Here is a 57,671-nt window from a genome sequence, read left to right as displayed (position 1 = left end):
CCGAGAGGACGCTCGCGTCGTCATCCACAATCACCCCTACTACGTCTGCGTGCTGGCCGCGCTCGGCCGGCTTCCCGAGCTGGTCCATCAAACCGGATCACTGTTCCTGGACGACATGAGCCTGGTCGAGGAGTACGACGGTGAGATCGACACACCCTCTCGTGCAGCCGAATTGGCGGCCGGCATCGGTGGCGCGAACCTCACGTTGCTGGCCAACCACGGTGTCATCGCCACCGGCCGAAATCTCGCCGAAGCCGTCTACCGGGCGGCATCCATCGAGCGGGTGTGCCGGCTGGCCTACGACGTGATGCTCACCGGCATCGCGCCGTCCGAGATGAAGTGGTCGGACATGGTGGGCATGCGCGCCTCGCTGATCGAGCGCGCCGCGGACGTGTACTGGGCGGGTGCGGCACGGACGACGATCAAGGCCGACCCCGATGTGCTCACCTGACCCGCGAGCAGACGCAAAAGCCCCCGGGAGCGTGCGCTCCACGGGGCTTCTGCGTCTGCTCGGCAACCAAAGGAGACCGGCGTGAAATCGATCGACGAGCTGGCCGCAGACCTGAACTTCACCACCGCCAAGACCGGTGATCAGCGCACGGTCACGTTGCTGCCGGATCCTCCCCGGGCGGCCCGCCGCTACACCGTGATCTCGGTCGACGACCACATCGTCGAACCTCCGGATACCTTTACCGGCCGTCTCCCGCGGAAGTTCGCCGACCGGGCACCCACCGTGGTGGACACCGCCGAAGGCGGCCAGACCTGGGTGTACGACGGCCAGGTGCTGCCTAATGTCGGCTTCAACGCGGTGGTGGGCCGGCCGGTGTCTGAGTACGGGTTCGAGCCGGTCCGCTTCGACGAAATGCGCAGGGGCGCATGGGACATCCATGCGCGGATCCAGGACATGGACCTCAACGGGGTCTACGCCTCACTCAATTTTCCGTCGTTCCTGCCCGGATTCGCCGGTCAGCGGCTGCAGCAGGTGACCACCGACCGCGAACTGGCCCTGGCGTCGGTCCGCGCCTGGAACGACTGGCATCTAGAAGCATGGGCCGGGCCTTATCCCGGCCGGATCATCCCCTGTCAGCTGCCCTGGCTACTGGATCCCGAGCTGGGCGCGAGGATGATCTATGAGAATGCCGAACGCGGATTCCACGCGATGACGTTCAGCGAAAATCCGGCGATGCTCGGATTTCCGAGTATTCACTCGGGACACTGGGAGCCGATGATGGCCGCGTGCGCCGAGACCGGCACCGTGGTGAATCTGCACATCGGTTCCTCGGGCTCGTCACCGTCGACGACCGCGGACGCACCGCCCGATGTGCAGGGTGTGCTGTTTTTCGCATACGCGATCTCGGCCGCGGTGGACTGGCTGTACTCGGGGCTGCCCAGCAGATACCCCGACCTCAAGATATGCCTGTCGGAAGGCGGGATCGGCTGGGTGGCCGGCTTATTGGACCGATTGGATCACATGCTGAGCTATCACGAGATGTACGGCACGTGGCGCGCTCTGGGTGAAACACTCACGCCCGCGGAGGTATTCACGCGCAATTTCTGGTTCTGCGCCGTGGAGGACAAGTCGTCGTTTGTGCAGTATGAGCGCATCGGTGTGGACAACATCATGCTGGAAGCCGACTATCCGCACTGTGATTCGACGTGGCCGCACACCCAGCGGACCATTCACGAGGAAATCGGTGCGCTGCCGGACGACGTGGTCCGAAAGATCACCTGGGAGAACGCGTCCCGGCTTTATCAGCACCCGGTGCCCGCTGAGGTACAGCGGGATCCGGACGCGTTCTAGCTGAAGTCCAGCTCGGCTTCCGAACAGTAGACACCGAGCACGTCGCGCGCCGAAACTATGCCGGCCAGCACGCCGTCCCGTTCGACGAGGACGTGGCGGATGTAACGGTCCATCATCTGGGTCGCCACCTCGTCGATGGTGGCGTCGGCATCGCACCACACCAACTTGGTGCTGGCCACATCGACGGCGCGGACGGTGTTCAGATCCATACCGGAGGCCACCGCGCGCACGATGTCACGTTCGCTGATCAGAGCGCCCGGGGTGTCGTCGTCTCCGACGATCATCGCGCCGACATTGTCGGCCACCATCGCACGCGCGGTATCCGCGAGACTCGCGTGGCCGGCAACCCGGGCCACCGGGTCGCCGGTCACAGTGGAGATCGGTAAGTTCCCAACAGCAGAGAAGGCAGTCACGCCCACCATGCTGGCGTTGAGTGAGCGCTGGTTCTAGTGACTTCAGTCCTCTAATCCGATGGCCAAAGTTGTCCAGGTTGGCCGTTCTACAGGGAGCCGTTCGCGCCAGCGCTACCGAATATCAATCCGCCGGCGCCGCCCGTCCCGGCCGTAGCTCCCGCCGCGGTGCTCTGTCCGGCGTTACCGCCGTTGCCGCCATTGCCGATCAGCTCGGCTTTGCCGCCGTTTCCGCCGCTACCGGCCACGGAAGCGGCGCTGTTCCCGCCGGCACCACCGGCCCCGCCGCCGCCGATCAGGCCCGCGTTGCCTCCCGCGCCACCGTTTCCGGCAGGAGCCGATATCGATGCTCCGCCGATGCCGCCATCGCCCCCGTTGCCGACCAGCGATGCTCCGCCCCCGCCGGCCCCGCCCGCGCCGCCCGCGTTATTTCCCGTCCCGCCGCGTCCGCCGTCACCGCCACTACCGAACAGCCCCGCCGCCTCGCCGCCGACACCACCGGAGCCTCCGGCGCCTTGACCGGCACCGCCCGCGCCGCCGGCGCCGCCGCTGCCGAACAGCATCCCGGACTTGCCCCCGGCCGCGCCTGCTCCGCCTTGGCTGGCGACCGCGGATGCGCTTCCCCCGTACCCTCCGCTGCCGCCGTCGCCGATGAGCAGACCTGCCGCGCCGCCGGCGCCTCCGGTCCCCCCGGTGGCCACGCTGGCTCCGCCGGATCCGCCGCCACCGCCGTTGCCGAAGAAACCGGCGCCGCCGGTCCCACCGGCACCGCCGACGCCGCCGAGTGCGTCACCTCTGCCGCCATCGCCGCCGCTACCGCCGGCACCCAACAGCAACCCGCCCGTCCCGCCGGTCCCGCCGGCCCCGCCGATGCCAGCGCCTCCGCCTCCGTCGCCGCCGGTGCCCCCGACCCCACCGGCGCCGAACATCGCACCTCCCGATCCGCCCGCACCGCCGTTGCCACCGGTGCCGCCAAACCCGAAGCCTCCCGGTCCGCCGGCGCCGCCGGCGCCCATCAGGAAACCGCCGGCCCCGCCGGCCCCGCCGTTCGACAGGAACCCGCCGGCGCCGCCGGCGCCGCCATTACCCAGCAGGAACCCGCCGGCCCCGCCGTTGCCTCCGATCCCGCCGCTGCCCACAGTGCCGAGGGTTCCGGCGCCGCCGGCGCCGCCATTGCCGATCAGCCCGGCTGCGCCGCCGTTGCCGCCCTTCTGACCGGCCAGGGAGCCTGACCCACCGGCACCACCGTTGCCGTACAAGAGCCCGCCGGCTCCTCCGTCAGCACCCGACCCGGCGGCGCCGTTCGCGCCGTTGCCGATCAGAGGGCGCCCCAAAAATGCCTGGGTGGGTGCGTTGATCACATCGAGCACACTTTGCGCCGCAGCCTGCAGCGGTGCTGCGGCGGCCGCCTCCGCACTCGCGTAGGAGAAGCTGCCGGTCACCAGACCCTGCACGAATTGCTGGTGCAGGCTTGCCATTTGGGCGCTCACCGTTTGATATGTCTGGCCGTAGCTGCCGAACAGGGCCGCGACCGCAGCCGACACGTCGTCGGCGCCGGCGGCGAGCAAGGCAGTAGTGGGACCGGCCGCGGTGTTGCCGGCCGCGCTGATCGACGATCCGATACTGGCCAGATCCGTTGCGGCGTAGCTCAGTTGCTCGGGAATAGTGCGCAGGAACGACATTGATACTCCTGGTCTGCTCTAGACGGTGCGACCGACCCGAATCTCGGCATCACCTCGGCCAAATGCGGCTGTGTTGCCACGTGGTGCTGTCCCCGGGTGTTCGATGGCAAACGACGCGCCCTCCAACATATGTGAAGGTCGCCACATGTTTGCGGTTTTGCCGCATTCCGGGGGCAGCGCGCCGCTCGTTCAAAGCCGTTCCCGGACGTAATTTTCCGGATGTATGGTCACTGACGATGAGTAACCAGTATCCGGCTGACGCTTTCACCTCCCGGCATGCGGTCGACCCGGGCCTTCGCTCGATCGCCCGCTTCCTGCCGCGGGGATACGGCCTGCATCGTGGACTGAAGTTTCCCCGCGCGCTGATGGGACTGGCCGGTGTCACCGGACGCGAGCGCGGCGTGCCGATGGCAGCGGTCGACGGCAACGTCACCGTGCGGGTGCACCGGCCGACCGGACTGCCCGAACGGGCGCCCGCGTTGCTGTGGATCCACGGCGGCGGAACCGTCATGGGAAGTGCGGCCCAGGAGGACCGGTACTGCCGCAAGCTTTCCCACGCGGCCGGGGTTGCGGTGGTCGCGGTGGAGCACCGGCTGGCGCCGGAGCATCCCTACCCGGCTCCGCTGGACGACTGTTATGCGGCGCTGATGTGGCTGCAGCGCCAAACGTGGGTGGACCCGGCCCGGATCGCCGTGGGCGGCGCAAGCGCCGGTGGTTACTTCGCCGCCGCACTGGCGCAGCGCGCACTTGACCGCGAAGATATCCGGCCGGTGTTCCAGCTGCTGGCCTATCCGATGCTCGACGACCGCACCGGGGCGAAACCCGATGGCCGCAAACGCATTATGTGGAGCGAGCGGGACAACCAACTGGCCTGGCAGTGGTATCTGGCCGGAGCGGATCCCGACGAGGCGGTACCGGCGCGGCGCGCCGACTTATCGGGTCTTCCGCCCGCCTGGATCGGGGTAGGAACCCTCGACCTGTTCTACCAAGAGTGCGTCACGTATGCCCAGCGCTTGCGCGCGGTGGGGGTTGCCGTTCATGAACACCTCGCCGCGGGAGCGTTCCACGCCTTCGACCTACTCGCGCCGAACGCGCCAATTTCGTTGTCCTTCTTCGCCAGCCAGTGCCAGCACCTCAGGGCCGCGCTCAGCTGACCCATTCCGGTTGCGCGGCGGTGTCGACCGCGGCGAAGTCCTTGTGGCCGAGGCCGGCCACGCAGCCGCCGTCGACCACGAACTCCGAACCGGTTGAGTAGCTGGATTCGTCGCTGGCGAGGTAGATCACCAGGTTCGAGACTTCCTGAGGTTCGGCGATGCGGCCCAGCGCGGTTTGGAAGATATCCTCGGGCACCCACTCGGTCATGGGTGTCCTGACCAGGCCCGGGTGGACGGAATTGACGCGGATCCCGCTGGGGCCCAGCTCCAGCGCGGCCGATTTGGTCAGCCCCCGAACCGCGAATTTCGTTGCCGTGTAACCGTGACAGGCGATCGTGCCGGCCAGTCCCTCGATCGAGGAGATGTTGATGATCGAGCCGCGTCCGGCTGCCTTCATGGGTTTGACAACCGATCGGATGCCGAGGAAGACGCCCGTGAGGTTGATGTCCAGGATCCGCTGCCATTCGGAAAGCTGGTATTCCTCAAGGATTCCGACATTGATGATGCCGGCGTTGTTGACCAGGATGTCGAGGCGGCCGAACTCGGTCAGGGCGGTCTGCACCGCGGCGTCCCACTGGCCGGGATCGGTCACGTCGAGGTGCTGGTAGCGCGCCGCGTCACCGACTTCGGCCGCAACGGCGTTGCCCTCGTCGTCGAGGATGTCGCCGAACACCACCTTGGCCCCTTCGGCGACCAGTGCCCTGACGTGCGACGCGCCCATGCCCCGGGCCCCGCCGCTGATGAGAGCGACTTTGTCGGTCAATCGGTTCGGCATTGAATCTCCTGACTGTTGCGCGGCTTCCGTCGCACCACCATACATACGGAATCGAACCGTATGGCCCTGAACACAATGCGCAAAAGCCGCAGATCACTTGTTGCGTGGCTATTGCGCACAAGAGCGCGGCACCGGCCGCCGGCCCGTAGCTTCAACGGCAACAAGCAGCGGGCAAGCATCTGCCCGACCGCGACACCCCTCAGGAGTACCCGATGTCCTACCCGAATATCACTGTGCCACAACCAAACTACGCCGAAAGAACGGTGCTGACCGGAGACGGGGTGCGCCTGGCGGTCCGTGATTACGGCCGGCGTCAGCCGCTGCACACCGTGGTTCTGTTGCACGGACTGTGCCTGACCCAGGACAGCTGGGCCATTCAGATCCGCCAGCTGACGCACCGCTGGGGCAGTGCGTTGCGCATCGTCACCTACGACCACCGCGGCCACGGCCGCTCGACCGGGGCCCCCACCGACACCTACCGGGTCGAGCAGCTGGCCGCCGATCTCGCCGATGTCCTCACCACGCTGCGGGTCACCGGGCCGGTCACCCTGGCGGGACATTCGCTGGGCGGGATGACCGCGCTGGCCTATCTCGGTCTTCCGGACGTCGAACGGCCGGTAGAGCCGGAGAGCCTCGTGCTGATCGCCGCGGCCGCCGGGCGGATATCGGAGCGGGGGCTGGGCCGCTTATTGGCCAGCCCGACCGCGCGGATGTTGTTCGATCTCGTCAACCGCATGCCGCGACGACCAACGGAACGCACCATCGGCTGCCTGATGCGTCCTCTGCGTGCGGCCCTGCTGCGGTACTGCGGGCGCGACATCGCAAACACGGGATTCGCCTCCCTGGCAACGGAATCCACCCGCGCGGTGTCACCCGCGACCGCGGCCGGTTTTCTGCGCAATCTCGGCGGGTACGACGTCTACGAATCGCTACCGTCCATCGGCGCCAGGACCGTCGTCGTCAGTGGCGGGGCAGACATCACCACCCCGGACGCCCACGCCCGGGACCTGGTCGCGGCGATTCCCGGTGCGACCTACGTCCAGCAGCCCGCGGCCGGGCACATGCTCCTGCTGGACGCTCCCCATTGCGTCACCACCGCGATCAACCGCGCCATGGGTCTGCACCGCAGTCCGGTCTGGACCGCGCAGAGTTGGGCCGCGAACTACGGGCGGCCGGACACCGCCGTCGCGTCGTGACGCCAACGGTCGACTACCGTCATTCCAATGGACCTAACGGGTAAGACAGTTCTGCTCACCGGAGCCACCGGCGGTCTGGGCAGAGCGATCGCCAAGGCGCTCGCCGGCCGCGGAGCGCGACTGATCGTCAGTTCCCGCAAAGCCGAAGAGCTCGACGAGTTGGTGGCATCCCTGCCCGGCAGCGGGCACCGCAGAATCGTGAGCGATCTCGCGGCGACCGGTGCCGGCCCGGCGCTGCTGGCCGAGGCGGGCCCGATCGACGTGCTGGTCGCCAACGCGGCGCTGCCGGCCTCAGGCAAGCTGGACAGCTTCACCGCCGAGCAGGTCGACCGGGCATTGCGGGTCAATCTCGAGGTTCCGGTGCAGATGACCCGGGAGCTCATCCCGGCTTTCACCACGCGTGGATCGGGACACTTCGTGTACATCTCGTCGATCTCCGGTAAGACCGCGACGGCGCGCGCCTCGCTGTATGCGGCGACGAAGTTCGGTCTGCGCGGTTTCGCCTTGTGCCTGCGCGACGACCTGCGTCCCGTCGGGGTCGGTGTCTCGGTCGTCTGCCCCGGGGCGATCAGCGGCGCCGGAATGTTCGCCGACTCGGGAGCTTCCGCACCGCCGCTGATCGGCACTGGCACACCCGAACAAGTCGGGGCCGCGGTGGTGACCGCGATCGAGCGAAATCGCAGCGAGGTCACCGTGGCGCCACTGCGGCAGCGCGCCCTGGCGCGGTTCGCGGCGAACGCGCCCGAGGTGGCCTCCCGCCTGGCCGGGGGAGTCGCGGCAAAGACGGCCGATCAGATCGCGGCCGGGCAGGTCGACAAGCGCTGAGAAAAATAGTGGCATCCTGGCGTCGTGGGTGTCCTGTTCCGGTTGGTCGAACTGCTGCTGCTGGCCTTGCCGCTGATTGGCTTGATCGCGGCCGGTATCAGGGCGATCTCGGCGATGAACCGGCGAACAGCGGGCACGGCTGAGTCACCGGGCGACGATCCGGCCGCAGCGGCGCGGCCGTCGGCACCGGCCAATCCGGCGGCACACTGGCAGGCCATCAAGCGCGCGCTCGAGGCGCACGAAAAGACCGATGCCCGCTGGCTCGAGTACGAGCTCGACGCCACCCGGCTGTTGGACTTCCCGGTCATGACCGACATGCGCGACCCGCTGACCACCCGCTTCCACCGCGCCAAACTGCGCGCGGACCTGCACCGCCCGCTGCGCGCGGAGGATCTGCTCGACGATCGCGACGCCGCACGCGAGTACCTCGACGCGGTCGAAGACTACGTGACCGCATTCAACGCCGCCGAAGCCGAGGCGATGCGCAGGCGCAGCAGCGACTTCTCCAAAGAGGAAAGGCAGCGACTCGCGCGGGCGCAGAATCTGCTCCGTATCGCCGCGGACACCGCCGCGACGACCCAGGAGCGCCAGCACGCATATCAACGGGCGCGTGCTGAACTCGACGGCCTGATCGTGCTGCCCGACAACACCCGAAACAGCATCGAGCGCGGCATCCTCGGAGAGATCGGACGCTAGTTTTTCAAGCGCACCATACGCGTCGTGGTGGTCTCGTCGAGCTCGACGAGGTCGCTGCGCGAGCGCAGGAAATCACTGAAAGACTTGAAGCCCAACGACTTTTCGCTGAACGACGGATTCATCCGCTTCATCTGCGCTTTCACGACGGAGTTGTGCAGCCAGTCGACGTCGTCCTTTTCCTGACCGATGCGCAGCGCGCGTTCGAGCAGGCCGGTCGCGGCGATTTGGGGGTCCGGGGCCGGCGGCTCGTCGTCAGGCTCACCGGCACCGGCGCGGCGCGCACGTTTCCTGGGCGGTGGGCTGGCCGCCGTGGTCGAGATCCCGGGCAGCGCGTCGTAGGTGACGAACTCGTCGCAGGCGGCGGCCAGCGACTGGCTGCTCGCGCCTGCCACGCCGATGCCGACGACATAGCGGCCCAGACGCTTGCACCGCTGCGCCAGCGCGATGTAGTCCGAGTCGCCGCCCACGATCACCACGTGCGTCAGATCGGGAAGCCGGAACATGTCCTCGACCGCATCGACCGCCAGCCGAATGTCGGCGCCGTTCTTGCCGTAGGCGGCCGCCGGAAACAGTTGCACGAGATCGACGGCCCGGCCGACCAGTTGTCCGTGATAGGCGGCGTTGACCTCGGCCGACCAGTCGGCATAGGCGCGAGTCAGCACCAGCGTGCCGAACGAGGATGCGAAGTCCATGATCGCGCCCAGGTCGACGGTGGCCGCCCGCAGTCGTTCCCGGTCCAGGCCCTTGGCCTTGTCGCGCTGGAAGGAATTGCGTCCGTGCACTTGGTCGTAGCGCGAGATCACGATGTTGTCGAAGTCGAAGTAGACGGCCACCCGGGTCGCGCTCGAAGCGCTGGAGTCGGTCATGCGCACATCGTCCGGCATTGCGTCGTCAACGGCCAAGCTGGGACTCGATGTGGTATGCCGTGCCGCGTTGCTCGCGTACCCAGAGCACCTCCTCCGGATCGACGGCGGTTCCCTGGGAGATCAGCTGGCGCTTGAGCACTTTGTGCGTGGCGGTGCTGGGCAGATCTGCCGCGATGCGAATGTATCGGGGCCACGCCTTGGGGGAAAGGTCGGCTTGCGCACCGAGGAACGATTCCAACGAGCCTGGGTCGAACGGCACTCCCTCGTTCAGCACCACGGCCGCCATCATCTGGTCGCCCACCCGTTCGTCCGGAACGGCGTACACGGCTACGCGATTGATTGCCTTGTGGCGCAGCAAGATTCGCTCGATCGGCGCTGCCGCGAGGTTTTCGCCGTCAACCCGCATCCAGTCGGCTGTGCGTCCGGCAAGATAGATCCAGCCTTCGGCGTCTTTATAGGCGAGATCGCCGGACCAGTACATGCCATGGCGCATCCGTTCGGCGTTGGCTTGCGGATCGTTGTAGTACCCCGTGAACAGGCCCGAACCCGTAGTGTTGACCAACTCACCGACGGCGGCATCGGCGTTGATGAGCGCCCCGTGGTCATCGAACCGGGCGACGTCACATTCGGTGACGGTCTCACTGTGGTAGACGGCGACCCCGGCGGCCCCTTTGCCGATCGAGCCGCGCGGGGTGCCGGGCTCGCGAATTACCATGACGGCGTTCTCGGTGGAGCCGAAGCCGTCCTCGACCTGCACGCCGAAGCGCCGTGCGAATTCCTCGATGTCTTTCTCATTGGCCTCGTTGCCGAACGCCACCCGCAGCGGGTTGTCCGCGTCGTCATCGCGCTCGGGAGTGGCCAGGATGTAGGCGAGAGGTTTGCCGACGTAGTTCATATACGTGACGTCGTACCGGCGGACGTCGGCGAGGAAATTGCTGGCCGAGAATTTCGCCGGCACTATCGCCGCCCCGGAGACCACTGCCGGCGCCCAGCCGGCAACCACAGCGTTGGAATGAAACAGCGGCATCGACACGTAGCAGGTGTCCCGCTCGGTCAGGGCGAACCGTTCGGCGAGGTTGATGCCGGCGAATGTCGGCATCAGATGTGCCACCCGCACCGCCTTGGGGTTTCCGCTCGTGCCGGAGGTGAAGATCATCATGAACGGGTCCATCATCTCGACCTGTCGATGGGGGACGAGCTCGCCGGCGCCCGCGACCAGCTCCGCCCACTGTGACGTCGAGGTGTCGAAGATCTGGGTGGCGGGCAGGTCCAGCCCGTCCAGCAGTGCCCGGTGCCCGGCGTCGGTCACCACGATCTGGCAGTCCGCGCGCCGGATGTCGGCGGCCAGCGCTTCGCCCCGCCGGGTGGTGTTCAGTCCGCACAGGACGTATCCGCCCAAGCCGGCCGCGGCCATCTGGGTGAGCATGTCGGGGGTGTTTCCCAGCAGCGAACCGATGTGCATTGGGCGGGTCGGGTCTGCGCTGCCCAGCAGCGCCGCCGCCTGGGCCGCGGCCCGCGCGAGGTACTCACTCCAGGTCCATCGCAGCTCGCCGTATTTCACCGCGATGCCGGAATCTGGCACCCGTCGGCGCAGGAGCGCCTGAATCGTCTCGGTCACGAACCCGATGCCCCCGCTGTGTCGAGGTAATTGCTGACGATGTCGACGAGCAACTGACGCTCCCTGGTGGTGTCGACCGGCCGGTGGGTGACCAGCTGGTTGGCGATCAGCCCGCGCAAGGTGGTGAGCATCAGCTCCCCGATCGCCGCATTCTGCGTCGGACCCAGATCGCGGCTGATGCTGGCGATCAGGGTGTTGAACGTCTTGCCGAGTCGTCTGATGTGCTCGGTCGTGGACGCCCCGCGGGTGGCCCGGGTACCGATCAGGATTTCGGTCGCCGCGCGTGCGGTGGGACTCGACATCGCCTGCCAGGCCGCGGTCACGGCCGACTCGACCCGCTCCCGCGTCGTGGTCGCGTCCGTCGCCGGAGGCATCGACTTCAGCGCATCCAGGAGTTCGTCGAACCCCTGGTCCACCACTGCCATCAACAGGCCGTCGCGCTCACCGAAGTGGTATTGAATCACGCCCCAGGTGACGCCCGCGGTGTCGGCGATGTGGCGTCCGCTGGCCGCGGCAATGCCTTCGCTGAGCACGATCTGAACGGTCACATCGATCACGTGGGCGCGCGTCCGATCGGCCCGGACTTGATTGCCGTGGGCGGGCCGCGTCGGCGCAACTCGTCCGGACGTCATCACAAAACCACCTGCCGCTCGTGCACGGCGGGCTTCCGCGTGCCAAAACATTGCAGCCGTCAGGTTATGTCACCGCCGCCGCCCGGATGCACCGAGTGCCGGTGGTGCAGTCCGGCCGCGTGACACGCGCAGCGGATTCCGACGGGGCGCCAGACTTTGTCCACCTTCTTGACATTGTCCCGATGGCCCCGATCAGCACCGCCATTTTGTCCAATATATGTGCGTGAAACGGCCAATTGTTAAAAGTAACGAGCCATTTTCTAGGAATGGACTGCTCGGTGTGCCGCAACCGGATAGATTGTTGTATTCAACACGCTACGAACGGTTTCCGTCACTGTGGACACCCGGCCAAGCGGCTTCGGGAAATTCACTCGGCTAAAAATATGAAGGCGAAAAAAGGTTCCACAATGACGATGCGGGAGTTAGCATTGCCGCACTTCTCAAACTCTCTATGGAAAAGAGACCCCATGTCTGAGATGAACCGCACGAAGGTACGTGTTTTGGTGGCAATAGGTGCTCTGATCGCCAGCGTCGGACTCACGGCCGCGGCATGCGTCGGGAGGAGCGTCGGCGGCTTCGATGCGCCCAACGCGCAAAGCACCGTGTCGCAGTTGAATCACTAGAAGCCGCGCCCGGCTGGTGTCAGCGGCGCCGGCGCGCCCTGGCCGGCGAATCGGCGCGGATGACTCCGGCGGTTCGGTTGAGCGCTTGGGACGGGTTCACGGCGTGTAGGGACGTCACTCGGTTGCTAGGAGGACACTTGAGCACGCTGCCGAACTTTTCGGTGCTGCCGCCGGAGATCAATTCTTCGCGGCTCTACACCGGTGCGGGCCCGGCGCCGATGCTTGCGGCAGCAACGGCATGGGATGGTCTCGCGGCCGAATTACAGTCCGCGGCAGCGTCATTCGAATCTCTGACGTTCGGGTTGGCAAGCGGCTCCTGGCGGGGAGCGGCATCCTGCGCAATGGCGGACGCCGCAGGGCCACATGTGTGCTGGCTGAACACCGCGGCCAGGCACGCCGAGGGGGCGGCAGCGATGGCTCGCACCGCTGCGGCGGAATTCGAGACCGCGTTGGCCGCGACGGTTCACCCCACACTCGTGGCAGACAACCGATCGCAAGTTCTGTCGTTGGTCATGTCCAACCTGTTCGGACAGAACGCGCCCGCGATCGCCGCCGCCGAATCACTTTATGACCAGATGTGGGCCCAGGATGTGACCGCAATGGCGGCCTATCACGCCGGTGCCAGCGCGATTGCTGCTGAACTGGCACCTTGGCAGCAGCGACTTCAGAGCCTGGCGAACATAGCGACACTGCAGGGTGCCAGCACACCCGCCAATCCCGCTGAGGCGCAGACGATCGCTCATGTGATGGGCGGTAGCGGCATTCCGATTCCCTCGGCCAAGTATGTGCAGCGTGCCCTCGACCTCTACATTGACCGCATCGCTGAAGGCGCCATCGGGCAGGCGCTCTTCACTCCACAGGGCCTCTATCCGGTTGTCGGCATTAAGAACCTGACCTTCGATGAGTCGGTGGCGCAGGGCGTCAAGATTCTGGACGGCGCGATCCGGTCGAACCTCGCCGCGGGTGACAAGGTCTCCGTATTCGGCTATTCCCAGGGTGCCACCATCGCCTCATTGGAGATGGCAAAACTCGCCGCTTCGATCAATCCGCCTACACCAGAACAGGTCTCGTTCTCACTGGTCGGCAATCCGGGCAATCCGAACGGAGGGGTGGCCGCCCGCTTCCCGGGGATCTCCTTTCCCAGCCTCGGTGTGACCTCCACGGGGGCGACGCCAGACAATCTGTACCCGACCGACATCTACACCATCGAGTACGACGGCATCGCCGACTTTCCGCGGTATCCGCTGAACATCGTGTCAACGTTGAACGCCCTTGCCGGCACGTATTACCTTCACTCCAATTACTTTTCGTTGACCCCGGAGCAGATTGATGGGGCCATACCGCTGACCAACACGGTCGGTCCGACCATGACCCGCTACTACATCATTCCGACCGAAGATCTGCCGTTGTTAGAGCCGTTGCGTGCGGTGCCCGTCGTCGGCGATCCCTTCGCTGACCTGATCCAGCCGAACCTGCGAGTGATTGTCAATCTCGGCTACGGCGACCCGAACTACGGGTATTCGACGTCACCGCCCAATGTGCCGACGCGGTTCGGGGCGTTTCCTGAAGTCGACCCCATCACGGTATGGAACGCACTGGAGGCCGGAACCCAACAGGGGCTCAACGACTTCGGCTACGGCATCACCCACCTCAACATTCCCTCACTCGACGTGCCGAGCCTGCTGGGTGCCGGCTCGGCCGCCTCCGGTGGTGGCGTCGGGAATCCGGCGCTCTCGATAGACAGCATCATCAACGGCATCCAGGCCACCAACACCGACATTTTCACCACGATCTCTTCGGCGGCCAGCAGGGGCTATGCGGTGCTGCTGCCGACGGCCGACCTGGTCAACGCATTGGTGACCATTGCTCCGGCGTGGAACATCAATCTGTTCCTCGAAGGAATCCGGGAGTTCGCCCACGGCGATGCGATGGGTTTGATGAACTCGATCGGCTACCCAGTGACGGCGAACGTGACGCTCGTCGTTGTGGCGGCAGCACTGGAGATCCTGATCGTCGTGAGCGCGGCACAACTGATCGGCGCCGACGTCTCTGCGTTGGTCGCCTGATCGGTCGTTGCGCGTTCGGGCAATGCCCTTGCCGGACTCTATGCTTGAGCGCAAATGAGCGACAAGACGACGTGCGCAATCATCGGAGGTGGCCCGGCCGGCATGGTCCTGGGGCTGATACTGGCCCGTGCCGGTGTACAGGTCACACTGCTGGAAAAGCACGGTGACTTCCTGCGCGATTTTCGGGGCGACACCGTGCACTGCTCAACCATGCGGCTACTCGACGAGCTGGGACTGTGGGATCAGTTCTCCCGGTTGCCTTTCAACGAGGTACGCAAGGCGGCCTTCGAATCGAACGGGCGCTCGGTCACCTACATCGACTTCGAGCGACTGAACCAACCCCACCCGTTCATCGCCATGGTCCCGCAGTGGGACCTGCTCAACCTGCTGGCCGAGGCCGCCACTGCCGAGCCGACATTCACCCTGCGGATGAATACCGAGGTCACCGGGCTGCTCACCGAAGGCGGCCGAGTCACCGGCGTTCGCTACCAGGACCCCAACGGCCCGGGCGAACTGCACGCCGAGCTCACCGTCGCCTGCGACGGCCGGTGGTCGATCGCACGGCAGGCCGCCGGACTGCGCACCCACGACTATCCGGTGAAGTTCGACGTGTGGTGGTTCAAGTTGCCGCGTCACGACGAAACGGAGTTCTCCTTCCTGCCCCGCACCGGTCCGGGCAAGGCACTTGCCGTCATCCCGCGCAAGGGTTATTTCCAGATCGCCTACATCGGGATGAAAGGCACCGACGCGCAGTTGCGCGCACAGGGCATCGAGGCATTCCGCCGTGAGGTCGCGGCGCTGGTGCCAGAGGCCGCGGAATCGGTCGGGGCGTTGAGCTCCATGGACGACGTCAAGCATCTCGACGTGAAGGTCAACCGGTTACACCGTTGGCACTGTGAGGGGCTGCTCTGCATCGGCGACGCCGCGCATGCCATGTCACCGATGGGGGGCGTCGGCATCAACCTTGCGGTGCAAGATGCCGTCGCGGCGGCGAGCATCCTGGCCGAACCACTGCGGCGCCACCACGTCACCGAGCATGACCTGGCGGCCGTCCGTCGCCGCCGTGTATTTCCTACCGCGGTAACGCAATTCGTACAACGGATGCTGCACCGGGGGCTGCTCGGGCCACTGCTTCGGGGCCAGGACCCCGCTCCGCCGGCGGCCCTGCTGCGCGTGCTGGAGCGGTTGCCGTGGCTATCCCTGGTGCCGGCGTACTTCATCGGGGTCGGCGTGTTGCCCGAGCACGCCCCTGAGTTCGCCCGGCGCTGCTAGCGTCGAGCGATGTCTGGCTCGCGGCCGGTGCTGCAGATCGGCATTCTGCCCAACAGCCTGCACGGCCGGTGGACGCGGGCCGCACTGGCCGCGGGAAAGCATGTGCTGTGCGAGAAACCGTTCACCGCCAGTGCCGCCGAAGCGCGCGGAATCGCTCAGCCGGCGGCATCGGCCAAGATGCGCCGCGCCGCAGCCACACACGGTCGCAGCCGGTCGATCGGACTGACCCCGGCCAGCGCCAGCGATCGCTGCGGCACTTCGAGTTCGATCACCAGCCCGTCCGGTAACGCGCGGATGATGTCGCGCAGCGGCAACTCACCTTCGCCAGGGACCAGACGCTCGTACATGGCCTCTTCCATGTAGTCAGCGCTGCGCGGCCGGCGAGTGGCGTCGTTGAGTTGGGCGTAGCCAACCTGCCCGGGATCGATCGCCGCCACGTCTGGTGGGGTGGATCCGGATCGCGACACGTGCATGGTGTCGATCAACAGCCGAAAGTCGGACCGGCCGACGTGTCGCACCGCGGCCAGCGCGGTGGGGAGATCGGCAACGGCCAGGCCAGGCACGGGTTCCACCACCGTGCTGATGCCGCGTTGGGCGGCAAGCTCGGCCAGCACCGCAAACTCATCGAAGGTGCGTCCGAGGTCGCTGTCGAGGCTGACCACATTGATCCGGGGAATCGAGAGCTCGGCCACGATGTCGAGATCGGCGGCACACGCGCGCATGTCGCCCCCCGCGACCACCAGGAAGCCGTCGCCGAGGGTGATGCTGACGCCGTGATGCCGCAACGCCGACCGCAGGTCGCTGCGCAATGCGGGGTCCTTTTTCAGCGAGAACGGGGGATAGCCCAGCCCGGCCAGCGGCAGCCCCCGCAGGAACATCGAGATGAAACGGCACTGCAGGGTGGCGGCGACGTCGACGAATTGCACGGGCGGCAGCCCGAAAACGCTCAGGTAGCCGATGCCGAGTTGGTCCATGTCGTGTCGGAGGTTACATCGGGGCGCTGATTGAGCACCGCTAAAATCGGGTATTAAAGCTATTGCTGATATCCCTCAGCCTGCTGGTCAGGCGCCGAACTGGCGCCATCCGCGCTGAGAAGAGGAGGCGACGTAATGAAAATGCAGAAGCTCATCGGAACGGCCCTGATGGCGGGCGCCCTGGGAGCGGGTGCGCTCGGCGTCGGTGCAGGCACCGCGGCCGCGAAGCCCGGGCCCAACATTCCGGGACCGCCGGGACCGCCGGTGCCGGTGATCGACAACAACGACTGGCGACCCGCGCCGGGTCAGATCAAGCAGTTCTGCCCGTGGCAATCGCCGCCCGGACAGTGGATCGGCGGCCCGCACGGCATTCCCTGCACCTGATCGGGGTGACCGGGTCGTCCTGAACGCTGGCCGTAGTGTTTGCGCTACGGCCGCAACGGGTGGCCCGGAACCCAGGGAAGTGATCAATGCCGATATCCGCCGCGTTTCCCCGGCATATCCGGATGGGTGGCGGCGCGCTCAATGAACTGGGCGCTGTGATCGCTGCGCTGAATGTACGCCGGCCTTTGGTGGTCACCGATCCGTACCTGACCTCAACCGGCGGCGCGCACCGGGTGATGACCCTGTTGAGCGCGGCGGGCCAGGCACCGGCGTTGTTTGACCGCACCGTCGCCGATCCCACCACCGCATCGCTCCAGCGGGGCGTCGACATGCTGATCGGGCACCGGGCGGATTGCGTCGTGGGATTCGGCGGCGGCAGCCCGATGGATACCGCCAAGGCGCTGGCCGTGCTTGCTCTTCAGCCCGGGCCGATGCGCCGGTTCAAGGCGCCAAGCAGTTATGCGGGGCCTGCCCTGCCGATCATCGCGATCCCCACTACCGCCGGAAGCGGTTCAGAGGCAACACAGTTCACGGTGATCAGCGACAGCGAAACCAATGAAAAGATGCTGTGTCCGGGGCCTTCGTTCCTGCCGATAGCCGCGATCGTTGACTACGAGCTGACGATGACGATGCCCCCGCGGCTGACCGCCGATACCGGGGTCGATGCCTTGACACACGCGGTGGAGGCTTACGTCAGCCGCAGGGCGAATCCCCTCAGCGACGGGCTGGCACTGGCTGCGATCCGACTGGTCGCCGCACACCTCAAGCCGGCATACCGCGACGGCTCCGACGTAGCTGCTCGGGCCGGGATGATGGCGGCCGCCACTCAGGCCGGAATGGCCTTCTCCAACTCCAGTGTCGCCTTGGTGCACGGGATGAGCCGACCGATCGGGGCCCACTTCCACGTCGCACACGGACTGTCCAATGCCATGCTCTTCCCGGCGGTCACCGCATTCTCCGTGGCCGGCGCACCGGGGCGCTACGCCGACTGCGCCCGGGCCTACGGGGTGGCCGACGCCGCGACTTGCGACGAGGTTGCGGCCGGGGCCTTGGTCGAGGCGCTCACCGAACTGTGTGCCGAGCTCGAGGTGCCCACTCCGAAGTCCTACGGCATCGACAGTGCCGCTTGGCAATCGCTGATTCCGTTGATGGCCGAACAAGCGGTGGCGTCCGGTTCGCCGGGCAACAACCCGCTGATCCCCGAGCTAGCGGACATCGAGGCCCTCTACGCACAGGTGTACGGCTGATCGTCGATTGCGATGGGTAGCCCGACACTACACATATAGAGTAATGTCTGCGTCGATACCCGAGAGGGGTTGACGATGGACAAACGACGCAAGCCCAATCCGGCCGAACGCCGTCGTGAGCTGTGCGACGCGGCAATTCAGTTGCTGGCCGACGACGGGGCCAAGGGCTTGAGTCATCTCAAGGTCGACCGCAAGTCCGGTGTTCCCGACGGGACCACCTCGTTCTATTTCCGCACCCGATCGGCGCTGCTGCTCGCCGTGGCCGAACGGCTGGCCGAGCTGGATCTGGCCAACCTCCAGTCGGTCGCCGACAATGCCCGTCCCACCGGTGCGGGCAGGGGCCGCCGCTCGCCGTCGCTGTTGTCGCAAGTGGTGATCCAATCCGGTTGTGAGCCAGAGCTATCCCGAACCAGGGCGCGGTATGAGCTGACGATGCAGGCCGCCCGGGACCCGGCCTTGGCCGCCACTCTGGCGCACGGCACCGAAGCATTCACCAAGCTGCACCGCGAAATTCTGGTGCAGCTGATGCCCCGTGGAACGGAGCTGGAGTCCGCCGTCGTCGATGACCTCAGCAACATCACCCTGACCTTTATCAACGGCCTGCTGTTGCGGTTTGCCCACGGCGACCGAATCATCGACAGCGCAGAACAACTCGACAAAATCTTGGCGGCGATCGCCAGCGGCATACTGAAAAGCCCGAGCAAGGGACAGTTGACCGGGAACTCGGACCAGTGAAGGGCTTCCCGTGGTCGCGGGCAGCTTGCTCAACCAGAGAGAGAGTCACATGCCTGAATACGACTACGAAGAGCTGAAAAAGGAAGCCGAGCAGTACATCAAGTTCGAGAAGGACGTCAAGAACCGGATCGCCTACATCACATTCGACCGTCCCGACGCGCAGAATTCCACCACGCTGGGCATGCGGCAGAACTACGCCGACCTGATCCACAAGTGCAATGTGGACGACGAGGTCAAGGTCGTGGTGATCCGCGGCGAGGGCGAGGATTTCGGTAGCGGGGGAGACCTGCCCGAACAACGCGGAATGCTGGAGAACCCGGGAATGCCGCTCCTGCACGAGCTTGCGATCAACGACGACGACGTCAAGTATCCGCCGGGAGGTTCCTACCGGTACCTGTCCACCGTCACCGACTTCTATGCCAAGGCCCGCGCGGGAAACCGCCCGCTGCAAGAACTTCGGAAGATCAGCATCATCGAGGCAAAGGGCTACTGCTACGGCTGGCACTTCTACCAAGCCGGCGACGCCGACCTGGTGATCTCCTCAGACGACGCGCTGTTCGGGCACCCGGCATTCCGCTACGTGGGCTGGGGACCACGCCTGTGGTGGTGGGCCGAGACCATGGGCCTACGAAAATTTTCCGAAATGCTGTTCACCGGGCGGCCTTTCAGCGCCAAGGAGATGTATGAATGCGGCTTTATCAACAGTGTGGTGCCGCGCGACAAACTCGAAGAGGAAACGGCGAAGTACGCACTGGCCTGCGCGCGGTGCCGGCCGACCGACACCGTCGCCGTGCAGAAGACCTTCCTCGAGCTCTACAAGCAACACAAGGGCGAATACTTCGGCAGTCTGCTCACCGGGATGGTCGAGGGGATGCTGCCGATCATCGCCAACGACCAGGACAACGACGTCGACCTCACCGAAGGCACTTTCGGCAAGGGCCTCAACAACGTCGTCAAGGACAACGATCTCAACTTCCCGCCGGAGTGGCGCTTGAGCCGTTCGGGGCGTCAGAAACCCTGATGACAGGTGTACTGGCGCGCAACCAAATTCGGGCGAACGGTTCGGTCTAGCCGAAGGTCGTCAGCATGCCCGCCGCTGATCGCTGCCAGGTGAACACCTCGGCCCGGTGCCGAGCGCAGACGCGACGATGACGCTCCGGGCGGCCGACCAGGTCACGAACCGCACTGGCGAAGGCCAGCGGATCGTTGTCGGCCAGTGCCCCGCTGTCCGCGGTGATGATTTCGGTCAGGGCTGAGGTGCGTGACACCACGGCCGGGGTGCCGCACGCGAGGGATTCCAGGGCGGCCAGCCCGAAGGTTTCATGCGGGCCCGGCGCCAGGGCCACATCGGCGGTGGCCAGCAGTGCGGCAACCATACGACGGTCGCCGACGAACCCGGTGAATTCGATTGGCAGACGGGCCGCTTGACGCTGCAGCCGGGCCCGTATCGGGCCTTCACCCACGACCACCAACCGGGCGTCGACACCGTCGTCGCGCAAGGCCGCGAGCGCGTCGATGCTGCGATCGGCGCGCTTCTCCACCGACAGCCGACCGCAGTGCACCAGCAGGATCTGACCCGGCGCGGCGAAGCGACGCCGAAGTTCGGCGCTGTGCCGACGCGGGTGGAAGGTCCGCAAATCGACCCCCAGTGGCACGGTCACGGTGTTCGTCGCGCCGATGCGGTCGAACTCTTCGCGGGCGAACTCGGTGGTGCACACCACTGTGTCGTAATCCGCGGCGGTGCGCCGATTGGCGAAGTCAGCGAATCGCTGTGCGGTCCGCCGCGGAAGGATCTGCCCCGCAAGGCGATCCAGGCGCTCATGCGAGATCATCACGGTGGTGGCGCCGTGCTCGCGCCCCCACCGGCCCAGGCAGCGCAAAGTGAGCCGGTCGGAAACCTCCAGCGCGTCGGGGTTCAGCGCGGCCAACAACGACCGCACCGGCGCCGGCATGATCGCGCGGTAGCCGCCGGTGCACGGAAGTTGCCTGGCGGGCACCGTGATTCGCACGACACCGCTGTCCAGCCGGGTGCGCTGGGCGCGCGGTCCCGGGACCACCAGGAAGACCTCGTGGCCGGTGGCGCAGTACTCGGCGCCCAACCGGTCGACCGCCGTTCGCAGACCCCCGGACCGGGGCCCGTAGAAGTTGGCGACCTGAACCACCCGCATACCGTGAGACAAGCGGTCTGGGATGTGCGGCCACCGAGCGCGGGCCCACGACGGCCTGAACAGTGCATGAATGTCGCGTTCAGCGGGGTTTCTTCAGATGCGGCCCCAACATCTGCTGCCACGCCCGGGACATGTTCTGGAATTCCTCTTCACAATTGCCGGCGCGGTCCTCGGGCAAGTCGCCGGAGGTGACGATGCCGGCGTTGGCCGTCGTGTCCGACCCGTAGATCCAGCACTCCCAGTTGTACATCCGGGTGATGTCCATCGAGTGGCCGTCCCAGAACGGAAGTTCGTTGGCGTCGCCGGCTTCCTTGGCGCTCAACTTCCAGTCCTGAGCGGTGTCGGTGGCGATGCGGACGCCGTTGGGGTAGGCCTTCCCGTCGGCCCCGGGGGCCAGCAGCATGAACGCCGACAGCTGGTCGGCGACGTCCTCCTCACGTCCGGTGAAGGCGAGCTCGTAGATGCTCAGCGTTGCGTGACCGAGTTCGTGGTAGAACCCCGAAATGGTGGCATCGACCGCGGCTTCGGCCGGATTGGGGTTGCCTGCATTGGCGAACCGCTGCTGGCTCTGCGCGATGTCCTCGTAGCACAGCTGAATTTCGTTGGCGTTGGGATCCCAGTAGTCGTTGGCTTCACCGCATTGCTTGCCGACAGCGCCCACCTCATGCGGCAGATTCAGTGTGTCGTTGACGTGAGCGGCCACATTCTCCAAAACCTTTGCATCAGCCATCAATTGGCGACCGCTCTGTGCCTCGGGGGTGGTGGCCTCCTCGTATCGGAAGACCATTTTTTCGGCCGGTGCGGGTTCGCTGGAAGGGTCGGTGCGCGAGGTGGCCGGCGGTCGCTCGGCCGCCCGCGTTCCGGCGCCGGCGTGTTGACCTTTCGATCCGCTGCAGCCGGCCGAGAACATCAGCGCGCCACACGCCGCGAGAACAACGAGTCGCTTGATCATCCCTGCAGCCCCCTTCGATGGTGTTACCCGATGGTCTGCCCAGGACCTGTCGAAACGGTACGACACTCGGCGGCCTTCCGGTGGCGAGAGCACCGAAATTCGAGCGTCGCGTCAGGGACTGGAGAGCAGCAGCATGACCCGCCCGCCCGGCGGTGGCTCCGGAAACGCGTTGACGTCGAACCCGTAGTACGTGCGCTGGGTGGCGGTGATGTCGTCGATCACTTTCCCGGTGGCCTTGAGAGTGCCGTGCGAGACGCCCGCCATCATCCCTTTGAAGTCGGGAACCGACAGAGACTCGGCCAGCAGCAGTGCCTCACCTCCGGAGGGCAGCGTCACCAGAACTCCTGCGCCCGCGTAGTTGTTTCCGCCGCGACCGGTGCCGCGGGGTGCCCAGTAGACCGGCTCGGATGCCACTTTCCCTTCCACGCGCCGGTAATCGCCGGCGGTGTCGGAGACGGTGACGAGCGGCAGGGCCGCGATGGTGCGCCGCTCTTTCGCCCACATCACACCCAGGGGAATACAGACGATCGCATACATCAGCACCACCAGCACCAGCACCGGTTTCCATGCGATTTCCCAGCCCAGGCGCCGTGGCGAGATCGGCAGTCCGCGCAACTGCTCATCGAGTTGGCGGCGGCCCAGTCGCAACACGTACCAGGACAGAATGCGTGCCATCGCCATCGCCGCAAGGACGACCATCCCGACGATGCCGCTGACGCGAAAGTAGAAGGTGCTGTCGCCCTGATTACGGGTGGCGGCGTACATCACCGCCGGAATCGGCGCGGTCAACAACAGCAACAGTGCGTACGACGGATGGCTGGTGAGGTAGGGATAGGTCACCGTCCAGGCCCGGTTGGCGCCGTATACGGTCACCGGTCCCACGTCCGCGTGCACTACGGGCGTCCACGATCCCTGCACCACCCGCGGTCGGACCAAGGACCGCACGAACAAGAACCCGAAGATCAGCGAGACCAGCAGTGCTCCCCAGAACACGCCGCCCAGCCGCTCACCGGTGCCGGGCACGCCGAACGCACCGTGGATGTCGATGACTTTTCCGATGAAGAACGTCAATGGCATGACGAAGAAGAGCTCGAGCAGCCAGACTTGGATGAGCTGCGGGATGCGGGAGCCGATACGGTCGAATGCCAGTACGCGTCGCCAGAGGAACCGCAGAACGCCCATGACGGGCGACCCTATCGAGTCAGGAACGCAGGTGGGCACGGTTTGGCCATCCGGTCGCGACGTTTACGGCGCGCCGGGAAATCGCTGTCGGTCCACCGGCCGGGGTGGTTGAATGAGCCGACTCGGTCGGGGGTTGCATCACGATGTCAATCGAGAAGGTGATACGCCACGTGAATGGGAGCTGCTGCGTGATACCTGCCGCTTGGCGGGACTGAGGCCTACGCGTTGATTCCTCGCCTGATCTATCGCTTTGCGTTGCTGGTCGTCGGTGTCTGGGCCTTCGCCGCGGTCGCCGGCAACAGCCTTGCCCCGCCCCTCGAGCGGGTCGTGGCCGACCTCGACCAGCCGTTCCTGCCGGTCGGCACCGCGACTTCTCTTGCGGTGCAACGGTCGGCGGCGGCTTTCTCGCAGGCGCCGACCGACAACGTCGCGTACCTGGTGCTCGAGCGTGACGGCCGGCTCGGCGATCAGGACCGGGCGTTCTACGACCAGCTGATCACCGCATTGCGCGCTGACACAAAACATGTGTACGACGTGACGGACTGGTGGCGGATGCCGGCCGCGGCCGACACCGCGGTCAGCCGTGACGGTCACGTGGTGACGGCGACCCTGCGCCTGGACGGGGTGACGGGTTCGACCGAAGCCATCGACTCGATCACCGCGGCGCGAACCATTGTGGCGGGTCTGGACGCTCCCGACGGCCTGCACGTCTACATCACCGGTGCCGGTGCCACGGTCATGGACGAGTTCGCCGAGATCGACCGCCAGACTCAGGTCATCACGGCTGTGACGCTGGGGGTTCTGCTGATCTTCCTGGTCATCCTGTACCGATCCGTGATCACTGCGATGGTGCCCCTGGTGTCGGTGATGTCGGGGTTGACCGTCGCCAAGCCCGTCATCTCTGACCTGGCATCGCGCCAGGTGATCAGCGTCTCGCTGTTCTCGCTTTCCATCGCCGTTGCGGTGGCGGTCGGAGCCGGCACCGGCTTCGCGATATTCCTGATCGGCCGCTACCACGAACAGCGCAGGAAGGGATTCGATCCCGCCGACGCGCTGGCGGATGCGTACCGCAGCGTGGCGCCGGCGATCGTGGGGTCGACGCTCATCGTGGTGGCGCCCCTCGGCGCCGTCGGATGGCTGAGTCTGGCCCGAATCAGCATGTTCGCCACGACCGGCATCCTGTGCGCGATCGGTGTCCTCACAGTCGGCCTGGCCAGCCTCACTTTGACGCCGGCCCTGATAGCGCTCGCCAGTCGGGCCGGCCTGGTCAAGCCACCGCAGCGGGAACGGCTACGGAGGCGCTGGCGGCGCGTCGGCACCCACGTCGCGCGCTGGCCGGCACCCATTCTGGTGGCCACCAGCGTGTTCGTGCTCATCATGCTGCTCGGTCTGCCGGGCGTGCCGATCGGCTGGGATGAAACCGCGTCAACCTCACCCGACACCGAGGCCAACCGCGGCTACCGCGTTGTCAACCAGCACTTCGACGCCAACCAGGTGCAGCCGGACGTCGTGACGATCGAGACCGATGAGGACCTGCGCAACCCGGCCGCGCTGGCCGCCATCGGGCGGATCACCGGGGCGATCATGGGGATCTCGGGTGTGCGCATGGTGCAGTCGGCGAGCCATCCCAGCGGGATGGTGTCCAAGCAGGCGTCCCTGTCGGCCACGGGGGGCAATGTCGGCGACCGGCTCGATCAGTTCTCCGACCTGCTCGCCGCCAAGGACACGACGTTCGCCGACCTCGACGCCGCGGTGCGTGAGCTGGGTTCCGGACTCGACCTGATCCAGTCCGGCACCCAGGCGGGCGCATACGCCATCGGTGGCGTGAGCTTGGCGGTACGGCTGACGCAGCAGGCCACCGACAAGATCCGGGCCCGCGCCGGAGATGTCGCCGAGATCTTCGATCCGCTGCGCAGTTTCGTCGGCGCGATCAGCGACTGCCGCACCACCCCGGTGTGTTCGTCGGCCCAGGAGGCGGTGCAGTGGGCCACCGCGGTCGTCGGCGGCTGTAACAAACTGGTCGAGGCGGCCGATGCGCTGGCGAAGGCCGCAGTGGATGCGGCTGCGAAACCGGGCGTCCCGCTGCCTGCGGTGCTGGCCGACGTGAGCACCGAGATGGCCCAGGTCCGGGGGATGGCGGCGCAGGTCAGAGAGTTACTGAGCAACCCCCGACCGGTGCCCACCCAGGAGCTTCCGGACTATCTGCACCGGCTGGCCTCCGTCTCCCAGGGCAGCCCCGGCGCAAACCTCTACGCGTCCCGCCGCATCCTGACCGATCCGGCTATGCGTCCCACGCTGGACGAGTTCTTCTCGCCGAACGGGCATGCCACCCGGCTGTTCGTCTACGGCCAGGGGCTGGAATGGGGCGCTGACGGCGCGGCACGGGCCCGCTCGATCGAGGCAGCGGTGACCGACACCATCAAGAGCAGCGGGTTGCAAGCGACCGCCGTCGAACTCACCGGTGTCGGACCGGCCACCCGTGACCTGCAAGACATCGTCGGCGGTGACCTGGCCCTCATGGTGGTGATCACCCTGACCGTCATCCTGTTCATCGCCGCGCTGCTGCTCCGAAGTCCCATCGCCGGATTCATCGTCCTGGCGACGATCCTGGCCTCCTACGTGAGTGCACTCGGGGCCAGCGTGTTGCTTTTCACCCGCCTGCTGCACCACGACCTGCACTGGTCGGTGCCGCCCATCGCGTTCGTGTCCATGGTCGGCATAGCTTCCGGCGGTAATCTCCTGTTCGCGCTTCGCATCCGGGAGGAACTCTCCGCCGGCCTGCGCACCAGCATCATCCGCGCCTCTGCCGCGACCGGGATGGTGGTCACCGCCGGTGGTGTCGTGGTCGGTCTGACGATGCTCGCGCTGGGCATCAGCAGCGTGCTCAGTGTGGCGCAGATCGGTGTCACCGTCGGACTCGGATTGTTGGTGAACGCGCTGGTGGTCCGTGCCTTCGTGCTTCCGGCGATGATGGTGGTGCTGGACCGCTGGTTGTGGTGGCCGCGGCGCTCGGCCGCCGACGACGAGGAACTCGAACCCGCGACCGCCACCAGATGAGCACCGATGACCTGCTTGCCGGACGTGGTGTGGTGGTGGTCGGCGGCAGCCGCGGGATCGGGCGCGCCGTCAGCGAACTGCTTTGCACGCTGGGCGCGGCCGTCGTCGTCAACGGCCGTGATCCCGACCCGGTAAACGAGCTTGTCGGCTCCCTCACCGCCGCGGGCGGCGATGCGGTCGGCGTCGCCGGTGCAGCCGGTGACGAAGAGGTCGCCGCCGGTCTGATCGAGGCCTGTATCCAGTCCTTCGGACGGCTGGACGTGCTGATCAACTGCGCCGGTATCGCCGAGCCACCCGGCTCCTCGATTCTGCGGATCACACCGGCGGAGTTCGACACCTTGATCAGTGCGCATCTCGGGACCGTCTTCCATACCTGTCGCGTCGCCGCGCCGGTCATGGCCGCCCAGGGTCACGGCGCAATCATCAACACCGGTTCGGTCGCGTTCCTCGGAGATTACGGCGGCACCGGCTATCCCGCGGGTAAAGCGGCAGTCAACGGCTTGACGATGGCCGTGGCGGCGGAGCTCAAGGCCGCCGGGGTGCGGGCCAATGTGGTGTGTCCCGGGGCCAGGACCCGATTGTCCACCGGCCCTGAGTACGAGCAGCACATCCTCGGCCTGCATCGACGCGGACTGCTCGACGAGATGACGATGCGCGCCTCACTGGACGCCGCTCCGCCCGCCTTCGTGGCTCCGCTCTATGCCTACCTGGCCAGCGGTCTGGCGCGCGAGGTCACCGGTCAGATATTCGTTGCCGCAGGCGGTTTCGTGGGCCGCTTCGGCCGGCCCGCGCCACAGGTGCTCGGCTATCGCGATCACAGCGACAGCGTGCCCTGGTCGATCGATCAGTTGCACACCATGATCGGCACTGGCTAGCCCAGCAGGCCGAAAGCCAACAAGAGTAGCGCGTAACCGACGATGACTACAGCAGCACCCGCCAGGCTGATCCGCCTGCCCGCGCCGTCGATCGGGTCGAGCCAGCGCTTGAACGGTCGAGACGCCGCGGGGACCAGAACCCATTGCAGCACAGCGACGCTGACCACGTTGCCGACGAAAATGACTGCTGCCTGGGCGATTCCGATGCGCGTCAGCGCCGGGGACAGTGATTTGTTGAGCAGGATCACGGTGGGGTAGAGGCAAAGCACCACCAGCATCGCCGATTTCCATCCGGGGGTGATCTTGGCCCGGCCCTCGGCGACACGGACCGTCGAACCGAACGGCGCGCTGCGCGGCAGTTCGGCGAAATCGTGGGTCAACTCCTGGCGCAGACTTGGCAGCGCCAGCCGGCGCTCCCCGGACCGGATCCAGGCAGCGAGTTGCCCGGCGGTGCGAAAACGCAGCACCGACATCCACTGACCGCTCCGGTCGGCAGGAAACAGTGCCGTCCCTTCGTATCCGGGGAAGGTGGCCGTAATCTGCGCCAGATCCCGTTGCGCGCCAACAAAATCTGCGTCCTTGCCCGAGGCGACGGGGTGCAGGAACACCCCGGCGTTACCGGGTGGCAGTTCGCCTGGCGCCAGGATGAGATCGGCGGCAGATCGCCCGAAGCCCTGTGCCGCGCCGTCGGCAAGCAGGGCGCGCCGCCGCGCGCTGTCAAGCCACTCATCGAGTGACTCGGAGCTGTCAAAGGACACCTCGACGGCCCAATCCAACTGGCCGCCACCGGGAACCGATTGGCGCGCAGCGAGATACCCAGGTGACTGCCGGGCAGTGCCCAGGTAATTCTCGACCCAGCCACGGAACCGATGCGGATCCCGAGGTTGATGAAAGATCGTGATCGCGGCCGCGCCAACAGTCATGCCAGTTGTCTACCATTCCTGGCTCAGCGACATACGGATCAATTCGGCTCGTGACGACAGCCCCAGCTTCGTGAAGATCTTCCGAAGGTGGTAGTCGACCGTGCGCGGGCTGAGGAACAGCAATGTCGCGATGGACCGATTGGTCTCGCCCGCGCTGACGTAGCGCGCGATCTGCAATTCCTGCGGGGTCAGCTGATCGACGGCGGTGACATCGCGTTTGCGTGCGGTTTCGCCGGTGGCCAGCAATTCGGTACCGGCCTGCTCAGCCCAGGGCACAGCGCCCAGCCGCTGGAAGGTCTCGTGGGCTGAGCGCAGATATTTGCGTGCCTGTGTGCGACGCCGGCGGCGCCTCAGATGCTCGCCGTATCGCAGCTGAGTGCGGGCGGTGTCGAAGGGCCGGGCGCCCTGCCCGTGCAGGCTCAATGCCTCGGAGAAGTGGCGATCATGGTCGGTGTCCGCCGTCAGACCGTGACAGCGGGCCACCAACGCGCTGGCCCACGGCGCACCGGTGTCGCGCGCCCACGCCTGCAGAGCGGCCAGCCGAGCGGCCGCGGCTTCACTGCGCTGGATGCGCGCGGCGGCCTCCACGAAATCGGGTGTGGCCATCAGGGTCACCATCTGGTTGCCCTCGCCGGGAGCCGCACCGGCCAGCGCCTCGAGCCGGTCGAAAGCTTCTTCGGCGCGGCCGGCGCCGAGATCGAGCAAGGCCAGCGCCCAGGACGCAATGGCCGCATGCGGGCCGAGGCGATACGAGATGGCTTGTGACAACGCGGATTCTGCGTGATCACGGCAATCCTCGGCGCGGCCCTGCACCGCCGCAACCATCGCCAGCACGGCGTGAAGGTGCGCCGCGGGATTGTGCTGTCCGGTCTCTTCGGCCAGCCTCAGACCCTCCGAAGCGTCGGCCAGCGCCGTAGCGTAGCGGCTGGTCAGCATTTCCACCATGGACAGCGGCGCGAGCAGCAGCGGCAGGGTGGCGACGTCGGCGGCGGCACGTGTCTTGGCGACCGCGGTGCTGAACAGATCGATCGCGTGCGCGTCCGCACCGAGGAACATCGCCCCAGCGGCCGCGCCCATCAGCACCCGCGGTTCCTGACTCGCGGTAGCCAGCTCGACGGCCGCACGCAACTTGGCCGCGGTGGCCGAGGTGTCACCGCGCAACAGCCCGGACAGGCCGCTGATCACATGTGCGGCAACGAATCCAGGGTGGTGTTCGACCCGCAGCGCGGCAAGTCGGCGGGCGACGTCATCGAGCCGCTCCACGTCGCCGCCGGCCCACGCCAGCTGGCCCGCCTCACCGAGCATCACGGCCGCCCGCGCCGGTTCGGCGGTAACGACCAACTCCGAGGCACCTACGAGGATGGCGTAGGCGGCCGACGGGCTCCCGCAGTGCGCTTCGATCGATCCACGCAGGTGCGCGATGCGCGCTCGCAGCTGCGCCGCCTCGGCCAGGGGCAGGGCCTGGTCCAGGATCGCCTGCGCGCGATGTGGTTGTCCGGCCGACCACGCGGCTGCGGCCGCATCGGCCAGCCGTGATGCCCGTAGCTCGGCGGCTGTGGTGAGCGAGGCTGCGCGCTGAAATGCGGCGGCCGCCGCATCGTGCCCGCCGCGGGCGGCGGCGCGTCGGGCGGCTGCGTGCAGCGACTCGGCCACCTCGACGTCCGGCCCGGCCGCGGCGTTGGCGAGATGCCAGGCCTTGCGGTCAGCGTCGGTGTCGCCGTCGAGGCAGGATGCCAGCGCGCGTTCGACCTGGCGGCGTCGCTGCGTCGTCGCACCGTGATAGACCGCGGACCGCACGAGCGGCTGCACGAACGACACGACGGCCGCATCCACCCGCAGCAGCCCGGCTGCCTCGGCGATGTCGAGGGCGTCGGGTCCGGCGCCCACAAGCTGGGCGGCCCGCAGCACGCCGTCGAGTTGCCCCGTGTCGTGGGCGGCAGCCACCAGTACCAGCGTCTGGACTTGGGTCGGTAGCTCGCCGACCCGATGCAGATACAGACGCTCCAGATCGGTGCTGACCGGTAACCGGTCCGGCAGAGCGGTCCGCCCCGCCACCTGGTCTGCGGACAGCATCCGCGCCGATTCGGCGATGGCCAGCGGGTTGCCCAGCGTGTCGGCTACCAACCGGTCGCGGACCGTCTGCGCGACCGGACTGCCGGTGCGTTCGGCCACGATCCTCGCCGCGGCAGCCGAGTCGATACCGGTCAGCCTGAGCTCCGCCAATCCTGGTGCTTGGAAAGGGCTTTCGTCACGCGCGGCGAAAATCATGACGATTCCCTCGGCCTGGATTCGCCTGGCGGCGAACGTCAGCGCGTCCGCCGAAGGTCCGTCCAGCCACTGCGCGTCATCGATCAGGCATAGCAGCGGAGCCGTCTCCGCCGCCTCGGCCAGGGTGTTCAGCACCGCCATCGAGATCACGAACCGGTCTTCCGCGGATGTCGGTCCGAGCCCGAAGGCGCCGCGCAGCGCGGCACGCTGCCGGTCGGGGATGGCGTCACTGCACCCCAGCACCGGCCGCAGCAGCGTGTGCACTCCGGCGAACGGCAGCTGCGACTCGGTCGGTATGCCGACTGTCCGCAGGATCCGCATTCCGCCGGCTCGCGCCGCCGCGCGATCAAGCAGCGCCGACTTGCCGATGCCGGGCTCCCCGCGGACCACCAACGCGCCACTGCCGCCGGACCGTGCGGTCGCCAGCAGGCCGTCTAGCTGTGCACATTCCCGCTCACGGCCGTGCAGCACAGCACCGATCCTAAGACCCGGACCGGTGCCGGGACTGGTGACTTCACTGATTCGACGGCACCCGGAAGGCGCGACGCTGGACTGACACACAACAAGGAGGTCGCGATGAGCGCTTGTGAAACCGGCAGTGAAGTCGACGTCGCCGTGGTCGGTGCCGGACCCACCGGATTGATGCTGGCCAACGAGCTCGCGATGCGCGGGGTTCGGGTGCAGATACTGGAACGTCGTGCCGAGCAATCGAATATCACCCGGGCTTTCGCGGTCCACGCGCGCACCCTGGAACTGCTGGACGCTCGGGGGCTTGCGGAAGAGGTGTTGTCTTGCGGATTCCGGGTGGGCGAGGTGGCCCCGATTCCCGGTGCGGCGATCTCTCTGGCCGCCGAACTGACGACGCCCTACCCCTACATTTTGATGGTCCCGCAGAGCGGAACCGAACAGGTGCTCGCGGTCCGCGCGCAACGTCTCGGGGTCCCCATTATCCGGGGCGCCGAGGTGGTCGGCCTCGAGCAGGACCGCGACGGCGTTCGCCTCACGCTTGCCGACGGTGCCGGCGTGCGCGCACGCTACGTGGTGGGTTGCGACGGTGCGCACAGCGCGGTGCGTCGCCTGCTCGGTGTCGATTTTGTGGGCAAGCAGTACCAGACGCACATCATGCTGGCCGACGTGCGGCTGACTCGACCGCCCGCCGAGCGGATGTTCGCCCGGATGAATGCCGAGGGTGTGGTGCTGGTTCTGCCGTTCGGCGACGGCTGGTATCGGGCAATCGCCTGGGACCGCCGGCGTGAAAACGAACCGCTGACCCAGCCGGTGACCGCTGCACAGATCAGGGATGCTTTCCACCGGATCGCCGGCGTGGATTTCGGTTTGAGCGAGATGCGTTGGAGCTCCCGATTTCTCAGTGAACGACGGCAGGCTCGACACTATCGGGTGGGCCGGGTGCTGCTGGCCGGCGACGCTGCCCACGTCCACTCGCCCATCGGGGGGCAGGGCATGAACACCGGCATCGGCGACGCCATGAATCTCGGCTGGAAGCTGGCCGTCGTGGTCAAGGGCGAGCTGGGCGGTCGCGCGCAAGAGTCGCTGCTAGACAGCTACGAATCCGAGCGGCATCCGGTTGGCGCCGACGTGCTGAAGATGACCGACATGCTCAACCAGCTTGTGCTGGGCCGCTCCGCGATACGCCGTGTGCTGCAGCGCCTGGTGACTCGCGTGATCCTGCGTTTCCACCGCAGCCGGCGGGCGATTGCCGAACGGCTCAGCGGGATCGCCATCGGTTACGCACGCCATTCGCGCACCGACGACCCACGGGTGGGCCGGCGCATGCCGGACATCGACTGCAACGGCGCCAGGCTCTACGAAGTGTTGCGTAGCGGCCGTTTCGTCCTGCTGACGCGCGGGCCAGGACACGGCGGCGACTGGCCCGGCGTTGACCAGGTAAACCATTGCACCGCAATGCAACCGGCCGCGGTACTGGTTCGCCCGGACGGTTATGTCGCGTGGGCGGCGCGCCGAACGCCGACGGCCGCCGAACTCGCGGCGGTGCTGACCCGATGGTGCGGCGAAAGCTGGAGTGGTTTAAGCGAGGGCCAACCGGGGTACGCGGTGCGGGACCTGGGTGCCGGGCCCGACGGGAAGGCTGACGGGGAGCCGTGGGTTTATCACCATATGCACGTGACTAGTCGGGTGGGCGACTATGGAACGACTGAGCGGTCTTGATGCTTTCTTCCTCTACATGGAGACACCGACGCAGCCATTGAACGTTTGCTGCGTCCTGGAACTCGATACCTCGACGATGCCGGGCGGATACTCCTACGCCCGGCTCCGTACTGCGCTGGCGAAGCACGTGCGTGCGGTGCCCGAGTTTCGGATGAAACTTGCTGATACGCAACTGAATCCGGATCACCCGGTGTGGGTGGACGATGAGAGTTTCGCGCTACGGCGCCACCTGCACCGGGTCGCGGTACCGGCACCCGGAGGCCGCCGCGAACTGGCCGAGATCTGCGGCCACGTCGCGGGTCTGCCGCTGGACCGGGACCGTCCGCTGTGGGAGATGTGGGTGATCGAGGGCGGCGCCCGCGAGCACGGGCTGGCGGCGGTGCTCAAGGTGCACCATGCCGTGGTCGACGGCGTCGCTGGGGCGAATCTGTTGGCCCAGCTGTGCAGCCTGGTCCCCGATGCTCCGGCCCCGCGGCCGGTTCAAGGTGCCGGGCGTGCCAGCGCCCTGCAGATTGCGGCGAGTGGCTTGCTCAACGTCGTGAAGCGACCGTTACGGCTGGCCACGGTGGTGCCGGCGACCATGATCACCCTCGCGCAGACGGTCTTGCGAGCGCGGGAAGGCCGCACCATGGCCGCACCCTTCCGTGCGCCACCGACCCCGTTCAACGGGCCGTTGACCCACCACCGCAACGTGGCCTTCACCCAACTCGACATGCGCGATGTCAAGACGGTCAAGGACCGGTTCGGGGTGACCGTCAACGACGTGGTGGTGACTTTGTGTGCCGGGGTGATGCGGCGGTTTCTGCTTGAGCGCGACGAACTGCCCGAGGTTCCTCTGGTCGCCACGGTCCCGGTCTCGGTGCGCGACAAATCGCAACGGGCCGGCCGTAATCAGACCACGTGGATGTTCTGCCGCATGGAGACCCAGATCGCCGATCCCGCCGATCGCATCCGTGCCATCGCCGAGGGCAACAGGGCGGCCAAAGACCATACCGCGGCCATGGGGCCTTCCCTGTTGCACGACTGGACCGAGTTCGGCGGACAAACGATGTTCGGCGCGGCGATGCGCATCCTGCCTCGAATCCCGTTGACTACCAGCCCCGTCTACAACATGATCTTGTCGAATGTGCCCGGTCCGCAGGATCAGCTGTACTTCCTGGGCTGCGGCGTCGAGTCGATGTATCCCCTCGGCCCGCTCCTCGGTGGTGCGGGGCTCAACATCACCGTCATGTCCCTCAACGGTGCACTCGGCATCGGCATCATCTCCTGCCCGGACCTGGTGCCGGATCTGTGGGGGCTGGCCGACGCCTTTCCCGATGCGCTCAAAGAGTTGCTGGTCTGCCGCGATCACTGATCACCGGGGCCTTGCCTGAGGCGAGCTGAACCTGCGCACCAGCGGGTATGGCAGGTTAGAGCCCGTGCAACGCTCCCAGACTGAAGACCCCCGAACGTGAGGCTGGTGGGTCGCCGGAAGTTCCCGGTGCCCTGGACGACCCGCGCCCTGCTGGTTCTGGCCGCGCTGTTTCCGAATGTGCTGGGGGCGGCGGTGATCGGGGTGACGACGTTCTGGGCCCTGCCCACCGGCCATGCGCTCAGCCAGCGGCATGTGCTGCAGCTCAACGTGGTGGTGATGGCGGTGTATGTCGGCGCCGCGGCGGCGATCGCCATCATCTGCGGCCTGCTGGCCACCACCTACCGCAGTGGCGGGGACGAGGAGCAGGCGCGCAAACGTGTGTTGATGGCAATTCCGTTGCGTACCGCCACCATTCACGGGTCGGTCTGGGTGGCCGCCGGTGTGATTCTCGTGGTGATCAATCTCGACGCCCCCTGGTTGGCGACGACCTTGGGCGTCTCGGTGCTGATGGGCAGCTTCGTCACGACCGCGGTCGCCTACTGGTTGTGCACGCGGATACTGCGCCCGTTCGTCGCCGAGGTGCTCACCCACAGCCCGCCGACCGCCGCGCGCGGGCCCGGGCTGCGGCTGCGGGCGGTGTCGGCATGGACGCTGGGTACCGGTGTCCCCCTGCTGCAGCTGCTGCTGGTCGGGGCCAGCGCGCTGGTCATCGACTATTCCGGGCGCAGGCTGGCCTATGTGGTGCTGGCCCTCGGTGGCTGCGCGGCCGTGAGCGGGTTGGCGATCACCGCTTTCACCGGCGCGGTGAGCGCCGATCCGATCGACGAGGTCCGCCGCGGAATGCGGCGCGTCGAACGCGGTGACTTCGATGCGACCGTGCCGGTTTTCGACGCCTCCGAACTCGGCCTGCTGCAGGCGGGTTTCAACACCATGGCGGCGGGTCTGCGGGAACGCGAGCGGTTGCGGGACCTGTTCGGCCGTCACGTCGGGCGTGACGTCGCGCGCCTGGCCGAACAGGGCGCTGCCGAAAACGGCGTCCAGGTGACATTGGGCGGTGTCAGCTGCGAGGCGGCCGCTTTGTTCGTCGACCTGGTCGGATCGTCGCGGCTGGCCGAGCGGATGACGCCGGAAGCCCTTGTCGCGCTGCTCAACGAGTTCTTCGCGGTGGTGGTCGATGTGGTCGAGCGTCATCGCGGCCTGATCAACAAATTCGAAGGCGACGCCGCGCTGGCGATCTTCGGCGCCCCGGTCGAATTGCCCGATTGTGCTGGCGCCGCTTTGGCCGCGGCACGCGAACTCGGCCGTCAGCTCAATCACTCGCAGATCAGGGCCGGCATCGGGGTGTCGGCGGGAACGGTGGTGGCGGGCAATATCGGCGAGTCACGGCGCTACGAGTACACCGTCATCGGCGATCCGGTGAACGAGGCCGCACGGCTTACCGAGGTGGCCAAGCAGCACGGGGGCGTGGCCGCGTCCGGGGCCGCGCAGCGACGTGCCGACGATGGGGAAGCCCAGCACTGGCGCCTGCTCATGACCACCGTGCTGCGCGGTCGCGACAGCTCCACCGACATCCTCGTTCCACAGGGGGACGGCGAATGAGGTGGCAGTGCAGAACTTTTCAGTAGGGATAGCCGGTGCTGGTGCCCAGCACGTCGACCGCCGCGTTGATATTGGGGATCACGCTGGCTCCGTAGCGAGCCACGATCTGGTGCAGTGAACGGGTGATGTGCGGCCCGACCGCGTCGGCCGGCAGAGTGTCTTCGGCGATCACGATGCCGTTCACCACGTGTCCGGCCAGCAGCCGTCCGTCGCCCGCGATCTCATAACGCCAGTCACCGATCTGCACGCGCTCGGGGCTGGAGGAGAAGAACCCGCGCCGGGCCGGGGTGTGGACCACCCCGGGCAGCCCGGCGAACACCTTCACCACCATGGCGACACCGCCGGGGCCGGCGAGCGCGCCCGCGATGGTGCGACTGACTCGTTCGGCGTCGAACTCGTACATCAGTTGTCCATCGGCAGCACGAACGTCGGCTTGATGGTTTCCCCGCTTCCGGTGCGGCGCACCGCGGTTCCCGCGGTGTAGAACTCCACCGTGTGGTGGCCCCACGCGTAGTTCGAGATGGCGAAGTGCACGCCCACCACCCCGGTGGCGCCGTCGCGTTCGGCCTCGGTCTGCATGCGCGACATCGCCAGCTCGCGGGCCTGGTAGTTGCCCTGCGTCCACTGCGGCATCTCCATATTGCGTCCCATCTGCCTCAGGGTCTGCATGAACCCCTGCACGGCGATGTGAAACACACAGTTGCCCATCACGAATGCGACTGGTGTGTGTCCGGACCGCAGCAGTGTCACCATGTCCTGCCCGGACAGGTGGCTGGAGAACGCCTGTCCGTTCGGGCGCCGGAAGGCCCCGGGCTTCTCGGTATACCGGACGGCGGTGCCGACCGCCATGAACTCCAGATGTTCGCCACCCTCGCCGTGGTGGCGCCAGTTCAGGCGCACCCCGACGATGCCGTCCGCCTGTAGCGCATCGGCCTCGGCTTGCATGCGCGCCATGGCATTCCAGCGAGCCCGGTACGTGGCCTCGGTCAGCACACCCAGTTCTTGCTGTTGACGGATGTTGGTGAACTGATACCCGACGTGATACACCGAGACGCCCATCACCAGCTCGATCGGTTCGAACCCGGCCCCGTGCAGCAGCGCGAACTCATTGATCGACAGGTCGGACGTCCACGACTTGGCGGCGTGCGATAACCGTTCGCTGGCTACTGGGTCGAGCGAGCCTGGTTCCATGCGCGGGCGTCCCTTCTGTCGTTTGCGACAGCGTACCTACCCGCGGGCCGCTCATGGAGTAAGCGTGATCGCCTCTTCCGGGCAGTTCTGTGCGCCGGTCAGCGCCAGTTGCTCCTGATACCCGGAGACTTCTTCGACCAGCACGACGCAGTGGCCGACGTCGTCGGAATCGTAGATCTGCGGCGCCAGCGAATAGCAGCGCCCGTGACCCACACACCGGTCGGTGTCCAGGGCTACCCGCGTCATCGTGCCGGCACCGGGAACGTCAGCGGCAGCGCTTCGACCGAGCGCAGGGCCGCGGTGTACTTGAGCTCCGTTCCGGGGGGGATCTCGTAATCGGGGATGCGCCGGTGAAACTCACGCAAGGCCACCCGAAGTTCCATGCGGGCCAGGTGGGAGCCCAGGCAGCGGTGCGGGCCCCCGCCGAACGCCCGGTGCCGGTTGGGGCTCCGGCTGAAATCCACGCGCTCCGGGTCCGTGAATTCGGCGGGATCGGTGTTGGCCGCACCGAGCAACGGGCTGACCCGCTCACCCTTGCTGATGGGGCAGCCGCCCAGCTCGACGTCTTGCATGGCAACTCTGGCGACTCCGGGCACCGGTGTCTCCCAACGCAACAATTCCTCGACGGCGTGCGGCAGGATGTCGGGCTGCTCGACCAGCTGATGACGATGCTCGGGATGCCGGGCCAGGTACACGAAGAAGCAGTCCAGCGAGTCGGTCACCGTGTCCAGGCCGGCGATCAGGAAGAGGAAGCAGATGTCGAGCAACTCCTCGCGGGACAGCGCGGCACCGCCCTCCTCCTTGAAGTGCGTTGCGATCATCGCTGACAGCACATCGTCGCGTGGGCTCGCGATGTGGTCGTCGATGGCACGCTCGAAGTATTCGTAGATCTGCTCGGCGACTTTGGCCGAGGCCTCATGACGATCGTCATAACCGGTGGACCCCTCGGGCCGGATCACGCCGTCCTTCCATTCCAGGAACTTGTCGAGATCCTCCAGCGGCAGACCCAGCAACTGCAGAAATACCGTGCAGGGCAGCGGTACGGCGAACTCTGCGTGGAAGTCACATGAGCCCCGGTCCGCGAAGCGGTCGATCATCTCGTTGACCAGCGCGGTGACCTGCGGTTCCCGCCTGGCCATCTCACGCGGGGTGAACAGCGGGTCCAGAATCCGCCGGTACTTCGCATGCTCGGGCGGATCAACCTGCAAAGGAATCAGCGGCCGCAGATTGCCCAGATCGACCGCGTCCATGTTCGACGAAAACAAATCCGTGCGCTTGAGGGCCATCTCGATGTCCGACAGCCGGCTGAGCACCACCGCCTGCGGTGAGCGGAATACCGGCGCCGATTCCCGCAGCGCCTTGTACATGGGTTGAGGCTCGGCGAGACCCATCACCGCCTGGTCGACGAATGATTCCGCATCTGTCATGCACCTCAGCCTGACACTGGGCCGAGCGCCGGGCAATCCTTGTGTTACAAAAATACGTAACTTAATCATGTTGCGGTCCCCGGGCACCTCGACGCCGGCTCACAGAATTTCGGCCTGCGCCGGTTGCGTTCGACGAGCGGAGTGGGCGCCGCAACCACCGCGCGTCGTAGCGCGTGCATTCTTCCGATCAGCCACCACAGCAGGGGGTTTCAATCTGATCGACTAGCTGGTGGCGGATCGGCCCGGCGGTCTGGTTCGCGGTGCCGCGACCGACAGCGTCAGGAAGAGCCAGTTCGTTCCCGGCCGCGGAGCAAAGAGACACCGGCGCGCACCGCTCCCCGCACCGCGTAAGCGGCGGTCACCACCGCCAGCAGAATCAGCACGACGAACGTCGGCAACCAGTTGGACCGGCTGTGGTTGACGTTCCACCACACGACCGCGAACAGCACCGCACAGACGAACAGAACCACGTCGCGCCAGTTGCCCTGGTACGAGGTCGCGGCCTGTCGGACCGCGCGCCCCCGATCCGAGGCCCTGATCAGATCGTCGATTCGGGCGTCTATGGTGCGCTGCAGTTCGGCGCGCCTTTCCGTCGCTTCCGGTGGAAGGCGGTCAAGCAGGTCCATGTCCTGGGAGATCAGGCTCCGGAAGTCGGGCCCCCGGAACTGTCCCGCCGCGACTGCCAGCATCAATCCGCCCAGGACGGGTGCACTGTTCAGCGCGATCTGTCCTACACCGGCCACGTCCGGGTCCTCCTTCGGTTCGTTCACCCGATTCCACCACGCCGAGCGTGAACTGACGGCGAAATCCGGCGTCGACGTTCGCAGCCAGTTCACGTTCGGCGAGGTCGGCCAGGCCGCGGATCAACGCACGTCTACGCATCGAGCGAGAGGAACCATTGGCGATTTCGCTGATGTTTTGCGATCCGGATCGCCGCATGCTGGCTAGCATGAGCACAACCGAGTGGAGCGACATTGGTGTGACTGGGCTGCCGACGGGAACAGTGACCCTACTGCTTGCCGACGTCGAGGGATCGACGTGGTTGTGGGAGTCGCGGCCAGACGAGATGGCAGCCGCGGTGGCCCGGCTCGATCGGGTACTGAGCACCGCCGTCGCCGCCCACGACGGTGTGCGCCCGGTCGAACAGGGCGAAGGTGACAGTTTCGTCATTGCATTCGGGCGGGCAACCGATGCGGTGGCCTGCGCGCTGGATCTGCAGTGTGCCCCGCTGGCGCCTATCCGTCTGCGCATCGGGATCCACACCGGCGAGGTGCTGCTGCGCGACGAGGGCAACTACGTCGGTCCGACGATCAATCGGACCGCGCGACTGCGCGACCTGGCGCACGGCGGTCAGACGGTGCTTTCCGGGACAACCGACGACGTGGTCTCCGACTCCCTGCCAGAAGGTGCCTGGCTCAACGATCTGGGCTCCCACCCGCTGCGTGATCTGGCCCGGCCGCAACGGGTCGTGCAGCTGTGTCACCCAGACCTGCGCAACGAGTTCCCGCCGCTGCGCACCACTAGTGTCATTGCGGCGCATAACTTTCCGGCTGAGCTCACAAGTTTCGTCGGACGCCGGCCCGAGATCGAGGGCATCCGGCGCTGCCTCGACGACAACCGACTGGTCACGTTGACCGGCACGGGTGGGGTCGGCAAGACCCGCCTAGCTGTCGCGGTGGCCGCCGCGGTCGCGCAGGAATTCAGCGATGGCGCCTGGTACGTCGACCTGGCGCCGATCACCGCCGCCGAGGTCGTGCCCGTGGCCGTAGCCCGTGCGCTGGGCCTGCCCGATCAACCTGGCCGGTCCACGATGGAAACACTGCTGCGATATGTCCGCGAACGGCAATTGCTGATGGTGCTCGACAACTGCGAGCACCTGCTGGAGGCCAGCGCCGCACTGCTCTCCGCGGTGTTGGCCACGGCGCCGCGACTGACCGTGTTGGCCACCAGCCGCGAACCGGTCAATATCGCCGGCGAATTGACCTGGCAGGTGCCGTCGCTGTCGTTGCAGGACGAAGCCATCGACCTGTTCACCGAACGAGCGCGCCTGGCCAGACCCGACTTCGTCGTCACCGAGGACAACAGCGCGGCGGTGTACGAGATCTGCCGTCGCCTGGATGGTATGCCGCTGGCGATCGAGTTGGCGGCCGCGCGGGTGCGGGCCCTGTCGCTGACCGAGATCGTGGACAGCCTGCACGATCGCTTCCGGTTGCTGACCGGCGGATCGCGAACCGCGGTTCGCCGGCAGCAGACGCTGCGCGCGTCGGTGGACTGGTCCCATGCACTGCTCACCGAGACCGAACGCGTGCTGTTCCGTCGGCTGGCCGTGTTTTACGGCGGATTCGATTTGACAGCAGCGCAATTCGTCTGCGGCCAGGGCGATGTCGAGCCGTATCAGGTGCTCGACCAGTTGACGCTGCTCGTCGACAAGTCGCTGGTGATCGCCGACGCAAGCAGCGGACGAACCCGGTATCGGCTGCTGGAAACGGTGCGCCAATACGCACTGGAAAAACTCGGCGATTCCGGGGAAGCCGATTCCGTCCGCTCGCGCCATTGCGATCACTACACGTCGATAGCAGCGTTGCTCGACGCTCCGGCACGCACCGATCACGAGCAGCGGCTCGAGCAGGCTGAGATCGAAATGGACAACCTGCGCAATGCGCTCGGTTGGCACCTGGAGACCGGGAACGCCGAGCGGGCTCTGGCGCTGGCCTCGTCGCTGCAACCGGTGTGGCTGACGCGTGGCCGCATCCTCGAGGGCGTGGCCTGGTTCGACGTCATACCCGCCGACGGGCATGCTGCCGCCATTGCGCCGGTCGTGCGAGCGCGCGCGCTTGCCGACAAGGCCGTACTCGACATGTACGTGGGAGAAGAACGTTTGGAGCACGTACGACGGGCGGTCGACATCGCCCGGGAACTCGAGAACCCGGCCCTGCTCGCCAGGACGCTCACCGCGTCCGGCTACATCGCGGGCGCTCGCTACGACGTCGCGGCGGCCGCCACTTACTACTCGGAGGCCCTCGAGTTGGCCCGGGCGCTGGATGACAAGTGGGTATTGAGCCAGATCCTGGCATGGCAGGCCAACACGGGGATGGGCCTCGGTGATCCGGTGTACGCCGGAGCGGCCGGGCTGGAAGGACGAGATCTCGCCGATGCCATCGGCGATCGGGGCAACTCGCGGCTCAGCCGGAATGGGATCGGTTGGGCGCACATGTTGCAGGGCGACCTGGTCGCCGCCTTGGCCCAATTCAGAGAGGTCCGGGCCGAGTGCGAGCAGGCCCACGACGAGTTGCACAGGCCCATGGCCCTGACGGGCTTGGGCATCGCGCTCGGTTATCACGGAGACGTCGACGCGGCCCTCGCAACGGCTCGGGAGGCATTGGACGGCGCCGCCGCGCTGGGGGAGTTCTTCGTCGGTCTGGCTAACGCTCAGCTATCGCAAGCGAGCCTGGCGGCCGGCGACCTCGAGACAGCCGCGCAGGCGAGTGAAGCGGCCTGGCTGGGTCTGCGGGTGGCCCAGCCGGAGATGGCCGACGCACAACGGGTCTTCAACTCCGTGGAAGTCGCCTTGGCCCGAGGCGATCTCGACCAGGCCCGAGACTGGGCGAACCGGGCGGTCGAGGTGGCCGTGCACTGGCATCGAGTGGCTGCACTGGTGGTCCGCGCCAGGGTCGCCATCGCGGCCGGAGCACCCGACGACGCCGAGCGTGATGCCCATGACGCGCTGGTGTGCGCGGTCACCAGCGGTGTGCACCTCAACATCCCCGACATCATCGAGGTTCTCGCCGGCCTGGGTCCCGGCGAGGACATCAGTAACCGGGCCGGGGCGGCACGGCTGTTCGGCGCGGCGCAGGCGATTCGGGAGCGTACCGGGCTGACGCGGTTCAAGATTCACGAAGCCGCCTATCAGGATTCGGTGCGATCGTTGCGGAATGCGATGGGAGAGAAGGACTTCGATGCCGCGTGGGCCGAGGGTGCGGCGCTGTCCGTCGACGAAGCCATCGCCTACGCACAGCGCGGCCGCGGCCAGCGCAAACGGCCAGCCAGCGGCTGGCAGTCACTGACCCCGGCCGAGCGCGATGTGGCGCGCCTGGTCTGTGACGGCCTGGCCAACAAGGACATTGCCACGCGGCTGTTCGTGTCGCCCCGGACTGTCCAGGCTCACCTCACCCACATCTACACCAAGTTGGGCATCGCCTCGCGGGTCCAACTCGTTCAGGAGGCGGCACGCCACGCCTGAGGACCCAGGACGTCGCAGTGGGTTGCTAACTGGACATCTGTCCAGAACAGTGGCCGCTGCGGTACCTTGACGAAGCCTCGCCAGGTCAGCGGAGGTGCGCGCCCGCGCCCGCGCGGGCCGGCACTGGCCTGCAACGGGCGGGTTCTTGCCGAATCCGCGTCGGCTCGCTACAGTCGAGAGCGTAATCAGACACCTGTCCACTTTTTCGGGTCAGATGCCCCGTGGACGGGCCGAGTTGCCGACGGAGGACCGCTGTTGACGAGCAGGTACGCCGCCCTAACCCGTGCGCAGCTCACCACCCTGGTGCCGGAGCTGCTGCTGATCGGGCAGATGATCGATCGCTCCGGAATGGCCTGGTGCATACAACAATTCGGTCGCGAAGAGATGCTGCAGATTGCGATCGAAGAATGGGCCGGGGCGAGTCCGCTGTACACCAAGCGGATGCAGCGGGCGCTGCGCTTCGAGGGCGACGACGTCATCACCATCTTCAAGGGTCTGCAACTCGACATCGGCGCACCGCCCCAGTTCATGGATTTCCGCTACACAGTGCACGACCGCTGGCACGGTGAGTTCCACCTCGACCACTGCGGTGCGCTGCTGGATGTCGAGCCGATGGGCGAGGATTACGTGCGCGGAATGTGTCACGACATCGAGGACCCGACGTTCGACGCCACCGCGCTGGCGACCAATCGCCGCGCTCAGGTCCGGCCCGTCCACCGCCCACCCCGGATACCGGCCGACCGGAAACCGCACTGCGCGTGGACGGTGATCATCGATGATTCCCACCCCGAGGTGGGCTTCATCCCGGAACTGGCGATTGTCGGCCGGACCCGGGCCGCCACCACCGGGCTGGACCCGATCGACGAGACGCAGCCTGGCCAGGCCGACTATTCCGGCCCGTTGCTGTCCGACTTCGACTTCGGCGCCTTCTCGCACTCGGCGCTGGTCCGCCTCGCCGACGAAGTCTGCCTGCAGATGCATCTGCTCTACCTGTCCTTCGCCTTGGCGGTGCACAAACGGGCCGGTGACGACGTCGCGCTGGCGCGTTCGATCGCCACCAAGCAGCTGGTCGGACTGGCCGGGCTGGCCGGTGAGCGCATTCACCACGCGCTCAATCTGCCGGGCGGAGTCGAGGGTGCGGTGCGGGTGATGGAATTGCACCCGCTGTTCAACCCGGCCGTCTACGTGCTGGCCGACTTCGGGGGAGACCGAGTCCATCTGCGCCCGTCGCCGGCCCACGAGGATCAGGCGTGGCCGTCGCTGGTGTCGCCGGAGGCCGTGGCACCGTTGCAGGCGATCGCCTTCGCGGTAGACCCGCATCTGCATGTCGACATCGACGGCAGTCCCACCGAATGGACGGCAGTGATCACCGAAACCAACACGGCGACAAAGGAATTCTCCGAAGTATCGGTGGCCAAGTTCAGTGGCGGTTCCACCTTCGTCTTCCAGCCGCGCAAGTCGCTACCGCTGACCCCGGTGTAATCACCTCGCAGGCATATCAGGCGACGGAAGCGCCCAGGATGAGGTTCACCGCCTCGTCGAGCTGGCCCGCGATCTCCGGGTAGGTCAGGAAGCGGGCGGTCATCAGTGCCCCGGCGAACGTCATCTGCAGGGTGGACTTGACCGATCGCGGCCAGCCGGGTCCCAGGGCGGCGCCGATCCGGCGCGCCACCTCATCGGCGATCTCCACCCGCAACGGGGCCACAGCGGGATCATCGGCCATCAGCGCGGTTCCGCACCCGGCGGTGAGTTCCGGCTCGTCGGCGACCACCAGTGCCATATCCCGCATTGTCGCGCTGACCCGCGTCTTGGTGGTGTCGTTGACGTCGGTGTGCAGCGGCAGCTCCCGCAAGAACCGCAGATAGACCGCGGCGACCAGGGCGCTCTTCGACGAGAAGTAGGTGTAGGCGCTGGCCGGCGACACCCCTGCGCGCTGCGCCACCGCACGCATCGTCAGGTTGGCGTAAGACGACTCCCGTAGCTCCTCCAGCCCGGCGTCGAGGACTTTGCGGATCGTCTGTCCCGGCCGCCGGTCAGACCGGCGCGAGGCGGTCGTGGCGGTCGCGGGAGATGCCGCTTTTCTAGACACCAGTTCAGTCTAGAAAACCGGGCGCGCGAACGTAGACAACTGTCCAGAACAAGTCGGCCAGTAGCCTCTAGTGGGTGAGCGAGCAGGATCGGCGCCGGTGGGACGAGCGCTATGCGCAGCAGGGTCCGGCGCAGCCTGCCGCGGTCGCACCGCCGGGTTTCCTGCGGCCGCATATCGACCGGATCCCTACGATGGGAAGTGCCCTCGACGTCGCGTGCGGGCAGGGACTCGGCTCGGTGTGGTTGGCAAGCCGTGGACTGGACGTGTGGGGTGTGGACATCTCTGAGGTGGCCATCGCTGCGGCGCGAGACCTTGCCCGCTCTCACGGGTTTGATCGGCGCTGCCGGTTCGACATCGCGGACCTCGACGCAGGCCTGCCGGCGGGTCCCCAGGTGGACGTGCTGCTGTGCAACAACTTTCGTGACCGTCGACTCGACCGAGCGCTGATCGCACGCGTCGCACCCAGTGGGGTGTTGGCGATCTGCACCCTCAGCGAGGTGGACGCCGAACCGGGGCCGTACCGGGCCGCTCGAGGGGAACTGCTTGCGGCATTCGGTGAACTCGACGTGCTGGCGGCGGGCGAAGCCGGCGGTCATGCATGGCTGGTGGCGCGTGCTTGAGACCGCAAGATCCTCGGTGGCACAAGCGGAATCATGACAGAAGTCATCAGCCGATCGCTGTAGCCAGCACCCCCCGTCGGGTAGTGTCGGCACCATGGAGCGGCGCGTCCTGCAAGCGATCATCTACGAGCGCGAACCACCGATCGCGCGCATCATTCTCAACCGTGTCGAGAAGGCCAACACCAAAGACGCAGTGCTGGTTACCGAAGTCGACACGTGTCTGCGAGAAGCCGACCGCGACAAGGACATCAAGGTCGTCATCCTCAAAGCCAACGGCAAGGGCTTCTGCGGGGGACATGTGGCCCGGTGGGGACCGGAAGAGAATCCCTATCCCGACTTCGGAGACACCTTCGAGGATCTGTACAAAGGCACCGCCGATCTGTTCTTGTGGCCGACCTTGTATCTGTGGGAGTTTCCGAAGCCGACCATCTCCCAGATCCACGGGTACTGCATGGGCGGCGGGATCTACCTCGGGTTGCTGACCGATTTCTGCGTGGCGTCCGAGGACGCGTATTTTCAGATGCCGCTGGCGCAAAGCCTCGGTGAACCAGGCGGTCACACGATGATCGAGCCCTGGTTGCTGATGAACTGGCATCGCACCATGGACTGGCTGCTGCTGGCCCCGACGCTCTCGGCCCAGCAGGCACTCGAGTGGGGCCTGCTCAACAAGGTGGTTGCGCGCGAAGACCTCGAGGACACCGTCGAGGAGATGGCGCACAAGATTGCCCAGATCCCGCTGACGACGCTGATGGCGGTGAAGAACAACGTCAAGCGCGCCTGGGAGCTGATGGGGATGCGGGTACACCTTCAGGTCAGTCACATCCTGACGAACATGGTGGGCGCGGCCTCCGATGTGCAGGCGCGCCGCGCGGAGCTCATGCAGTCGGGCATGAAGCCCCGCGATTTCATCGAGGGCCATCCCGGCGAGCAGACGTGAAGCCCCCCTTTTCGTGCCGAAAAGGGGGGCTTTCACGTCTGCTCGGCATCAATGGTGCCCGGCCACCGCGCGGCCGGCGGCATGGCGGGCGGCGACATACCCGAACACCATGGAGCTCGCGATGCTCGCGCCGGCGCCCGGATACGTCCGGCCCATGACGGTCGCGGTGGTGTTGCCGGTCGCATAGAGCCCTTCGATCACCCGGTCCTGCTGATCGAGAACCTGCGCGTGCTCGTTGGTGAGCACGCCGCCGCACGTTCCCACATCGGCCGGCAGCACCCGGGTCGCGTAGTAGGGCGCCCGGTCGAGCGGCCCCACCGCGGCATTGGGCCGATACCCGGGATCGCCGAGACAGTCGTTATAGGCGGATTGCCCCCGACCGAAGTCGGGGTCCAGTCCTTTGGCGGCGAATGTGTTGAAGCGCTGGACCGTTCGCACCAATTCCTCGGCTGGTAGGCCGATCTGGCGGGCGAGGTCGGTGAGTGTTTCTGCCCGCTTGACGGCTCCGCTCTCGACCAGTTCCGGAGGCAGGTGCTCGCGCTTGACCGGGTTGGTGCCCGCGACATAGCGGCGTACGTACCCGTCGTCGAAGATCATCCAGCACGGCACCGCCTTGTTCGCGTACATCGCCTTGCCGACTTCCACATACGAGTTCGACTCGTTGCAGAACCGCCGGCCGCCGGAGTCCACGTAGATCGCGCCGGGGCGCTGCCGTCCTGACCCCAGCGAGGCGGCGGCGGCGCCGCCATTGGCGATGAACACCGATGGAAGCCACCAGGCCTCGTCGAGGAGGTCGGTTTTGGCCCCCAGGCGCATCGCGGTCTGAAGGACCTCGCCGGTGTCGCCGGCGTTGGCGATCGACCACTGCCCCTCGTTGGGCTGCTCACCGCTGTACCGGCGGCGCATCTCAGGATTGTGGCCAAAGCCGCCCGCGGCCAACAACACTCCCTTGCGCGCCTCCACGTTCTGCACGACGCCGTCGCGGACGATCCGGGCACCGGCGACCCGGCCGTCCTCGACGATCAGGTCCTCCATCGCGGCGTTGACCCACAGCGGCGGCTGGCCGTCGCTGAGGTCGATGAGCACCTTGAGCATCTGGCCGATCAACGACGCGCCGTTGGTCAGAATCTGGCGTCGTGCGATTCGGGCCGCCCTGGTACGCGCAAACACCTTGGCAGCCACCGCGAATGCGCGCGGTGAGCGGTTGAAGTACTGAACGGAGCGCAGTTCATTGGTCAGCACGACGTAGCCGTAGTTCTTGGCCAGCGACGGCTGTACCTTGTCGTGCCAGGCTCCGAGTTCGGCGGCGTCGAACGGGATCCCTTCGACGGCGCGGCCGGACTCGTTGCCGCCCTTGTGATTTGGGTAGTAATCGCTCCAGCCGGCGCAGCGGATCATCCGGACACCCTTGCGGAGCAGGAAATTGAGCATCTCGTAACCGGCGGTCAGAAACATCTCCCGGCGCGCGGGGGAGGAGGCCGCACCGATGTCACCCACGACATCGGCCAGGTAGGCCAGGCCATCCTCGTGTGAGTCGGCGATGCCGTCCGCCCGCATCAACGGGTTGTTGGGCATCCAGACGATTCCGCCGGACAGTCCCGTGGATCCGCCTACCAGAGGCTGCTTTTCGACGATCAAGGGTTGCAGGCCGGCATCGAGCGCGGCCAGACCCGCCACCATGCCACCGCCGCCGCTGCCCGCGATCAACAGGTCGACACTGCGATCCCAGTCGGTGCTCACCGCGCTACCTCCTGAGTGAAGCCGAGGTCGGCGATCGGCACGTCAATGGTGGTGTTGGTCTTCTGGATCGCCGGCACCAGAGCCGCATAGGGCAGATCGGCCAGGAAGCCGTCGATGACGCGCTCGAAGTTCGAGATGAGCCCCTCGATCTGGCTGGACAGGCGCATGAACTCGAATCCGCGGGAGTGCAGACCTTTTTGCTGTCGGGGCAGGTTGGAGAAGTCCTGAGCCGGGATCGGCGGCCAGCGCGGGTCGTCGGGCGCCATGGGTTCTGGCGGCACCGGCTTGCCGGTGACCTGCTCCGGCGGGATGCGGGTGAGCGACCAGATCTCGAACAGGGTCTCCTCGGGACCGAGCGGGCGAATCCGGTACGACGAGGCGCTGCTGTACTGCGGCAGCAGGAAGTAGTGCGGAAAGCAGAAACCGACAGCATCCACGATGCCGCGGCGTTGTAAGCCGTTGAGGTCGGGCATGTCACAGCCTCGGGCCCGGTGCCAGGCGACGACGGCGTCATTGAGGGTGCTCTTCCACACCGCCATCGCCTCGGCAGGATCGCTGGGCAATTCGATGTTCTGCAGGCCCTCGGCGATACGGATGTCGTTCTCGTGGGTCATGCCTGCCATGCCCTCGCCGAGAGTACGCATGAAATGCAGACTCGTTTGGACCACCCCTGGCGGCGTGGACCTGACAGGCTGCGATGACGGCAGCAACTGGGGATGGGTTTGCGGAACGTGATACCCCTCCATGAAGGCCTCGGTCGCCAGCTTCCAGTTCACCGGAAGACGGCACGACTGCCACCACTCGGTGCGCAGCGACTCCACCTTCCAGGCGTCGTAGATGGAGGCGAACGGCTCGAAGCAGTCGCGCAACGGCGGCGCGTCACCGTCGAGGTTGATCCACGCACACCCACCCCACAGTTCGCAGCGCACCGGCACCAACGCCAAGTCGTCGGCCTCGAGGTTGTGCTCCTCGAAAGCCTCCGCGCGCAACACGAACGTGTTGCGTCCGTCCAGCCCCCAGCACCAGCCGTGGAAGGGGCAGACGAAGCTACGACGGGAACCGTTGCCCTCCACCAACTTCACCCCGCGGTGGCGGCACGCGTTGTGGTAGGCACGCACGTTCTCGGCGTCGAGGCGCACCACGATGACGGATTGGTCGAGAATCTCGTATTCGACGAAGTCGCCGGATTTCGGAATCTCCTCGAGCCGGCACGCCATCTGCCACACCCGTGGCCAGAATTTCTGGTTCTCCAGCTCGTAGAACTCCGGATCGTAGTACCGCTGCTTGGGGATTCGGTCAGCGGACTGCACCGCCCACGGCACCGGAAGCGGCGCCCAGTTCAGGTCCATGGCTCTACTCCGTTGGTTGCGCGGTTCATACGATCCGGGACATCCGGTCCTGCCAATACGTGTCGCGGATGCGCCGCTTGTACAGCTTTCCGTTCGGGTCCCGTGGCAACTCATCGGCGAATTCGATGCTGCGAGGACACTTGTAGGTGGCCAGATTGCTGCGGCAGTATTCGATCAGCTCGGCCTCGAGGCCGGCACTCGGCGCGATACCGGGCATCGGTTGTACGACCGCCTTGACCTCTTCGCCGAACTCGGCGTTCGGCACCCCGAAGACTGCGGCGTCAACAAGTTTCGGGTGCATGACCAACAGGTTCTCCACTTCCTGCGGATAGATGTTGACCCCACCGGAGACGATCATGAAAGTCGAGCGATCGGTCAGGTAGAGATAGCCTTCCGCGTCGAGGTAACCCACGTCCCCCAGGGTGCGCCAGCCATGTTCGTTGTACACCGAGGCGGTCTTGGCGGGGTCCTTGAAGTACTCGAAGTCCGGGCCGCCTTCGAAGTACAGTTCACCGGCCTCGCCGACGGGCAGTTCGGCGCCGTCCTCTCCGACGACATGCACCGGGGTCATCGGGATCCCTACCGACCCCGGGTGTGTCAGCCACTCCTGCGGGCTGATCGTGGTGCCGGCGAATCCTTCGGTGCCGCCATAGTATTCGTGAATAACGGGGCCGAACCAGTCCATCATCTGATGCTTGACGTCCACCGGACACGGGGCGGCCGCGTGAATTACGCACCGCAGACTGGACACGTCGTACCGGCTGCGCACCGCCTCGGGTAACTTCAGCATCCGTACAAACATGGTCGGCACGAACTGGGCGTGAGTGACCCGGTATTCCTGGATCAGCCGCAGCACCGTTTCGGCGTCGAACTTCTCCATGATGATCGACGCCGCCCCCACGCGATTGACCGCCATGGTGTAGTTGACGCCGGCCGCGTGGTACAGCGGCGCGGGGGACAGGTACACATCCGACGGCGTCATCCCGTACTTGTGAATCAGCGCCATCTCCAGCACCGCCTGCGCCCAAGAGCCGTTGCCGTCCACCGGCAGTGGGCGGCGCACCGCCTTGGGCCGGCCGGTGGTGCCTGACGAGTACAGCATCTCCGACCCGTCGCTCGCGAGTGGGGCCGCACCCGCGGACGCCAGTGCCTCCTCGTAGGCCCGCCATCCCGGCAACCCGCCCCCTACCGCCAGATGCACACGCACCGAGTCATTCACCTCGCGGATGCGGACTGCCAGGTGGCCCATCGACGCGTCGACGAAGACCGCCTTCGCCTCGGAGTCCCCGATCACATACGCGACCTCGTCCGGCGTGAAGTGGGTGTTGACGGCGGTGTAGTAGAGCCCGGAAAGTTGTGCCCCCCAGGTGATTTCGAAGAATTCCGGCCGGTTCGGCAGAACCAGCGCGACGCCGTCGCCGCGGCGCAACCCGGCTTCGTGCAGCGCCGCGGCGACCCGCCGGCTGCGGTCGTACAACTCACCGAAGGAGATCGCGCCGCCGTCGGCGATCAGTGCCGGCGACTGTGGCGCGGTTCTCGCGTGATCGGCGATATTCACCGGCGGAATCTAGCTGCCGGCGCCGTCGGTCGTGGCGGCCGCGGCGGCCTGGCGCCGGGCCTGCTCGGACGGGAGCACCTTGTCCCGAAACACGGTCTGGATCAGTTCCTGGACGTCCTTGCTGATGGAGGCAAGGGCGACAAGGTCATTCGAACTCTGCCAGTGCACCCGCATGCCCATCAGCTCCCACGCCCGCTTGAGGTTCGCTTTGGTCGCCAGCAACGTCGTCATCGGAGCCTGGGCGATGTGACGGGCGATGGCCTCGACGCGGTCGTCGAGCTGCTCGCGCGGCACCACCTCGTTGACCAGCCCGACTTCCAGCGCCTTCTTGGCGTCGATGACCTCGGCGAGATACAGGTAGTACGCCGCCCGCCGCCAGTTCATGAACACCCAGGGCTCGATTGAGCATTCACCGGACGGCATGCCGAAACCCTGCAGCGGTGGGTAGGAGAAGTACGCGTCCTCCGCCGCGATGACGATGTCGGTGGTCAGCCCGTAGTGCGTCCCGCCTCCCACGCAGTAACCGTGCACCTGCGCGATGGTCGGTTTGGAAAACTCCCACAGGTTCATCACCGGCTTGACGAACAGATCCGTCTGCGGCTTCCACGGCGTACCCATCACCTTTGCGCCTTCGACGAACGCCGGGTAATCCACGGCGTTGTTGCCGATGGCGTGTCCCGAGCAGAAGCCCTTGCCGTTGGCCTTGAGGATCAGCACTTTGATGTCGTAGTCACGGTCGGCGTCCAGCAGCGCGGCGTCGACCTCCTCGGCCAGCTTCTGGTCCTGGGCGTTGGCCTTCTCCGGCCAGTTCAGCGTGACGCGGGCGATGGGGCCTTGTTTTTCGTAGATGATTCTTTCGCGAGTCTCATTGAGGTCCATGACTTTTCATTACCTTTCAGGATGAAGTGATAACGCCGATTTCGGTGCCGATGTCATACGTTGTGCCGATCTCCGCCGTCCAGCGCACGGTGCCCGACGCGCCGGCTTCGATTTCCTGTTCCACCTTTTCGGTGGCGATGACGTAGATCGGGGTGCCTTCTTCCACATAGTCGCCGCCGCTTACCAGCAGCTCGGTGAGCTCGGCCTCGGACACGGCGACCGATACCCGTGGAATCCGGATGATGAACTCAGCCATGCACTTTGGCTTTCTCCAGGGTGCGCTGCGCGGCCGCCACGATCTGCGCCGGTGAGGGGTAGACCTGCGCCTCGAGGCCGGCCGCGGCCGGATTGGGCACGAACCTGGCGCCGAGGCGCTGAACCGGTGCGGCCAGTTCGCCGAACAGCTCGGCCGACAGGATTGCGGCGATCTCGGCTCCCGGACCGGCGAACTGGACCGCGTCATGCACGATCACGACTCGCCGGGTGCGACGGGCGGATTCGACGATGGTCTCGACGTCGAGCGGGAGCAAGGTTCGCAGATCGACCACCTCTGCGCTGACGCCCTGCGCCGCAAGGGAGGCCGCCGCGGCCAGCGCGTCGTGCACGGCGCGCCCGTAGCTGATCAGGGTCACATCGGTGCCGGCGCGCTTGATGTCGGCCTGCCCCAAGGGAATCGCAAAGCCCGGATGCACCGGAACCAAGCCTTTACGGCCCTGCAGCCGGATTGTCTCGACGAACAGGCACGGGTCCTCGTCGAAGATGGCCGAGGTGAGCAGGCCTTTGCCGTCGCGCGGAGTGGACGGCACGATGACCTTCATCCCGGGAATGTGCATGAACCAGGCTTCCAGCGACTGCGAGTGCGTGGCGCCGGTGGCCAGCCCCGCGTACACCTGGGTCCGGATGGTGATGGGGGCCGTCGTGCGCCCCGCGGTCATGAACCGCAGCTTGGCGGCGTTGTTGATCAGCTGGTCGGCGGCGATGCCGATGAAATCCATGATCATGATTTCGGCCACCGGCAGCAGCCCGTCGATCGCGGCACCGATCGCCGCGCCGACGATCGCGGCTTCCGAAATCGGCGTGTCCAGTACCCGGTCGTGGCCGTATTTCGTCGACAAGCCCGCGGTGGGGCCGGACGCGCCCGGGTCCGCGATGTCCTCACCGAGCAGGAACACCCGGTCGTCGGCCTGCAGCGCCTGGTCCAGCGCGAGGTTGAGGGCCTCGCGCATGGTCATCTCTTTTTCGTCCATAACCAGCGCAATCCTTACCCGGGGAACTGGATCGGGGTTGCGTACACGTCCCGGTCCAGTTCGTCGATCGACGGTGGATCGGCAGCCAGTACCGTGCGCAGCGCCACCTCCACGGCGGCCTGCGCCTCGGCGTCGATGCGATCGAGTTCGTCCGTGTCGCAGATGCCCGCCGCCTCCAGCCGGCTGCGGAAGCGCGGCACCGGGTCAGCGGCCAACGCGTCGGCCAGCTGGTCTTTGGGGATATACGGCATCCGATCGCCGAAGTAGTGCCCGCGGAAGCGGAACGTGACGCATTCGAGGAGCGTGGGCCCGCCGCCGCCACGGGCCCGGTCCAGCGCCTGCACCAGGGCCGAGTGGACCGCCAGAGGATCGTTGCCGTCGACGCGCACACCCGGCATTCCGTAGCCCGCGGCGCGGTCGGCGACCCGCGCGATCTTCATGGTGTCGGTCGTCGGCGTCATTTCGGCGAAGAGGTTGTTCTGACACACGAAGACCAGCGGCAGGTCCCATAGGGCGGCCATGTTCGCGGCCTCGTGGAACGATCCCGTGTTGGTGGCGCCGTCTCCGAAGCTGACCGCCGTAACCCGGTCCAGGCCTTTGCGTTTGGCGGCCATGGCCAGGCCGACGGCCACCGGGGGGCCCGCTCCGACGATCCCGGTGGAAAGCATCACCCCTTTGGCGGGGTTGGCGATGTGCATGGTGCCGCCCTTGCCTCGGCCGGCCCCGACGACGCGGCCCATCATCTCGCCGTAAATCTCTTCCAACGGCACGCCTTTGCCGATCAGATCATGCAGCCCCCGGTAAGTGGTCACCAGTTGATCGTCGGGTCGCAGCGCCACACCCATCGCCGCCGCGATGGCTTCCTGTCCGCGCGATGGCCAGTACACGCACATGAACTCCCCGGTGCCGATTCCTTTGGACAGCCGGTCGTCGGCCAGCTTCATCAACACCATCAGTTCGTAGAGCCGCCGCTCGTTCACCCGATGCCTCCAGTTCCGTTGCAAGGCAGGGTTACGAGCCTGACCAGGGTTTGACTTTGAGGAATCCGCCGGCATCGACCCGCAGCTGCTGACCGGTGATGTAGCGGGCCGCATCAGAAGCCAGAAACAGCACTGCCTCGCTGATGTCTTCGGGCTCCACGTAGGGCACCGGCATCGCCTGAACCAACGGGAAGATCGGTTCGGCATCCGCGCGGGTCGGATTGGGCAGGTCGGGCCGGAACGCCCGGTACATGGGCGCGCTGTGCAGCATGTCGGTGTTGACATTGGTGGGGTGCACCGCGTTCATCCGGATGGAGAACGGCGCCAGTGCCCGCGCGAAGTCGTTCACATAGTGCGCCGCAGCGATTTTGGCGAAAGCGTAACCAGCCCCGCCGGGCCCGCCGTCGATGCCGGTGGTGTTCATCGACGACATGAACGCGGCGTTGGAGCCGATGACGATAATGGACGCACCGGCGTGCAGGTGTTTGAGGCTGACGTGCACCAGGTTGAGCACACCGCCGAGATCGACGTCGACGGCATCGGCGAAGGCCTGGGGCGGCAGGCCCGCGGTCAGGGGGCAGATGCCGGCGTTCGCGACCACGATGTCCAGATGGCCGAATTCGGCTACGCCATCGTCGATGGCGGCCGCCAGCGCGGCACGGTCACGGACGTCGGCCACGGAAGCATGGACCCGTTGCCCTTCCTTCTCCACCAGTCGTGCGGTCTCGTCGAGGTCTTCGCGCCTGGCGAGCGGATATTCATTGGTCTCGATGTCTTCGCACAGGTCGACCGCGATGATGTCGGCGCCCTCGGCCGCCAGCATCCGCGCATGGGATCGCCCCTGCCCCCGCGCGGCACCGCTGATGACGGCTACCTTTCCGGTCACTCGGCCCACTTTGCCCCCTACCCCGGTGTCAGTCTGCGCGATCGGCGCTGTGGCCTAACGTTTTTCGCCGTCGCCAAGGTTCGGGGATCTGACCAGTGGCCGGCTTCCATCGCATCTCTCCCACGAGCGGCCGTGCTCGAGCGGGCATGGCCGCGGTCGGGCTACCAATATGCCTTACAGTAGCTAGAATATCTAAAATAGCAAGGAATGCGGCGCGCGACCGAGGGGGTTGGCGATGGCGGGCATGCTCAGCGGTGTTCGGGTTGTCGAGTTGGCGTCCTGGACGTACGTTCCGTCCGCCGGAGTCGCCCTGGCGGACTGGGGCGCCGACGTCATCAAAGTCGAAGGTGTCAGCTCCGGTGATCCCGGTCGGGCGTTGGTAGTTGGCGGTTTCACCCGCCAGGCGGCGCGCGCCGACGTCGACTTCATTCTTGAGCTGAGCAACCGGGGCAAGCGCAGCATCGCCATCGACATCAAGACCGAGACCGGCCGGGAGTTGTTCGGGCGGCTGCTGGCGTCGGCGGATGTGTTTCTGACCAACTGGTTGCCCGGTGCGCTCGAGCGTGCGCGGCTGACCGTCGAAGACATCCGCTCGTTCAATCCCCGGATCATCATTGCCCGGGGCACCGGGCTCGGGGTACGTGGCCCGGATCGCGACCGCGGCGGCTTCGACGCGGCGACCTATCTCGCCCGCGGCGGTGTGGCGTACACGCTGACACCCTTCGGCACCGAGAACCCGGCGGTTCAGGGACCGGCGTTCGGTGACCTGCAAGGCGGGGCGACGCTGGCCGGCGGAGTGTGCGCTGCCCTGTTCCACCGCGAGCGGACCGGAGAACCCAGCATCGTCGACTCGTCCCTGCTGGCCCAGGCGATGTGGGCCATCGCACCGTCGATCTCGGTTGCGGACCTCTTCGACATCGATGGAATCCCGGGGGCGCCACCGGGATTGGCTATCAACCCGCTGGTGGCCCGGTATAAGACCAGAGATGACAGGTGGATTCAGCTGGTCTTTTTGCAGCCTGACAAATTCTGGGCGGGTTTCTGCCGCCGCATGGGGCTGGCTGAGTTGGCCAACGACGAGCGGTTCGTGCCGTCGGCCAACCTGATCGCCAACGCCGCCGAAGCCACCGCCATCTTCGCCAAAGCTTTTGCCGGGCATGACCTCGCCCACTGGCGGCAGGTGCTGCGCGACGAACCGGGAGTGTGGGGTGCCCTGGCGACACCGCGCGAGACCCTCAACGACCCGCAGGTGGAACCCAACGGCTACGTCATCACCAATATCGACGACCACGGCGAGACCTACCGGATCGTCGCTGCCCCTGTGCAATTCGACGAGACCCCGCCTGATCCGACCCGTGCGCCCGAACACGGCCAGCACACCGAGGAAATATTGCTCGAGCTCGATGTGGACTGGGACGAGATCGCGCGCGCGAAGGACGTCAAAGCAATCCTCTGATCACACGCCACGGCGGGCCTCGCAAATACGCCGGCTGTGGATCGCGGAGCGTTACCCTGTGCCGGAATTCCATGACGGCTTGGGCGGAGGCATTGTGTCGTATCTTTTCGCGGCGCCGGAGTTGGTGGAAGCAGCGGCCTCGGATCTGGAGTGCCTGGGCTCGTCGCTCACCGCCGCCAACGCGGCCGCAGCCGCCCCGACGACAGCGCTGAGCGCCGCCGGCGCCGATGAGGTGTCAACGGCGATCGCGGCGCTGTTCGGCACGCACGCCCGGACGTACCAGTCGCTGAGCGTCCAGGCGGCGGCGTTTCATCGGCACTTCGTCCAGGCGCTCTGCTCGGGTGCGGGTACCTATGCCGTGGCGGAGGCCGCCAACGCCATGCCGCTTGCGGCGCAATCGGTGACCGAAGGTCTGCTCGATCTGATCAACGCGCCCACCCGGTTGCTGCTCGGACGACCGCTGATCGGCAACGGCGCCGACGGGTTGAGTGGGACCGGGCAGAGCGGCGGTGACGGCGGTCTGCTGTGGGGCAACGGCGGCAACGGCGGCTCGGGCGGCACCAACCAGAGCGGTGGCAACGGGGGTAGCGCCGGCTTGATCGGCAACGGCGGCAACGGCGGTGCGGCGGGCAACGCCACGCTGGCCGGCGGCACCGGACCCACCGGTGGAGCCGGCGGCAACGGCGGATTGCTCTGGGGCAACGGCGGTTTCGGAGGCGCAGGCGGAAATGGTGGCCTACCGGTCACCGGCAGTATCGTCGGGTCGGGCGGCGGCGCGGGCGGCAACGGCGGTGGCGCGGGTCTGTTGTACGGTGCCGGCGGTGCCGGCGGTGCCGGTGGGACCGGCGGCGCGGCGCCGCTGCCCGGCCCCGGTCAGACGATCCTCTCCGCCGGCGGCGTCGGCGGATCCGGCGGTGCCGGGGGCGCCGGGGCTGCACTGTTCGGGTACGGAGGCGCCGGAGGCGCCGGAGGCGCTGGGGGACAGGGCGATTCGACGTCCGCTCTGATCAACAGCGTTGGCGGCTATGGCGGTCAGGGCGGCCAAGGCGGACAGAGCGGCTTGCTGTACGGAACTCCGGGGTCTGGCGGAGCCGGTGGCACCGGGGGTGACGGCGCCGGCGCCGCCACCCTGGTCAGCGGCAACCCTGGCGGCCACGGCGGCGCCGGTGGCGCCGGTGGGACGACGGGACTGTTCGGCAACGCTGCATTCGGAGGCAGCGGCGGAGCCGGCGGGAATGGCGGCGCCGGCACCAACACCGGCGGCAATGGTGGTGTCGGCGCTCAGGGCGGTGAAGGCGGTTCGGGGGGACTGATTCTGGGCAACGGCGGGATCGGAGGCAACGGCGGTGCCGGCGGTGACGGAGGCGCCGGTGCTATGGCGGCGGGCTATGCGGGCTCGGGCGGTTTCGGCGGGTCCGGCGGAGCCGCCTCCCTGTTCGGTGCCGGAGGGCAAGGCGGCAACGGCGGTGGCATCGGCGCCGGGACCACCAAAGCGGTGGTCATCACCGCGCAACCGGTCGGTGGCCTGGGCGGCACGGGCGGGCGGGGCGG

The 57,671-nt window shown here is 66.7% G+C and carries 50 protein-coding genes and 1 pseudogene (1 of these 51 running past the window's edge); 25 read left to right on the top strand and 26 right to left on the bottom strand.

Annotated elements, in window-relative coordinates; translation table 11 throughout:
• Positions 1-451, top strand: partial view of a class II aldolase/adducin family protein gene (locus AWC08_RS31845; RefSeq protein ID WP_065136474.1) — the 3' portion only. It extends 323 nt beyond the left edge of the window; the window shows 451 of its 774 coding nt (coding positions 324-774); its start codon lies beyond the left edge, outside the window; the stop codon is at positions 449-451.
• 81 nt (positions 452-532) lie between these two features.
• Positions 533-1,801, top strand: a complete 1,269-nt coding sequence (locus AWC08_RS31840; protein WP_065136473.1) for an amidohydrolase family protein — start codon at positions 533-535, stop codon at positions 1,799-1,801.
• Here AWC08_RS31840 and AWC08_RS31835 read toward each other — a convergent pair.
• Both AWC08_RS31835 and AWC08_RS31830 read right to left on the bottom strand, forming a co-directional pair.
• Complete coding sequence (locus tag AWC08_RS31835; protein WP_069435079.1) at positions 1,798-2,214, bottom strand: CBS domain-containing protein; 417 nt, start codon at positions 2,212-2,214, stop codon at positions 1,798-1,800. The two genes, AWC08_RS31840 and AWC08_RS31835, sit on opposite strands and share 4 nt — an antisense overlap.
• 86 nt (positions 2,215-2,300) lie before the next feature.
• Entirely contained in the window at positions 2,301-3,893 is a 1,593-nt protein-coding gene (locus AWC08_RS31830; protein WP_069435076.1) for a PE family protein, read from the bottom strand.
• 236 nt (positions 3,894-4,129) lie between these two features.
• Between AWC08_RS31830 and AWC08_RS31825 the strand changes: the two genes are divergently transcribed.
• Positions 4,130-5,047 (top strand): alpha/beta hydrolase, encoded by a 918-nt coding sequence (locus tag AWC08_RS31825; protein WP_069435075.1) that lies wholly within the window; start codon positions 4,130-4,132, stop codon positions 5,045-5,047.
• On the opposite strand, the gene AWC08_RS31820 is transcribed toward AWC08_RS31825, so the two are convergent.
• Positions 5,040-5,822: an SDR family oxidoreductase gene (locus AWC08_RS31820; RefSeq protein ID WP_069435078.1), complete on the bottom strand. Its 783-nt coding sequence runs from the start codon at positions 5,820-5,822 to the stop codon at positions 5,040-5,042. The genes AWC08_RS31825 and AWC08_RS31820 overlap by 8 nt on opposite strands.
• A gap of 212 nt (positions 5,823-6,034) precedes the next feature.
• Here AWC08_RS31820 and AWC08_RS31815 point away from each other — a divergent pair, with 212 nt between their 5' ends.
• Genes AWC08_RS31815 through AWC08_RS31805 form a run of 3 tightly spaced genes read left to right on the top strand, consistent with a single transcriptional unit; the run spans position 6,035 to position 8,539 of the window.
• Positions 6,035-7,018, top strand: a complete 984-nt coding sequence (locus AWC08_RS31815; RefSeq protein ID WP_085088705.1) for an alpha/beta fold hydrolase — start codon at positions 6,035-6,037, stop codon at positions 7,016-7,018.
• Between the two features lie 27 nt (positions 7,019-7,045).
• Positions 7,046-7,843 (top strand): SDR family NAD(P)-dependent oxidoreductase, encoded by a 798-nt coding sequence (locus AWC08_RS31810; protein ID WP_065134135.1) that lies wholly within the window; start codon positions 7,046-7,048, stop codon positions 7,841-7,843.
• Between the two features lie 24 nt (positions 7,844-7,867).
• A complete protein-coding gene (locus AWC08_RS31805) occupies positions 7,868-8,539 on the top strand; it encodes a hypothetical protein (protein WP_065134134.1) in 672 nt (223 codons plus the stop codon).
• Here the strand turns inward: AWC08_RS31805 and AWC08_RS31800 are convergent.
• From AWC08_RS31800 to AWC08_RS31790, 3 genes are read right to left on the bottom strand one after another with little or no spacing between them, the layout of a single operon-like run.
• Positions 8,536-9,405 (bottom strand): NYN domain-containing protein, encoded by an 870-nt coding sequence (locus AWC08_RS31800; protein ID WP_065134141.1) that lies wholly within the window; start codon positions 9,403-9,405, stop codon positions 8,536-8,538. The genes AWC08_RS31805 and AWC08_RS31800 overlap by 4 nt on opposite strands.
• Positions 9,406-9,430: 25 nt before the next feature.
• On the bottom strand, positions 9,431-11,023 hold the full coding sequence (gene fadD1 / locus AWC08_RS31795) for a fatty-acid--CoA ligase FadD1 (protein WP_085088702.1): 1,593 nt from the start codon (positions 11,021-11,023) through the stop codon (positions 9,431-9,433).
• On the bottom strand, positions 11,020-11,655 hold the full coding sequence (locus tag AWC08_RS31790) for a TetR/AcrR family transcriptional regulator (protein ID WP_069434799.1): 636 nt from the start codon (positions 11,653-11,655) through the stop codon (positions 11,020-11,022). The genes fadD1 and AWC08_RS31790 overlap by 4 nt, the downstream gene beginning before the upstream one ends.
• 467 nt (positions 11,656-12,122) lie before the next feature.
• Here AWC08_RS31790 and AWC08_RS37740 point away from each other — a divergent pair, with 467 nt between their 5' ends.
• From AWC08_RS37740 to AWC08_RS31775, 4 genes and pseudogenes are all read left to right on the top strand, one after another.
• Positions 12,123-12,278 carry a hypothetical protein gene (locus AWC08_RS37740; protein WP_172835146.1) on the top strand — a complete coding sequence of 52 codons (156 nt, stop codon included), beginning with the start codon at positions 12,123-12,125 and terminating at the stop codon, positions 12,276-12,278.
• 137 nt (positions 12,279-12,415) lie between these two features.
• Positions 12,416-14,344, top strand: a complete 1,929-nt coding sequence (locus AWC08_RS31785) for a PPE family protein (protein ID WP_069434798.1) — start codon at positions 12,416-12,418, stop codon at positions 14,342-14,344.
• A 54-nt stretch (positions 14,345-14,398) separates the two neighbouring features.
• Positions 14,399-15,616 (top strand): FAD-dependent oxidoreductase, encoded by a 1,218-nt coding sequence (locus tag AWC08_RS31780; protein WP_083271321.1) that lies wholly within the window; start codon positions 14,399-14,401, stop codon positions 15,614-15,616.
• A gap of 45 nt (positions 15,617-15,661) precedes the next feature.
• A pseudogene (locus tag AWC08_RS31775) lies at positions 15,662-15,782 on the top strand (Gfo/Idh/MocA family oxidoreductase); the annotation flags it as partial.
• Here the strand turns inward: AWC08_RS31775 and AWC08_RS31770 are convergent.
• Entirely contained in the window at positions 15,772-16,590 is an 819-nt protein-coding gene (locus tag AWC08_RS31770) for a sugar phosphate isomerase/epimerase family protein (RefSeq protein WP_069434797.1), read from the bottom strand. The pseudogene AWC08_RS31775 and the gene AWC08_RS31770 sit on opposite strands and share 11 nt — an antisense overlap.
• 135 nt (positions 16,591-16,725) lie before the next feature.
• Here AWC08_RS31770 and AWC08_RS31765 point away from each other — a divergent pair, with 135 nt between their 5' ends.
• The 4 genes from AWC08_RS31765 (at position 16,726) to AWC08_RS31750 (ending at position 19,977) form a co-directional block, all read left to right on the top strand.
• Positions 16,726-16,974: a hypothetical protein gene (locus AWC08_RS31765; RefSeq protein WP_069434796.1), complete on the top strand. Its 249-nt coding sequence runs from the start codon at positions 16,726-16,728 to the stop codon at positions 16,972-16,974.
• An 86-nt stretch (positions 16,975-17,060) separates the two neighbouring features.
• Positions 17,061-18,221, top strand: a complete 1,161-nt coding sequence (locus tag AWC08_RS31760) for an iron-containing alcohol dehydrogenase (protein ID WP_069434795.1) — start codon at positions 17,061-17,063, stop codon at positions 18,219-18,221.
• Between the two features lie 75 nt (positions 18,222-18,296).
• Positions 18,297-18,956, top strand: coding sequence for a TetR/AcrR family transcriptional regulator (locus AWC08_RS31755; protein ID WP_069434794.1), 660 nt, complete (start codon positions 18,297-18,299; stop codon positions 18,954-18,956).
• A gap of 49 nt (positions 18,957-19,005) precedes the next feature.
• Positions 19,006-19,977 (top strand): enoyl-CoA hydratase/isomerase family protein, encoded by a 972-nt coding sequence (locus tag AWC08_RS31750; RefSeq protein ID WP_065134139.1) that lies wholly within the window; start codon positions 19,006-19,008, stop codon positions 19,975-19,977.
• 46 nt (positions 19,978-20,023) lie between these two features.
• On the opposite strand, the gene AWC08_RS31745 is transcribed toward AWC08_RS31750, so the two are convergent.
• The 3 genes from AWC08_RS31745 to AWC08_RS31735 all read right to left on the bottom strand — a co-directional run bounded on the left by AWC08_RS31745 (position 20,024) and on the right by AWC08_RS31735 (position 23,258).
• On the bottom strand, positions 20,024-21,124 hold the full coding sequence (locus AWC08_RS31745) for a glycosyltransferase (RefSeq protein WP_065134126.1): 1,101 nt from the start codon (positions 21,122-21,124) through the stop codon (positions 20,024-20,026).
• 79 nt (positions 21,125-21,203) lie between these two features.
• Entirely contained in the window at positions 21,204-21,911 is a 708-nt protein-coding gene (locus AWC08_RS31740) for a DUF4344 domain-containing metallopeptidase (RefSeq protein WP_372511562.1), read from the bottom strand.
• A gap of 276 nt (positions 21,912-22,187) precedes the next feature.
• Positions 22,188-23,258 carry a hypothetical protein gene (locus AWC08_RS31735; protein ID WP_065134124.1) on the bottom strand — a complete coding sequence of 357 codons (1,071 nt, stop codon included), beginning with the start codon at positions 23,256-23,258 and terminating at the stop codon, positions 22,188-22,190.
• A 225-nt stretch (positions 23,259-23,483) separates the two neighbouring features.
• On the opposite strand from AWC08_RS31735, the gene AWC08_RS31730 reads away from it, so the two are divergent.
• Together AWC08_RS31730 and AWC08_RS31725 are read left to right on the top strand one after the other, a co-directional pair.
• Complete coding sequence (locus AWC08_RS31730) at positions 23,484-26,315, top strand: MMPL/RND family transporter (RefSeq protein WP_069434792.1); 2,832 nt, start codon at positions 23,484-23,486, stop codon at positions 26,313-26,315.
• Positions 26,312-27,190 carry an SDR family NAD(P)-dependent oxidoreductase gene (locus tag AWC08_RS31725; RefSeq protein WP_069434791.1) on the top strand — a complete coding sequence of 293 codons (879 nt, stop codon included), beginning with the start codon at positions 26,312-26,314 and terminating at the stop codon, positions 27,188-27,190. The genes AWC08_RS31730 and AWC08_RS31725 overlap by 4 nt, the downstream gene beginning before the upstream one ends.
• Here the strand turns inward: AWC08_RS31725 and AWC08_RS31720 are convergent.
• Entirely contained in the window at positions 27,187-28,113 is a 927-nt protein-coding gene (locus AWC08_RS31720; RefSeq protein ID WP_069434790.1) for a putative antibiotic biosynthesis monooxygenase, read from the bottom strand. The genes AWC08_RS31725 and AWC08_RS31720 overlap by 4 nt on opposite strands.
• 9 nt (positions 28,114-28,122) lie before the next feature.
• Positions 28,123-30,852 carry an AAA family ATPase gene (locus AWC08_RS31715; protein WP_159460042.1) on the bottom strand — a complete coding sequence of 910 codons (2,730 nt, stop codon included), beginning with the start codon at positions 30,850-30,852 and terminating at the stop codon, positions 28,123-28,125.
• 105 nt (positions 30,853-30,957) lie between these two features.
• On the opposite strand from AWC08_RS31715, the gene AWC08_RS31710 reads away from it, so the two are divergent.
• From AWC08_RS31710 to AWC08_RS31700, 3 genes are all read left to right on the top strand, one after another.
• Entirely contained in the window at positions 30,958-32,568 is a 1,611-nt protein-coding gene (locus AWC08_RS31710) for an FAD-dependent monooxygenase (protein WP_085088711.1), read from the top strand.
• Positions 32,546-33,922 (top strand): WS/DGAT/MGAT family O-acyltransferase, encoded by a 1,377-nt coding sequence (locus tag AWC08_RS31705; RefSeq protein ID WP_069433544.1) that lies wholly within the window; start codon positions 32,546-32,548, stop codon positions 33,920-33,922. The genes AWC08_RS31710 and AWC08_RS31705 overlap by 23 nt, the downstream gene beginning before the upstream one ends.
• Before the next feature lie 105 nt (positions 33,923-34,027).
• On the top strand, positions 34,028-35,521 hold the full coding sequence (locus tag AWC08_RS31700) for an adenylate/guanylate cyclase domain-containing protein (protein ID WP_083271121.1): 1,494 nt from the start codon (positions 34,028-34,030) through the stop codon (positions 35,519-35,521).
• 19 nt (positions 35,522-35,540) lie between these two features.
• On the opposite strand, the gene AWC08_RS31695 is transcribed toward AWC08_RS31700, so the two are convergent.
• From AWC08_RS31695 to AWC08_RS31675, 5 genes are all read right to left on the bottom strand, one after another.
• Positions 35,541-35,924, bottom strand: a complete 384-nt coding sequence (locus tag AWC08_RS31695) for a DUF5073 family protein (protein WP_065134116.1) — start codon at positions 35,922-35,924, stop codon at positions 35,541-35,543.
• The gene (locus AWC08_RS31690; protein WP_065134115.1) at positions 35,924-36,712 is read right to left on the bottom strand and encodes a heavy metal-binding domain-containing protein; all 789 of its coding nucleotides are present in this window, start codon (positions 36,710-36,712) and stop codon (positions 35,924-35,926) included. The genes AWC08_RS31695 and AWC08_RS31690 overlap by 1 nt, the downstream gene beginning before the upstream one ends.
• Before the next feature lie 51 nt (positions 36,713-36,763).
• Complete coding sequence (locus tag AWC08_RS31685) at positions 36,764-36,958, bottom strand: ferredoxin (RefSeq protein WP_065134114.1); 195 nt, start codon at positions 36,956-36,958, stop codon at positions 36,764-36,766.
• A complete protein-coding gene (locus AWC08_RS31680) occupies positions 36,955-38,139 on the bottom strand; it encodes a cytochrome P450 (RefSeq protein WP_065134113.1) in 1,185 nt (394 codons plus the stop codon). The genes AWC08_RS31685 and AWC08_RS31680 overlap by 4 nt, the downstream gene beginning before the upstream one ends.
• Before the next feature lie 278 nt (positions 38,140-38,417).
• Complete coding sequence (locus tag AWC08_RS31675) at positions 38,418-38,828, bottom strand: hypothetical protein (protein WP_082986360.1); 411 nt, start codon at positions 38,826-38,828, stop codon at positions 38,418-38,420.
• 260 nt (positions 38,829-39,088) lie between these two features.
• Here AWC08_RS31675 and AWC08_RS31670 point away from each other — a divergent pair, with 260 nt between their 5' ends.
• Together AWC08_RS31670 and AWC08_RS31665 are read left to right on the top strand one after the other, a co-directional pair.
• A complete protein-coding gene (locus AWC08_RS31670; RefSeq protein ID WP_069433563.1) occupies positions 39,089-42,379 on the top strand; it encodes a helix-turn-helix transcriptional regulator in 3,291 nt (1,096 codons plus the stop codon).
• Between the two features lie 255 nt (positions 42,380-42,634).
• Complete coding sequence (locus tag AWC08_RS31665) at positions 42,635-43,861, top strand: hypothetical protein (RefSeq protein WP_069433546.1); 1,227 nt, start codon at positions 42,635-42,637, stop codon at positions 43,859-43,861.
• Between the two features lie 16 nt (positions 43,862-43,877).
• Here AWC08_RS31665 and AWC08_RS31660 read toward each other — a convergent pair whose 3' ends face one another.
• Positions 43,878-44,468, bottom strand: coding sequence for a TetR/AcrR family transcriptional regulator (locus AWC08_RS31660; RefSeq protein ID WP_065132483.1), 591 nt, complete (start codon positions 44,466-44,468; stop codon positions 43,878-43,880).
• A 74-nt stretch (positions 44,469-44,542) separates the two neighbouring features.
• Here AWC08_RS31660 and AWC08_RS31655 point away from each other — a divergent pair, with 74 nt between their 5' ends.
• Both AWC08_RS31655 and AWC08_RS31650 read left to right on the top strand, forming a co-directional pair.
• Positions 44,543-45,088: a class I SAM-dependent methyltransferase gene (locus AWC08_RS31655; RefSeq protein ID WP_069433547.1), complete on the top strand. Its 546-nt coding sequence runs from the start codon at positions 44,543-44,545 to the stop codon at positions 45,086-45,088.
• A gap of 94 nt (positions 45,089-45,182) precedes the next feature.
• Positions 45,183-46,025 (top strand): enoyl-CoA hydratase-related protein, encoded by an 843-nt coding sequence (locus tag AWC08_RS31650; RefSeq protein WP_065132481.1) that lies wholly within the window; start codon positions 45,183-45,185, stop codon positions 46,023-46,025.
• Positions 46,026-46,073: 48 nt separating this feature from the next.
• On the opposite strand, the gene AWC08_RS31645 is transcribed toward AWC08_RS31650, so the two are convergent.
• The 8 genes from AWC08_RS31645 to AWC08_RS31610 are packed head-to-tail and all read right to left on the bottom strand — an operon-like array spanning position 46,074 to position 54,673.
• Positions 46,074-47,765: an FAD-binding protein gene (locus tag AWC08_RS31645; RefSeq protein ID WP_069433548.1), complete on the bottom strand. Its 1,692-nt coding sequence runs from the start codon at positions 47,763-47,765 to the stop codon at positions 46,074-46,076.
• A complete protein-coding gene (locus tag AWC08_RS31640; RefSeq protein ID WP_069433549.1) occupies positions 47,762-49,114 on the bottom strand; it encodes an aromatic ring-hydroxylating oxygenase subunit alpha in 1,353 nt (450 codons plus the stop codon). Before AWC08_RS31640 ends, AWC08_RS31645 begins: the two co-directional genes overlap by 4 nt.
• Before the next feature lie 25 nt (positions 49,115-49,139).
• Complete coding sequence (locus tag AWC08_RS31635; RefSeq protein ID WP_065132478.1) at positions 49,140-50,672, bottom strand: acyl-CoA synthetase; 1,533 nt, start codon at positions 50,670-50,672, stop codon at positions 49,140-49,142.
• A 9-nt stretch (positions 50,673-50,681) separates the two neighbouring features.
• On the bottom strand, positions 50,682-51,551 hold the full coding sequence (locus tag AWC08_RS31630) for an enoyl-CoA hydratase/isomerase family protein (protein WP_065132485.1): 870 nt from the start codon (positions 51,549-51,551) through the stop codon (positions 50,682-50,684).
• Positions 51,552-51,567: 16 nt separating this feature from the next.
• The gene (locus tag AWC08_RS31625) at positions 51,568-51,807 is read right to left on the bottom strand and encodes a biotin/lipoyl-containing protein (protein WP_069433550.1); all 240 of its coding nucleotides are present in this window, start codon (positions 51,805-51,807) and stop codon (positions 51,568-51,570) included.
• A complete protein-coding gene (locus AWC08_RS31620; RefSeq protein WP_069433551.1) occupies positions 51,800-52,798 on the bottom strand; it encodes an alpha-ketoacid dehydrogenase subunit beta in 999 nt (332 codons plus the stop codon). The genes AWC08_RS31625 and AWC08_RS31620 overlap by 8 nt, the downstream gene beginning before the upstream one ends.
• A gap of 14 nt (positions 52,799-52,812) precedes the next feature.
• A complete protein-coding gene (locus tag AWC08_RS31615) occupies positions 52,813-53,751 on the bottom strand; it encodes a thiamine pyrophosphate-dependent dehydrogenase E1 component subunit alpha (protein WP_232007848.1) in 939 nt (312 codons plus the stop codon).
• Between the two features lie 58 nt (positions 53,752-53,809).
• A complete protein-coding gene (locus AWC08_RS31610) occupies positions 53,810-54,673 on the bottom strand; it encodes a mycofactocin-coupled SDR family oxidoreductase (RefSeq protein WP_069433553.1) in 864 nt (287 codons plus the stop codon).
• Between the two features lie 226 nt (positions 54,674-54,899).
• Here AWC08_RS31610 and AWC08_RS31605 point away from each other — a divergent pair, with 226 nt between their 5' ends.
• Together AWC08_RS31605 and AWC08_RS31600 are read left to right on the top strand one after the other, a co-directional pair.
• Positions 54,900-56,120, top strand: a complete 1,221-nt coding sequence (locus AWC08_RS31605) for a CaiB/BaiF CoA transferase family protein (RefSeq protein WP_065134704.1) — start codon at positions 54,900-54,902, stop codon at positions 56,118-56,120.
• A gap of 94 nt (positions 56,121-56,214) precedes the next feature.
• Positions 56,215-57,671, top strand: a 1,457-nt coding sequence (locus tag AWC08_RS31600) for a PE family protein (protein WP_167545009.1), incomplete at its 3' end; no start/stop codon positions are given.

Source organism: Mycobacterium gordonae, from assembly GCF_002101675.1.
In the GTDB taxonomy this organism is placed as follows: Bacteria; Actinomycetota; Actinomycetes; order Mycobacteriales; family Mycobacteriaceae; genus Mycobacterium; species Mycobacterium gordonae.
The sequence above is the reverse complement of the archived record's forward strand: the minus strand, read 5'-3'. Positions and strand labels throughout refer to the sequence as shown.

Excerpts from the sequence above, each read along its gene's own strand:
- AWC08_RS31830 (WP_069435076.1), bottom strand. The coding sequence starts at position 3,893 with ATGTCGTTCCTGCGCACTATTCCCGAGCAACTGAGCTACGCCGCAACG.
- AWC08_RS31825 (WP_069435075.1), top strand. The coding sequence starts at position 4,130 with ATGAGTAACCAGTATCCGGCTGACGCTTTCACCTCCCGGCATGCGGTC.
- AWC08_RS31820 (WP_069435078.1), bottom strand. The coding sequence starts at position 5,822 with ATGCCGAACCGATTGACCGACAAAGTCGCTCTCATCAGCGGCGGGGCC.
- AWC08_RS31815 (WP_085088705.1), top strand. The coding sequence starts at position 6,035 with ATGTCCTACCCGAATATCACTGTGCCACAACCAAACTACGCCGAAAGA.
- AWC08_RS31810 (WP_065134135.1), top strand. The coding sequence starts at position 7,046 with ATGGACCTAACGGGTAAGACAGTTCTGCTCACCGGAGCCACCGGCGGT.
- AWC08_RS31800 (WP_065134141.1), bottom strand. The coding sequence starts at position 9,405 with ATGACCGACTCCAGCGCTTCGAGCGCGACCCGGGTGGCCGTCTACTTC.
- AWC08_RS31790 (WP_069434799.1), bottom strand. The coding sequence starts at position 11,655 with ATGACGTCCGGACGAGTTGCGCCGACGCGGCCCGCCCACGGCAATCAA.
- AWC08_RS37740 (WP_172835146.1), top strand. The coding sequence starts at position 12,123 with ATGTCTGAGATGAACCGCACGAAGGTACGTGTTTTGGTGGCAATAGGT.
- AWC08_RS31780 (WP_083271321.1), top strand. The coding sequence starts at position 14,399 with ATGAGCGACAAGACGACGTGCGCAATCATCGGAGGTGGCCCGGCCGGC.
- AWC08_RS31770 (WP_069434797.1), bottom strand. The coding sequence starts at position 16,590 with ATGGACCAACTCGGCATCGGCTACCTGAGCGTTTTCGGGCTGCCGCCC.
- AWC08_RS31765 (WP_069434796.1), top strand. The coding sequence starts at position 16,726 with ATGAAAATGCAGAAGCTCATCGGAACGGCCCTGATGGCGGGCGCCCTG.
- AWC08_RS31760 (WP_069434795.1), top strand. The coding sequence starts at position 17,061 with ATGCCGATATCCGCCGCGTTTCCCCGGCATATCCGGATGGGTGGCGGC.
- AWC08_RS31755 (WP_069434794.1), top strand. The coding sequence starts at position 18,297 with ATGGACAAACGACGCAAGCCCAATCCGGCCGAACGCCGTCGTGAGCTG.
- AWC08_RS31750 (WP_065134139.1), top strand. The coding sequence starts at position 19,006 with ATGCCTGAATACGACTACGAAGAGCTGAAAAAGGAAGCCGAGCAGTAC.
- AWC08_RS31745 (WP_065134126.1), bottom strand. The coding sequence starts at position 21,124 with ATGCGGGTGGTTCAGGTCGCCAACTTCTACGGGCCCCGGTCCGGGGGT.
- AWC08_RS31740 (WP_372511562.1), bottom strand. The coding sequence starts at position 21,911 with ATGGTCTTCCGATACGAGGAGGCCACCACCCCCGAGGCACAGAGCGGT.
- AWC08_RS31735 (WP_065134124.1), bottom strand. The coding sequence starts at position 23,258 with ATGGGCGTTCTGCGGTTCCTCTGGCGACGCGTACTGGCATTCGACCGT.
- AWC08_RS31725 (WP_069434791.1), top strand. The coding sequence starts at position 26,312 with ATGAGCACCGATGACCTGCTTGCCGGACGTGGTGTGGTGGTGGTCGGC.
- AWC08_RS31720 (WP_069434790.1), bottom strand. The coding sequence starts at position 28,113 with ATGACTGTTGGCGCGGCCGCGATCACGATCTTTCATCAACCTCGGGAT.
- AWC08_RS31710 (WP_085088711.1), top strand. The coding sequence starts at position 30,958 with ATGAGCGCTTGTGAAACCGGCAGTGAAGTCGACGTCGCCGTGGTCGGT.
- AWC08_RS31705 (WP_069433544.1), top strand. The coding sequence starts at position 32,546 with ATGGAACGACTGAGCGGTCTTGATGCTTTCTTCCTCTACATGGAGACA.
- AWC08_RS31695 (WP_065134116.1), bottom strand. The coding sequence starts at position 35,924 with ATGTACGAGTTCGACGCCGAACGAGTCAGTCGCACCATCGCGGGCGCG.
- AWC08_RS31690 (WP_065134115.1), bottom strand. The coding sequence starts at position 36,712 with ATGGAACCAGGCTCGCTCGACCCAGTAGCCAGCGAACGGTTATCGCAC.
- AWC08_RS31685 (WP_065134114.1), bottom strand. The coding sequence starts at position 36,958 with ATGACGCGGGTAGCCCTGGACACCGACCGGTGTGTGGGTCACGGGCGC.
- AWC08_RS31680 (WP_065134113.1), bottom strand. The coding sequence starts at position 38,139 with ATGACAGATGCGGAATCATTCGTCGACCAGGCGGTGATGGGTCTCGCC.
- AWC08_RS31675 (WP_082986360.1), bottom strand. The coding sequence starts at position 38,828 with ATGCTGGCAGTCGCGGCGGGACAGTTCCGGGGGCCCGACTTCCGGAGC.
- AWC08_RS31670 (WP_069433563.1), top strand. The coding sequence starts at position 39,089 with ATGAGCACAACCGAGTGGAGCGACATTGGTGTGACTGGGCTGCCGACG.
- AWC08_RS31650 (WP_065132481.1), top strand. The coding sequence starts at position 45,183 with ATGGAGCGGCGCGTCCTGCAAGCGATCATCTACGAGCGCGAACCACCG.
- AWC08_RS31640 (WP_069433549.1), bottom strand. The coding sequence starts at position 49,114 with ATGGACCTGAACTGGGCGCCGCTTCCGGTGCCGTGGGCGGTGCAGTCC.
- AWC08_RS31630 (WP_065132485.1), bottom strand. The coding sequence starts at position 51,551 with ATGGACCTCAATGAGACTCGCGAAAGAATCATCTACGAAAAACAAGGC.
- AWC08_RS31625 (WP_069433550.1), bottom strand. The coding sequence starts at position 51,807 with ATGGCTGAGTTCATCATCCGGATTCCACGGGTATCGGTCGCCGTGTCC.
- AWC08_RS31620 (WP_069433551.1), bottom strand. The coding sequence starts at position 52,798 with ATGGACGAAAAAGAGATGACCATGCGCGAGGCCCTCAACCTCGCGCTG.
- AWC08_RS31615 (WP_232007848.1), bottom strand. The coding sequence starts at position 53,751 with ATGGTGTTGATGAAGCTGGCCGACGACCGGCTGTCCAAAGGAATCGGC.
- AWC08_RS31605 (WP_065134704.1), top strand. The coding sequence starts at position 54,900 with ATGGCGGGCATGCTCAGCGGTGTTCGGGTTGTCGAGTTGGCGTCCTGG.